The sequence below is a fragment of the Microbulbifer mixtoriginis (SeqCode) genome, assembly GCF_052468275.1.
The window spans coordinates 2,015,001-2,072,671 of sequence record NZ_CP174341.1; the positions used below are offsets into that span (position 1 = coordinate 2,015,001).

43 protein-coding genes, 1 tRNA gene, 2 rRNA genes, 1 pseudogene and 1 riboswitch (1 of these 48 only partly in view) are annotated in these 57,671 nt (G+C 51.3%); of the genes and pseudogenes, 28 read left to right on the forward strand and 19 right to left on the reverse strand.

The features are described from left to right. Both ACJJIC_RS08820 and rrf read left to right on the forward strand, forming a co-directional pair. Positions 1-2,704, forward strand: a 23S ribosomal RNA gene (locus tag ACJJIC_RS08820); it begins 178 nt to the left of the window's first position. 204 nt (positions 2,705-2,908) lie between these two features. Continuing rightward, a 5S ribosomal RNA gene (gene rrf / locus ACJJIC_RS08825) occupies positions 2,909-3,024 on the forward strand. Between the two features lie 879 nt (positions 3,025-3,903). On the opposite strand, the gene ACJJIC_RS08830 is transcribed toward rrf, so the two are convergent. Next, complete coding sequence (locus ACJJIC_RS08830) at positions 3,904-4,041, reverse strand: thiamine pyrophosphate-binding protein (RefSeq protein ID WP_444910973.1); 138 nt, start codon at positions 4,039-4,041, stop codon at positions 3,904-3,906. Between the two features lie 414 nt (positions 4,042-4,455). Here ACJJIC_RS08830 and ACJJIC_RS08835 point away from each other — a divergent pair, with 414 nt between their 5' ends. After that, a complete protein-coding gene (locus tag ACJJIC_RS08835; RefSeq protein WP_445356785.1) occupies positions 4,456-6,024 on the forward strand; it encodes a thioredoxin domain-containing protein in 1,569 nt (522 codons plus the stop codon). A 78-nt stretch (positions 6,025-6,102) separates the two neighbouring features. Here the strand turns inward: ACJJIC_RS08835 and ACJJIC_RS08840 are convergent, their stop codons facing one another. Then, positions 6,103-7,029, reverse strand: coding sequence for an SGNH/GDSL hydrolase family protein (locus ACJJIC_RS08840; RefSeq protein WP_444884140.1), 927 nt, complete (start codon positions 7,027-7,029; stop codon positions 6,103-6,105). A 273-nt stretch (positions 7,030-7,302) separates the two neighbouring features. Beyond that, positions 7,303-7,401: riboswitch (TPP riboswitch) on the forward strand. Between the two features lie 84 nt (positions 7,402-7,485). On the opposite strand from ACJJIC_RS08840, the gene thiC reads away from it, so the two are divergent. The 7 genes from thiC (at position 7,486) to ACJJIC_RS08875 (ending at position 14,709) form a co-directional block, all read left to right on the forward strand. Beyond that, entirely contained in the window at positions 7,486-9,396 is a 1,911-nt protein-coding gene (gene thiC, locus ACJJIC_RS08845) for a phosphomethylpyrimidine synthase ThiC (RefSeq protein ID WP_445356786.1), read from the forward strand. Between the two features lie 106 nt (positions 9,397-9,502). Beyond that, positions 9,503-10,579, forward strand: a complete 1,077-nt coding sequence (thiO, locus tag ACJJIC_RS08850; protein WP_445356787.1) for a glycine oxidase ThiO — start codon at positions 9,503-9,505, stop codon at positions 10,577-10,579. Next, a complete protein-coding gene (thiS, locus tag ACJJIC_RS08855) occupies positions 10,579-10,779 on the forward strand; it encodes a sulfur carrier protein ThiS (RefSeq protein ID WP_444910198.1) in 201 nt (66 codons plus the stop codon). The genes thiO and thiS overlap by 1 nt, the downstream gene beginning before the upstream one ends. A 2-nt stretch (positions 10,780-10,781) precedes the next feature. Then, positions 10,782-11,588, forward strand: coding sequence for a thiazole synthase (locus ACJJIC_RS08860; RefSeq protein ID WP_108734076.1), 807 nt, complete (start codon positions 10,782-10,784; stop codon positions 11,586-11,588). 8 nt (positions 11,589-11,596) lie between these two features. After that, positions 11,597-13,150 carry a thiamine phosphate synthase gene (gene thiE, locus ACJJIC_RS08865; protein ID WP_445356788.1) on the forward strand — a complete coding sequence of 518 codons (1,554 nt, stop codon included), beginning with the start codon at positions 11,597-11,599 and terminating at the stop codon, positions 13,148-13,150. Further along, positions 13,144-13,893 carry a HesA/MoeB/ThiF family protein gene (locus tag ACJJIC_RS08870; protein ID WP_445356789.1) on the forward strand — a complete coding sequence of 250 codons (750 nt, stop codon included), beginning with the start codon at positions 13,144-13,146 and terminating at the stop codon, positions 13,891-13,893. Before thiE ends, ACJJIC_RS08870 begins: the two co-directional genes overlap by 7 nt. A 342-nt stretch (positions 13,894-14,235) precedes the next feature. Next, complete coding sequence (locus tag ACJJIC_RS08875) at positions 14,236-14,709, forward strand: Dps family protein (protein WP_020413578.1); 474 nt, start codon at positions 14,236-14,238, stop codon at positions 14,707-14,709. Positions 14,710-14,747: 38 nt separating this feature from the next. On the opposite strand, the gene ACJJIC_RS08880 is transcribed toward ACJJIC_RS08875, so the two are convergent. Continuing rightward, positions 14,748-15,629, reverse strand: a complete 882-nt coding sequence (locus tag ACJJIC_RS08880) for a LysR family transcriptional regulator (RefSeq protein WP_445356790.1) — start codon at positions 15,627-15,629, stop codon at positions 14,748-14,750. A 157-nt stretch (positions 15,630-15,786) separates the two neighbouring features. On the opposite strand from ACJJIC_RS08880, the gene ACJJIC_RS08885 reads away from it, so the two are divergent. The 4 genes from ACJJIC_RS08885 (at position 15,787) to ACJJIC_RS08900 (ending at position 24,249) form a co-directional block, all read left to right on the forward strand. Continuing rightward, on the forward strand, positions 15,787-17,766 hold the full coding sequence (locus ACJJIC_RS08885) for an acetoacetate--CoA ligase (protein WP_445356791.1): 1,980 nt from the start codon (positions 15,787-15,789) through the stop codon (positions 17,764-17,766). Positions 17,767-17,874: 108 nt separating this feature from the next. Continuing rightward, positions 17,875-18,255 (forward strand): hypothetical protein, encoded by a 381-nt coding sequence (locus ACJJIC_RS08890; protein ID WP_252082736.1) that lies wholly within the window; start codon positions 17,875-17,877, stop codon positions 18,253-18,255. 130 nt (positions 18,256-18,385) lie between these two features. Continuing rightward, positions 18,386-20,221 (forward strand): autotransporter assembly complex protein TamA, encoded by a 1,836-nt coding sequence (locus ACJJIC_RS08895; protein WP_445356792.1) that lies wholly within the window; start codon positions 18,386-18,388, stop codon positions 20,219-20,221. Then, positions 20,221-24,249, forward strand: a complete 4,029-nt coding sequence (locus tag ACJJIC_RS08900) for a translocation/assembly module TamB domain-containing protein (RefSeq protein WP_445356793.1) — start codon at positions 20,221-20,223, stop codon at positions 24,247-24,249. The genes ACJJIC_RS08895 and ACJJIC_RS08900 overlap by 1 nt, the downstream gene beginning before the upstream one ends. A gap of 237 nt (positions 24,250-24,486) precedes the next feature. On the opposite strand, the gene ACJJIC_RS08905 is transcribed toward ACJJIC_RS08900, so the two are convergent. From ACJJIC_RS08905 to ACJJIC_RS08915, 3 genes are all read right to left on the reverse strand, one after another. Beyond that, on the reverse strand, positions 24,487-25,089 hold the full coding sequence (locus ACJJIC_RS08905; protein ID WP_444910191.1) for a hypothetical protein: 603 nt from the start codon (positions 25,087-25,089) through the stop codon (positions 24,487-24,489). 351 nt (positions 25,090-25,440) lie between these two features. Then, the gene (locus ACJJIC_RS08910; RefSeq protein ID WP_445356794.1) at positions 25,441-26,019 is read right to left on the reverse strand and encodes an HD domain-containing protein; all 579 of its coding nucleotides are present in this window, start codon (positions 26,017-26,019) and stop codon (positions 25,441-25,443) included. 106 nt (positions 26,020-26,125) lie between these two features. Then, the gene (locus tag ACJJIC_RS08915) at positions 26,126-26,983 is read right to left on the reverse strand and encodes a M90 family metallopeptidase (RefSeq protein ID WP_444910189.1); all 858 of its coding nucleotides are present in this window, start codon (positions 26,981-26,983) and stop codon (positions 26,126-26,128) included. Positions 26,984-27,721: 738 nt separating this feature from the next. Between ACJJIC_RS08915 and ACJJIC_RS08920 the strand changes: the two genes are divergently transcribed. Next, a complete protein-coding gene (locus ACJJIC_RS08920; RefSeq protein ID WP_444889715.1) occupies positions 27,722-28,486 on the forward strand; it encodes a substrate-binding periplasmic protein in 765 nt (254 codons plus the stop codon). A 199-nt stretch (positions 28,487-28,685) separates the two neighbouring features. On the opposite strand, the gene ACJJIC_RS08925 is transcribed toward ACJJIC_RS08920, so the two are convergent. Beyond that, positions 28,686-28,762, reverse strand: a tRNA-Arg gene (locus ACJJIC_RS08925). A gap of 368 nt (positions 28,763-29,130) precedes the next feature. Here ACJJIC_RS08925 and ftsH point away from each other — a divergent pair. The 3 genes from ftsH to ACJJIC_RS08940 all read left to right on the forward strand — a co-directional run bounded on the left by ftsH (position 29,131) and on the right by ACJJIC_RS08940 (position 35,394). Continuing rightward, positions 29,131-31,089, forward strand: coding sequence for an ATP-dependent zinc metalloprotease FtsH (ftsH, locus tag ACJJIC_RS08930; protein WP_252082722.1), 1,959 nt, complete (start codon positions 29,131-29,133; stop codon positions 31,087-31,089). A gap of 786 nt (positions 31,090-31,875) precedes the next feature. Continuing rightward, a complete protein-coding gene (locus tag ACJJIC_RS08935) occupies positions 31,876-34,170 on the forward strand; it encodes a TonB-dependent receptor (RefSeq protein WP_444910188.1) in 2,295 nt (764 codons plus the stop codon). A gap of 246 nt (positions 34,171-34,416) precedes the next feature. After that, positions 34,417-35,394: an NAD(P)H-quinone oxidoreductase gene (locus ACJJIC_RS08940; protein ID WP_444910187.1), complete on the forward strand. Its 978-nt coding sequence runs from the start codon at positions 34,417-34,419 to the stop codon at positions 35,392-35,394. Positions 35,395-35,419: 25 nt separating this feature from the next. Here ACJJIC_RS08940 and ACJJIC_RS08945 read toward each other — a convergent pair whose 3' ends face one another. Then, positions 35,420-37,735 (reverse strand): transporter substrate-binding domain-containing protein, encoded by a 2,316-nt coding sequence (locus ACJJIC_RS08945; protein WP_444884156.1) that lies wholly within the window; start codon positions 37,733-37,735, stop codon positions 35,420-35,422. Between the two features lie 66 nt (positions 37,736-37,801). Continuing rightward, complete coding sequence (xseA, locus tag ACJJIC_RS08950; RefSeq protein WP_444910186.1) at positions 37,802-39,154, reverse strand: exodeoxyribonuclease VII large subunit; 1,353 nt, start codon at positions 39,152-39,154, stop codon at positions 37,802-37,804. A 172-nt stretch (positions 39,155-39,326) separates the two neighbouring features. Here xseA and guaB point away from each other — a divergent pair, with 172 nt between their 5' ends. Next, a complete protein-coding gene (gene guaB, locus ACJJIC_RS08955; RefSeq protein WP_444886843.1) occupies positions 39,327-40,814 on the forward strand; it encodes an IMP dehydrogenase in 1,488 nt (495 codons plus the stop codon). Between the two features lie 87 nt (positions 40,815-40,901). Then, complete coding sequence (gene guaA / locus ACJJIC_RS08960; protein WP_445356795.1) at positions 40,902-42,479, forward strand: glutamine-hydrolyzing GMP synthase; 1,578 nt, start codon at positions 40,902-40,904, stop codon at positions 42,477-42,479. 368 nt (positions 42,480-42,847) lie between these two features. On the opposite strand, the gene rlmB is transcribed toward guaA, so the two are convergent. The 7 genes from rlmB to ACJJIC_RS08995 form a co-directional block, all read right to left on the reverse strand. Beyond that, complete coding sequence (gene rlmB / locus ACJJIC_RS08965) at positions 42,848-43,618, reverse strand: 23S rRNA (guanosine(2251)-2'-O)-methyltransferase RlmB (protein ID WP_445356796.1); 771 nt, start codon at positions 43,616-43,618, stop codon at positions 42,848-42,850. Further along, entirely contained in the window at positions 43,615-44,484 is an 870-nt protein-coding gene (locus ACJJIC_RS08970; protein ID WP_444902817.1) for a Rossmann-like and DUF2520 domain-containing protein, read from the reverse strand. The genes rlmB and ACJJIC_RS08970 overlap by 4 nt, the downstream gene beginning before the upstream one ends. After that, entirely contained in the window at positions 44,484-45,242 is a 759-nt protein-coding gene (locus ACJJIC_RS08975) for a pyridoxine 5'-phosphate synthase (RefSeq protein ID WP_444884162.1), read from the reverse strand. Before ACJJIC_RS08975 ends, ACJJIC_RS08970 begins: the two co-directional genes overlap by 1 nt. A gap of 3 nt (positions 45,243-45,245) precedes the next feature. After that, positions 45,246-45,839 carry a peptidylprolyl isomerase gene (locus tag ACJJIC_RS08980; protein WP_444910184.1) on the reverse strand — a complete coding sequence of 198 codons (594 nt, stop codon included), beginning with the start codon at positions 45,837-45,839 and terminating at the stop codon, positions 45,246-45,248. A gap of 125 nt (positions 45,840-45,964) precedes the next feature. Continuing rightward, positions 45,965-46,645: a TIGR04211 family SH3 domain-containing protein gene (locus ACJJIC_RS08985; RefSeq protein ID WP_252082703.1), complete on the reverse strand. Its 681-nt coding sequence runs from the start codon at positions 46,643-46,645 to the stop codon at positions 45,965-45,967. A 26-nt stretch (positions 46,646-46,671) separates the two neighbouring features. Further along, on the reverse strand, positions 46,672-46,971 hold the full coding sequence (locus ACJJIC_RS08990; protein WP_444886839.1) for a YciI family protein: 300 nt from the start codon (positions 46,969-46,971) through the stop codon (positions 46,672-46,674). Positions 46,972-47,009: 38 nt separating this feature from the next. Next, positions 47,010-47,735, reverse strand: coding sequence for a VC0807 family protein (locus tag ACJJIC_RS08995; protein WP_252082700.1), 726 nt, complete (start codon positions 47,733-47,735; stop codon positions 47,010-47,012). A 250-nt stretch (positions 47,736-47,985) separates the two neighbouring features. Here ACJJIC_RS08995 and ACJJIC_RS09000 point away from each other — a divergent pair, with 250 nt between their 5' ends. The 5 genes and pseudogenes from ACJJIC_RS09000 to rluB all read left to right on the forward strand — a co-directional run bounded on the left by ACJJIC_RS09000 (position 47,986) and on the right by rluB (position 52,796). Continuing rightward, on the forward strand, positions 47,986-48,900 hold the full coding sequence (locus ACJJIC_RS09000) for a PHP domain-containing protein (protein ID WP_445356797.1): 915 nt from the start codon (positions 47,986-47,988) through the stop codon (positions 48,898-48,900). A gap of 116 nt (positions 48,901-49,016) precedes the next feature. Beyond that, a complete protein-coding gene (locus ACJJIC_RS09005) occupies positions 49,017-49,640 on the forward strand; it encodes an L-threonylcarbamoyladenylate synthase (RefSeq protein ID WP_252082697.1) in 624 nt (207 codons plus the stop codon). 93 nt (positions 49,641-49,733) lie between these two features. Beyond that, positions 49,734-50,585 (forward strand): annotated as a pseudogene (locus tag ACJJIC_RS09010) (segregation and condensation protein A); the annotation flags it as partial. A 178-nt stretch (positions 50,586-50,763) separates the two neighbouring features. After that, complete coding sequence (scpB, locus tag ACJJIC_RS09015; RefSeq protein ID WP_445356798.1) at positions 50,764-51,942, forward strand: SMC-Scp complex subunit ScpB; 1,179 nt, start codon at positions 50,764-50,766, stop codon at positions 51,940-51,942. After that, entirely contained in the window at positions 51,939-52,796 is an 858-nt protein-coding gene (rluB, locus tag ACJJIC_RS09020) for a 23S rRNA pseudouridine(2605) synthase RluB (RefSeq protein ID WP_444902814.1), read from the forward strand. Before scpB ends, rluB begins: the two co-directional genes overlap by 4 nt. Before the next feature lie 70 nt (positions 52,797-52,866). Here the strand turns inward: rluB and ACJJIC_RS09025 are convergent, their stop codons facing one another. The 3 genes from ACJJIC_RS09025 to ACJJIC_RS09035 all read right to left on the reverse strand — a co-directional run bounded on the left by ACJJIC_RS09025 (position 52,867) and on the right by ACJJIC_RS09035 (position 55,757). Beyond that, the gene (locus ACJJIC_RS09025) at positions 52,867-53,574 is read right to left on the reverse strand and encodes an SRPBCC family protein (RefSeq protein WP_445356799.1); all 708 of its coding nucleotides are present in this window, start codon (positions 53,572-53,574) and stop codon (positions 52,867-52,869) included. Positions 53,575-53,664: 90 nt separating this feature from the next. Further along, positions 53,665-55,041 (reverse strand): ATP-binding protein, encoded by a 1,377-nt coding sequence (locus tag ACJJIC_RS09030; RefSeq protein ID WP_445356800.1) that lies wholly within the window; start codon positions 55,039-55,041, stop codon positions 53,665-53,667. 11 nt (positions 55,042-55,052) lie between these two features. Further along, entirely contained in the window at positions 55,053-55,757 is a 705-nt protein-coding gene (locus tag ACJJIC_RS09035; protein WP_444884168.1) for a response regulator, read from the reverse strand. Positions 55,758-55,925: 168 nt separating this feature from the next. Between ACJJIC_RS09035 and ACJJIC_RS09040 the strand changes: the two genes are divergently transcribed. The 3 genes from ACJJIC_RS09040 (at position 55,926) to ACJJIC_RS09050 (ending at position 57,544) form a co-directional block, all read left to right on the forward strand. Further along, positions 55,926-56,393 (forward strand): Spy/CpxP family protein refolding chaperone, encoded by a 468-nt coding sequence (locus tag ACJJIC_RS09040; protein WP_444910179.1) that lies wholly within the window; start codon positions 55,926-55,928, stop codon positions 56,391-56,393. A gap of 215 nt (positions 56,394-56,608) precedes the next feature. Further along, positions 56,609-57,160: a flavodoxin gene (locus tag ACJJIC_RS09045; RefSeq protein ID WP_444910972.1), complete on the forward strand. Its 552-nt coding sequence runs from the start codon at positions 56,609-56,611 to the stop codon at positions 57,158-57,160. A 6-nt stretch (positions 57,161-57,166) separates the two neighbouring features. Next, entirely contained in the window at positions 57,167-57,544 is a 378-nt protein-coding gene (locus ACJJIC_RS09050) for a hypothetical protein (RefSeq protein ID WP_444910178.1), read from the forward strand. Positions 57,545-57,671: the final 127 nt, after the last annotated feature.

Sequence of the window (57,671 nt, forward strand, 5' to 3'; positions counted from 1 at the left end):
ACCCGGGGAACTGAAACATCTAAGTACCCGGAGGAAAAGAAATCAACCGAGATTCCCTGAGTAGCGGCGAGCGAAAGGGGATTAGCCCTTAAGCTCTTTATGTTTTAGTGGAAGGTTCTGGAAAGTACCGCGATACAGGGTGATAGCCCCGTACACGAAAAGGCATTTAGAGTGAAATCGAGTAGGTCGGGACACGTGTTATCTTGACTGAATATGGGGGGACCATCCTCCAAGGCTAAATACTCCCAGCTGACCGATAGTGAACCAGTACCGTGAGGGAAAGGCGAAAAGAACCCCGGAGAGGGGAGTGAAATAGAACCTGAAACCGTATACGTACAAGCAGTAGGAGCCCTTCGGGGTGACTGCGTACCTTTTGTATAATGGGTCAGCGACTTATTGTCTGTAGCAAGGTTAACCGCTTAGGGGAGCCGTAGAGAAATCGAGTCTTAATAGGGCGTTTAGTTGCAGGCAATAGACCCGAAACCCGGCGATCTATCCATGGGCAGGTTGAAGGTTGAGTAACATCAACTGGAGGACCGAACCCACTAATGTTGAAAAATTAGGGGATGACCTGTGGATCGGAGTGAAAGGCTAATCAAGCCGGGAGATAGCTGGTTCTCCTCGAAAGCTATTTAGGTAGCGCCTCGCGTCTCACCCTCGGGGGTAGAGCACTGTTTGGGCTAGGGGGTCATCCCGACTTACCAACCCCATGCAAACTCCGAATACCGAGGAGTGCAATCGCGGGAGACACACGGCGGGTGCTAACGTCCGTCGTGGAAAGGGAAACAACCCAGACCGCCAGCTAAGGTCCCAAATACCAGTTAAGTGGGAAACGATGTGGGAAGGCCCAGACAGCTAGGAGGTTGGCTTAGAAGCAGCCATCCTTTAAAGAAAGCGTAATAGCTCACTAGTCGAGTCGGCCTGCGCGGAAGATATACCGGGGCTAAAACTGGTAACCGAAGCTGCGGATGCTCTTAGGAGCATGGTAGAGGAGCGTTGTGTAAGCCGTCGAAGGTGGATCGGGAGGTCTGCTGGAGGTATCACAAGTGCGAATGCTGACATGAGTAACGACAAGGGAGGTGAAAAACCTCCCCGCCGGAAGACCAAGGGTTCCTGTCCAACGCTAATCGGGACAGGGTTAGTCGACCCCTAAGGCGAGGGCGAAAGCCGTAGTCGATGGGAAACAGGTTAATATTCCTGTACTCGCTATTGCTGCGACGGAGTGACGGAGAAGGCTAGGCCAGCATGGCGATTGGTTGTCCATGTTTAAGGTTGTAGGCTGGGGACTTAGGCAAATCCGGGTCCCTAAGGCTGAGAACTGATGACGAAGCCCACTTAGTGGGTGAAGTGGTTGATGCCCTGCTTCCAGGAAAAACTTCTAAGCTTCAGGCAATAGTGAATCGTACTCTAAACCGACACAGGTGGTCAGGTAGAGAATACCAAGGCGCTTGAGAGAACTCTGGTGAAGGAACTAGGCAAAATGGTACCGTAACTTCGGGAGAAGGTACGCCGGTTTTGGTGATGGGACTTGCTCCCTAAGCTGAGGCCGGTCGAAGTGACCAGGTGGCTGCGACTGTTTATTAAAAACATAGCACTCTGCAAACTCGTAAGAGGACGTATAGGGTGTGACGCCTGCCCGGTGCCGGAAGGTTAATTGATGGGGTTAGCTTCGGCGAAGCTCTTGATCGAAGCCCCGGTAAACGGCGGCCGTAACTATAACGGTCCTAAGGTAGCGAAATTCCTTGTCGGGTAAGTTCCGACCTGCACGAATGGCGTAACGATGGCCACGCTGTCTCCACCAGAGACTCAGTGAAATTGAAATCGCTGTTAAGATGCAGTGTACCCGCGGCTAGACGGAAAGACCCCGTGAACCTTTACTACAGCTTTGCACTGAACTTTGAGCCTACTTGTGTAGGATAGGTGGGAGGCTTTGAAGCAGTAACGCTAGTTACTGTGGAGCCGTCCTTGAAATACCACCCTGGTATGTTTGAGGTTCTAACTCTGGTCCGTTATCCGGATCGAGGACAGTGTATGGTGGGTAGTTTGACTGGGGCGGTCTCCTCCCAAAGAGTAACGGAGGAGTACGAAGGTGCACTCAGCATGGTCGGAAATCATGCAATGAGCATAATGGTATAAGTGCGCTTGACTGCGAGACAGACATGTCGAGCAGGTACGAAAGTAGGTCATAGTGATCCGGTGGTTCTGTATGGAAGGGCCATCGCTCAACGGATAAAAGGTACTCCGGGGATAACAGGCTGATACCGCCCAAGAGTTCACATCGACGGCGGTGTTTGGCACCTCGATGTCGGCTCATCACATCCTGGGGCTGAAGCCGGTCCCAAGGGTATGGCTGTTCGCCATTTAAAGTGGTACGCGAGCTGGGTTTAGAACGTCGTGAGACAGTTCGGTCCCTATCTGCCGTGGGCGTTGGAAATTTGAGAAGAGTTGCTCCTAGTACGAGAGGACCGGAGTGAACGAACCTCTGGTGTTCGGGTTGTCACGCCAGTGGCATTGCCCGGTAGCTATGTTCGGACGGGATAACCGCTGAAAGCATCTAAGCGGGAAGCCTCCTTCAAGATTAGATTTCCCTGACTCCTTGAGAGTCCTAAAGGGCCGTGGAAGACTACCACGTTGATAGGCTGGGTGTGGAAGCGTTGTGAGGCGTTGAGCTAACCAGTACTAATTGCCCGTGCGGCTTGACCATACAACAGAGATGGTTACTAACGGCTAGCTAAGCTAGCGGATTGTGGAATGAAAGACACACAATGATCGCTTGCGGTGTATTACTACAGATTGTTTTACCGACTTATTTGGGGTTATCGCCGGTCAGCAGACCGAGGCAAACAGCGATAACACGGCAGGCCAAGCAAAATTGCTTATAAGACCAACGCCAACCCAAGCCAGTTTGCCTGACGACAATAGAGTTGTGGAACCACCTGATCCCTTGCCGAACTCAGAAGTGAAACGCAACATCGCCGATGGTAGTGTGGGGCTTCCCCATGTGAGAGTAGGTCATCGTCAGGCTTCTAATCCGAAAGGGCCACCCAATAGGGTGGCCTTTTTTTATGTGCAAAAAAATATTGAATACATCAAAAAATAAAAAGCTCAATCGAATTTTTACTCGCAACACTCCCGCTGAAAAATCCAACTCGGTAAAAGCCAATGAAAAAAGCGCAGGCTCTAAAAAGCTCCGAGGAGCCTTCCCTCCTATAAATAAAGCGCTTTCTTAAATTTTTTCTGTAAGGAGAAAGTGGAAATACAAAAAAATAACGCGCTTTATTTAATCTGCACCTCAGGCACCACCAAAAAAATACCTGAAATTAAAAAGTGCTCTTTAGCCTAGAAAAATTATTGCGTTGAAAAAAACGGCGCAGAAATACCAATGAAAATACCGGTGATTTTTTGCACGTTTTAATGAACCTGTGCAACCACGGGGCCTGGCGCGGATATACCGCAGTTATGCACAAGTCTATCCAGACTTTCTGTTAATAACGCCAAGCGCTGGAAAGTGGATAAATGGCTGGTGTTTTTTTACCCGTTGAAAAGGCCTCCGCGGAAACAGGGGCCTGAGCGTGGATATCCCTGAGTTATACACAGCTCTATCCATTTTTGAGCCTTAGTGAATTGAATCAAGGCACCTTGGGTATTGGCTCAAACCGTGCCATGACACAAGGGAAAAATGTCTTCGGGAGCACATAGATAACAGGCTCCTGGCTGATCCTCCTATGAGGTTTAGAAAGCTGCACGTACCAGCTCGGAAGTGAATTCTGGATTTATAATCATTTTTGATGACTTGGTGATGAGCTCAAGCATCTTTACTAGAGCAATATATTGAGACGTTTCTTTATAAAGCCCCTCGATACCAGCTTGAGCACTGATGGGCACGAGAGGCGTGCTATCCGCTTACGTATCCGCGATTTCCACTAGCATATTAGTGGTTTCTGGTCCAAGTGTTCCATAGCAGGCACCGGCGTTCCCAGTTGCCAGGCCATACATAACTGTCATAAATAAAACGGTTTGTTCTGATAAACGAAAACAAATCGTAAGAGGGAGCTATTTTTTACATCGATAAAGCGTATATTTTTTCTGAGGGGATTCCAAATATAAATTTAATCCCTTCATTTTAAAAATAGGAAGTTATATGTTCTGAAACACTTATATGAATCTTATTCATAGATAATTTTTCAGCCAAGGTTTAAATAAGATAAATTTTTAATCTGGGAAGCTGGCCAGTTTCTCATTAAATGTCGATCAGTTTTGCAGGTGTTAGCCGAAGGTATTATCAGTGATGGCGCTAAACACATCTGTCCAGATAGATGTAGATCCATAAAGAAATTTCTGACAGGTAAATGAACAAGGATCCCAATTTTAGGGTGATTTTGGCGCTTATTTTGTAATTGTTAGGTCGCAGGTCGTGAGCTTGTTAGGATCGGCATGGAAGACAGGGGGATTATAATGAAAAATTTTAAGCTGAGATTTCGGCTGATTATATTGGTTATTTTTACCTGTGTTGTTTCTTCGTGTACAGAAGAAGGAAAAGAGGGCTTGCGGAGTCCTAAACCAGGTGTTGGCTCTGAAGTGGTGGCGCGTATTGGCAGTAATAATATTACATTGCAGGAGTTGGATAATGATTTACAGCTGTTTTTTTATGATATTGCAGAGCAAAAATATAATTTGCGTTTGGCTAGGCTGGATGCCTTGGTGAATGAAAAAGCTAATTTTAGTTCGAAGAGGGATGATATAGAGATTTATCTGAAGTTGCCCGAGCCGCCACGAATTCAATTGCCCGAGAGTTCTAAATTTATTAGGGGTAATCAGGATGCTCCAGTCACCTTGGAGATGTATTGTTCTTACCAGTCTCCACATTGCAAAACGATACAGCCTGTAATACGCCGTCTACTAGAGGTTTATAAGGGTTGGGTTCGTCAAACGCACTTTGATTTTCCGCTTAAATTTCATCGTGAAGGAATTCAAGCTGCATCTGCAGCGCGTTGTGCGGCGGTGCAGAATAAATTTTGGGAGTATCACGATGCCTTGTATGTTCTAACTCCTGAGTTTGATAGTGATACTTACCTTCAGTTGGCCAAGCAATTGCAATTAGATATTCATCTTTTTGAAGATTGCTTATCCAGTGATAGCCCAAAAGATTCCGTAGTAGGGTCCCGGGATCGTGCACTAGATCTTGGTCTTAAAAATGTACCGGTCATTTTTATTAATGGGTTGTATCTGAAAGGGGTGCGTAACTTTGAGCAGTATGCTTTTTGGGTGGATAAAGAACTGCAATCTATGGGGATAAAATCAAAAGAAAAGTATAGATGGAAGGATAGCGAAACGATTGATGATAGAAATCTACCGGCTACCAGATTGCCACTAATGTTACTGGGGGTTAGCGAATCAACTGTAGAAGGTAAGTCGAAAGCTTTGATTGCAGTAAAGGAAGCTACTGCGGAGTATTTCAGTGCAGGGCAAAAAATTTCAGACAATATTTTATTGTTGCGCATCCACTCTAATTTCGCAGTGATAGAGAGTAGAGGCGGACTGGAAAAGTTACCCTTAAAGGGGAGAGAGGGCGCTGAGGTTTTACTCACCTACATTCATGGACAAAGTGAGGAGTTGAAGCGACGTATAGAGCAGCCATTGGGCCCTGGAACCCGCAAGTTGATAGCCTCTTCTGGTGTGCTGACTCTAGGGCAGGCTTGGTTAAGTCGTCACTTGGAGCAGCGACAGGCTTTGGAGGCTAAGTTTACCAAGGCCGAATTGGAAGTTGAGGGACACCATTTGATGCGACTTGAAGGTGTCGCAGATAATGAGTTCTTCACTGCCTTGGGTTTTCAAGAAAATGATGTATTACTGAGAGTGAATGATAGTTGGGTACATAGCGGTCAAAATAAATTGTGGGATGCGCTTTCTAGTGGCCAGCTTATTGATGTGGTCTTTATGAGAAAGGGACTACCACAACGTATACAGTATGTAGTTGAAGAGTTTAGCTACTTTGAGAAAAATTCAAACACAGAAAGAGAATAGTTTAGGCTGTGAGATAAACTTGGGCTCTCATGAAAGCTCTAGTCAGAGAGCCCAATGTTCACCGATTAGGGAAGTTATTTACTTATCGGGATTACCCTGCCAAAAGATATCGGCAACGATATTTTGGCCTTGTACACTGGGATGGAAACAGTCTCCACCACCCACATCGTCCTTTCCAAACTGGAAAGTCCCAGCATTTACCTCATCTTCACCAGTGTATTCCGCTATAACCTCAACACCATTAACACCATTGTAACTTTCGGCTTCCTCGGCAAGAATCTCGTTGTAACGCCGCTGGGCTGCAGTAATCGCATTATAGCGGGTGGTGAAGTCCTCTCCGTTCATGATACCGCCGTTGGTTGCAATTCGGCAGATACCAAATGTTGACCAAACGTTTTCACAGTCTACTCGGGAGTTTTCCGCCTGCTTTTCCAGGCCTGCTCCACGAAGATCCTGTACCCTAGGTACAGATCCGAGCAGAATGGTGGAGCCATTGGGAAGGCCGTCGACGAGTTTATCCAAGCCGGCTTGAACAGCTGAGCGCCATTCATTGTCGGTATATAGTGGGTTATTACAGTTGGCTGGATCGGCACAATCTCGGTTGCAGATGTCATTCCCGCCAAGAACGATTTCAACATGATCTGCCACATTGGTTTGAGCCAAAATGCGATCGGCCTGCACTGCAAAATTCTTATTACCTCCACGCATCTCGGCACCGGATTCAGCCGCTTTTTTATTTGCAGCGATATTGGGCGAAATAATTTTATATCTATCGTAAATACTTTCTACAGAATTATTGTCACCATCAAACCAAGAGTGTTCCGGTTGATCTCCACCCAGGAGGCAAAATAGGTCCCAAAAATACTTATTGCGTGTACAGTCTGCACCGAATGCCATGGTAATGCTGTCTCCTGCAGCGACAGATTTTGACGGGGCTGCCATCACTGATGGCAGCGACATAACACTTAAAAAAAAGACTGCTATAACTCCGTATCTTTTCCACATTGTGATTTCTCCCACACCGACTCTCGTCGTAGATAGTTATTGTTTTAAAGCTATATCGGTGAACCTGAGGAGTTTAGGTTGGTGGGTGAGAGGTGCTACTGTGAATGCGCTAGACTAGTTGGTCAGATTTTAATAAGTTGAAGCATGTTGAAATTCTGTCGTCGAGAACATTAAGTGATTTTGGTTTCACTTCAAATGATGGTTGTTGTTAGACCTAGATACGGCTCTTTGATAGACCACCTATTCATATTCGATGGCTTCCTCTATACTGCGCATTACTTGTCGGAGTGCCTGTGGGCTGAGATCGCTGTTGCGAGATCCGTTGAACCTGATCGGGGTAACCCCCGCGTAGGGAACAAGATCTGAAGTCGCCTGTTTTTTACATTTTGGCGTCTTTTCTCTTTGTAACTGCCCTGGATGCTGCGACCTTTAAATTCCCAAGTTTTAAGGTTACGCATGTCTGAGATCATTGAACAATCCGGTAAAGCCGGAAAGTCCTCCCGCGCTGCCAGTCGCGATTCCGCTAAAGAATTTCTTGAGAATCTCACGGTTCAGTCTTTTCCCAATTCGCGCAAGGTGTTTTTGCCTAGTGAAACCCCTGGTATCCAGGTTGGCGCTCGCCAGATTTGTCTTGGGGATAGTGTGGTAGGTGGGGATGCCGATAACCCTATTTTAGAACCCAACGTGCCTCTCACCGTATACGATACCTCCGGGCCATATTCAGAGCCCAATTTTAAAGTCGATGTACGCCAAGGTCTGCCCAAGCTACGCAAAGGCTGGATAGAGGCACGAGGAGATACTGAGCAGCTGGACTCCCGTCAGGCGGCCTATAGTCAGCAGCGTATGGCGGCCCAGGGGCTGGACCACATTCGCTTCGAAAAGCTTCCCAGTCCGCGCCGAGCTAAGCCGGGAAGTAATGTATCGCAAATGCACTATGCCCGCCGTGGCGTTATCACGCCGGAGATGGAGTTTGTCGCAGTCCGCGAAAATATGGGACGCGTAAAGTTAGCGGCGGAGATGAGTGAGAGTGAATACCAAAAAGCACGTGATGGTATTTACATCCCGGAACAAATCACGCCGGAATTTGTTCGTAGGGAAGTTGCAGAAGGACGCGCAATTATCCCAGCGAATATTAATCACCCGGAAGTGGAGCCGATGATTATCGGGCGCAACTTTCTGTGTAAGGTGAATGCAAATATCGGCAATTCCGCTGTGACCTCTTCCATTGAAGAGGAAGTGGAAAAACTGGTTTGGTCTACCAAGTGGGGGGCAGATACGGTAATGGATCTGTCTACCGGAGCCAATATCCACGAAACTCGCGAGTGGATTCTGCGCAACTCACCAGTCCCCATTGGTACCGTACCCATTTACCAAGCATTGGAAAAAGTAAATGGAATTGCTGAAGACCTCAACTGGGATGTTTTCCGAGATACCTTGATTGAGCAAGCGGAACAGGGAGTGGATTATTTCACTATTCATGCCGGCGTGCTCTTGCGCTATGTACCACTCACAGCCAAAAGAATGACCGGGATAGTGTCTCGTGGTGGTTCCATCATGGCGAAATGGTGTCTCGCTCATCACAAGGAGAATTTCCTCTATACCCACTTTGAGGAAATCTGCGAGATTATGAAAGCTTATGATGTGAGCTTTAGTCTTGGTGATGGCCTGCGTCCGGGCTCCATCGCCGATGCCAATGATGAAGCTCAGTTCGGTGAGCTGCATACGCTGGGTGAATTAACCGAAGTTGCCTGGAAGCACGATATACAGACCATGATTGAAGGCCCTGGCCATGTGGCTATCCATAAGATCAAAGAAAATATGGATGAGCAGTTGAAGCACTGCCACGGTGCCCCCTTCTATACTCTTGGCCCATTAACGACAGATATTGCTCCCGGTTACGACCACATCACTTCCGGCATCGGTGCAGCACTTATCGGCACTTATGGTTGTGCCATGCTCTGCTATGTGACACCGAAAGAGCACCTGGGCCTACCCAATAAAGAGGATGTTAAAGAAGGTCTGATGGCCTATAAGATTGCGGCCCATGCCGCAGACCTGGCTAAGGGGCATCCATGGGCACAGAAGCGCGATGACGCTCTGTCAAAAGCCCGCTTTGAATTTCGTTGGGAAGACCAATTCAACCTTGGTCTGGACCCGGAGCGCGCGCGCTCTTATCACGATGAAACCCTGCCGAAGGAATCCGGCAAGGTAGCGCATTTCTGCTCCATGTGTGGGCCTAAATTCTGTTCTATGAAGATTACTCAGGACGTGCGTGATTACGCAGCCAAACAGGAGGCGGAACGCGGGATGGAAGAGATGGCAGTTAAATTTAAGGATATGGGCAGCGAGATTTATCACAAGGGCTGATCGGGTGTTGGGGGAGGGTAACTCCCCCAGCATATTAGAAATACAGTGATGTAAAAGGAGCTTGCTATCGCTGGTATCCAATTGGAATTGTGAAGATAGGTAAGCTGTGTCAAACGAAACCAAAGCCAAAGTGGCTATTGCCGGTGGCGGCCTGTTGGGGCGATTACTCGCCTGGAGGCTCTGTCAGCTTGATGTAGATATCACCCTGTTTGAGGCCGGTAACTTATCGGAATCAAAAGGTGGAGCCTGTTGGACAGCTGCGGGAATGATCTCGCCTTTATCGGAGCTGGTACATAGTAATAAACACATTTATAGCCTGGGGTTAAAAAGCCTTGAGCTTTGGTCTGAGTGGGTCCGGCAGCTAGAGGAGCAGAGCGGGCAGGACGTGGAATACCGCCGAGCGGGCTCAGTGCTGGTTGCTCATGGCAAGGATAAAAGCGAGCTGCTGCAATTCCTGCGGGAGCTACAGGGCAAGTTGGGCGAGTCTGCCAGGGAGCAGCTGGAGCCACTCGATAGCAATACTTTAGCGAAATTAGAGCCATCCTTACATGGCTTTGAGCAGGGGCTTTACCTGCGGGGTGAGGCGGATATCAATAATCACCGCCTATTGCCTGCATTACTCAGGGTGTTGCACCGAGGTGCTGTCACTCTGCGAGAGCACAGCAAGGTAAATTGCGAAGCCGGGTATATCTCTGTGAACTCGGAGCGCGAACAATTTGATTGCGTGATCGACTGCCGTGGTCTCGGTGCCAAGGGACAGATTGAAGGCTTGCGCGGCGTCCGTGGTGAGGTGATGGTGGTGGAATCCCGGGAAGTGGTTTTGCAGCGTCCAGTGCGCCTGCTCCACCCACGCTATAAGCTCTACGCTGTACCCCGTAGCGATGGACGCACTGTAATCGGCGCCACAGAAATTGAGAGCGAAGATCTGTCGCCCATTTCCGTGCGCTCCAGTATGGAACTCTCTTCCGCGCTTTACTCCCTCAACCCGGCTTTTGCCGAGGCTCGTATTGTTGAGACCCGCGTAAATTGTCGCCCCGCCACTATGGATAATATGCCTTATATCCACGGCGAGTATGGGCTGATTCGAGTGAATGGTCTCTACCGTCACGGTTATCTTTTAGCGCCGGCAGTAGTGGAGCAAGTGGAGAATCAAGTGGCACAACAACTGTTACAGGGGGTTTGATGCAGGTACTAATTAATGGGGAAACACAGAGCCTTGAATCCCCGCTAAAACTCTCTGTGCTTTTACAGCAGCTCGGCTATCGCGGAGAAACGTTTGCCGTTGCGATCAACGGTGGATTTATTCCCCGTACGGAATATAGCAGTACACAGATAAATAACGGCGATAGCCTGGATATTGTTGCTCCGGTAGTGGGGGGGTAAAGGTGAGCGATCTATTAACACTTTACGGAAAAACATTTAACAGCCGACTTTTGGTGGGCACCGCCCTGTATCCCTCCCCAGCGATTATGCGCGAATCCGTGCAAGCTTCAGCTTCAGAAATTATTACTTTGTCTTTGCGCCGGCAAAATCCGGCACAGCAGCAGGACAATCGATTTTGGGATTATATTCGCGAGTCCGGCTGTCAGCTGTTGCCCAATACTGCCGGTTGTAAATCGCCGCGAGAAGCGGTGGAGCTGGCAAAAATGTCCCAGGAAATTTTCCAGACCGATTGGCTCAAGCTGGAGGTGATTGGCGATGATTACAATTTGCAGCCAGACCCCTTTGGTTTGGTAGAAGCTGCGCGGGAATTAATTCAGCTAGGCTTCAAGGTTTTGCCTTATTGCACGGATGACCTGGTGCTGTGTCGAAAACTCTTGGATGTGGGTTGCGAGGTATTAATGCCCTGGGGGGCTCCCATCGGTACCGGGCAGGGGCTGCTCAATAAATATAACCTGCAAACACTGCGCGAGCGCCTGAGTGATGTCCCGCTTATTATTGACGCCGGAATCGGTGCGCCATCACAGGCGGCAGAAGCACTGGAGATGGGCTTTGATGCGGTGTTATTGAATACCGCGATTGCAAAAGCCCAGGATCCGGTGCTGATGGCTAATGCTTTTAAACTGGCTGTGGAATCTGGGCGCGCCGCCTTTAATGCCGGCTTGATGCTCAGGCGTCAAACTGCCAGCCCCAGCACCCCCACCCTGGATATGCCTTTCTGGCAGCAGGCAGAGAGCATATTGCAGGATTAGTATTTTTTATGCGCGATCAACTCCAATTGAAAAAGCCAATTGTCTGGACCATTGCCGGCAGTGACTCCGGCGGTGGCGCCGGCATTCAGGCGGACCTGCTGACTTTTGCCGATCTAGGCTGCCATGGTTGCAGTGTTATCACGGCCAATACCGCACAGAATACGGTGGAAGTAACTGCAATTAATACAGTTTCCCTAGAGGTCTTGGCTTCACAATTGCGGGCCTTACAGTGGGATCTATTTCCTGCCGCAATTAAAATCGGTCTGCTAGCGAATGCTGAACAAGTTGTTGCGGTGACAGATTTCTTGCGCCAGCTGAAAGCGGTGCAGCCGGTTCCGGTTATTTACGACCCGGTTGCTGTTGCTACCAACGGAGCCGGGCTCACCGAAGGGGATATTACCGCAACGGTGTTGGCTCAGTTGATGCCACAGTGTGATCTGGTCACTCCCAATTTACATGAATTGGAATGGCTTACCGGAGCCAGTGTCACGGGTGCGGAATCTATTGTGCAGGCTGCGCGTCAGTTACACGCTCACGGCGGTACCGCAATTTTAGTTACCGGCGGCCATACGCAATTGCGTGCGGGAGAAGTTACCGACTTACTGTTGGATGGTGAAAAAGCCGATTGGTTTATTGGCCGGGAAGTGTCCAGTACAGGCACACATGGCACTGGCTGCACCCTGTCCTCCGCTATTGCCGCTTGTCGCGCTTTGGGCTATCCGTTGCGAGATGCCTGCGTTGTGGGTAAAGCCTATGTACAGCGGGGCTTGCGCCGGGGAAATAATGCACATATCGGCGCTGGTGCTGGACCTGTAGGCCACTGTGGCTGGCCCCTGGATTTAATCGACTTTCCGGAGATTTTGGTGCCGGGAGAAGAGCGTGCTCTGGATTATGGCTTTGATACTGTCCGACCTCTTGTTCGAGGGTTTGCTGAAACAGATACTCAAGCATTGGGCTTATATCCGGTTGTGGATACGGTGGAGTGGTTGCAGCGTCTGGCTGAGCTGGGGGTGCGTACTTTACAGTTGCGAATAAAGAATCCGGGTGGGGACCTGTGCGCACAGATTGAGCGTGCAGTGGCTATTGGCAGGACGTATAACCTGCGCCTGTTTATCAATGATTACTGGCAGTTGGCGATTGAGTGCGGCGCCTACGGTGTGCATTTGGGCCAGGAGGATTTGCAATCTGCTGATCTGAGGGCAATTCAAGCGGCAGGATTAAAACTGGGTATCAGTACCCACGGCTTCTATGAATTACTGTTGGCCTATCGTTATCGCCCCAGCTACTTAGCGATTGGTGCAATTTATGCGACCAACACCAAGGATATGTCGGATCAGTTGCAGGGCGTGCAGAAACTTGCGCGAATGGCAGCACTATTGCCCGATTATCCACTCGTGGCAATTGGTGGTATTAATATGCAACGGGCCAGTGAGGTTATCGCTAGCGGTGTTGGCAGTATCGCCGTGGTCAGCGCTATTACTAAAGCGGAAGATTACAAGCAGGCGGTTGCCGATTTTAATGTCCTGTTGAAAGGAAAGCATGCGGAAGTAGAGCCATGTTAAGTAGTAAGGAATTACAGCGTTACAGTCGCCAGATAATGTTGCCCCAAGTGGGTGAAGAGGGACAGAAAAAGCTGTCTTCTGCGCGAATTATGATTGTTGGTTTAGGTGGGCTCGGCAGCCCGGCAGCGATGTATCTGGCCGCAGCCGGTATTGGAGAGCTGCACCTGGTAGACGGTGATCATATCGACCTCTCCAATTTACAGCGCCAGGTTTTGTACAAAACCAATCACCAGGGAAAATCCAAAGCCATAGTGGCTGCACAACAATTGGCTGCAGCCAATCCAACTATTCGCATTCACCCCCACAGCCAAATGGCGAATGAATCCTGGCTGCGTGAGCAGGTAAAACAGGTGGATCTGGTGTTGGACTGCACCGATAACCTGGAAATCCGCCATACGATCAACCGGGTTTGTTATCAGGCAGGGTGTCCGGTGGTAATGGCATCGGTGCAGGGGTTTTCCGGCCAGCTGATTAGTTTTGATTTTTCTGAAGGAAACGGCCCCTGTTATGCCTGCCTGTTTCCGCCCCAGGAGCAGGCTGAAGTCCAGAACTGCGCTACAGCAGGGGTGATCGGTCCTGCATTGGGGGTCGTTGGCAGTATGCAGGCTCTGGAGGCCATGAAGTACTTGGTAGGGTTGCCGGTATCGAGCTTGAATAAATTGCACTTAATCGAGACGGAAAGCTTAGCTCTGCAAACTTTGCAGCTGCCGAGCCATAGTAATTGCCCGGTTTGTAATACCTAGCAACTTTGTTTCCTCTTAAATTTTTCTTTCAGTAGATTTATACAGGGCTGGCAATATGAGCGTATGCATAGCCAATATGCTTTATTTTTGCTCCTTTTTTGGCGTAATAATTATCTTTTTACTTTAGACCTACAGTTGCTCTAGAGCAGGGTTCCGCCAGACTCAAGGTATATTTCGAGTTAGTTGCCTGGATAAATATGTTTGCCTTTTTAGTGTCTTATAAACTTGGCTCGGCTATATAGATAAGCTATCAACCCGATAGCTTGTGAGAAATCTTTAAAGCTATCAGAATGGCATCACAACCACTTCGGTGACAAAAGTATTGGAAGAAGGATTTGTTTAATGAAAAAAATCGATATTGGTATTAGCGAAAAAGATAGGGAAAAGATCGCTGGTGGTCTCAAGCACTTGCTGGCGGATAGTTACACTCTGTACCTGCAAACGCACAACTTCCATTGGAATGTTACCGGGCCATTTTTTCGTGAACTGCACCTGATGTTTGAAGAGCAGTATAACGAGCTGGCCACCGCGGTAGATGATATTGCCGAGCGGATTCGCACCTTGGGGGTTTCTGCGCCAGGCACCTACCAGGCTTTTGGGCAGTTGAGCTCTATTAAAGAAGTTGTGGAAATTCCCGCAGCCGAGGATATGGTGAAAATTCTCACCAAGGGCCATGAGCAAGTGATTAAAACTTGCCGCGATGTATTAAAAGCTGCGCAAAAGGGAGAGGATGAATCGACTATTGCCCTGGTATCCGATCGTATGAGTGTCCATGAAAAAACTGCCTGGATGCTGCGCGCCACCAGCAGCAAGTAGTGACTGGCCCTCTGGGCAAGTTACTGTTCCTGCGGTGCTTACTGCTCGGTGAGTAACTCCAGGAAAGCACCGGCGGGTGCAGAGAGGTTGCCGCGGCTTTTGAGCAGCGTGCCAACTTCCTGTGTCACCGCCGGAGCGGAGAGAGGCAGACAGGTTAAACCATGCTCTCGCATTTGTGCCTCACAAAGACTTGGTACGGCACTGACTCCCAAGCCTGTCCTGACCAGCTGCCCGATAGTGCTTAGTTGGTTGGCTTCACAAACATATTGAGCGGCTTTCCCACACTGGTTAAAGGCAGTATCCGTCCAGCGCCTTACCGCTGATCCACGGTTCATCGATATAAAAGGGTGAGTGGCCAAGTCGCGCCAGCGTATTGTCTTTTTTTCCGCCAATATGTGCTCTTTGGGCACTACTGCGATAAAACGATCGCGTTCAAAGGGCACAAACTCCATTCCGCGCAGTTCATCCGGGCGAAAACTGATACCCAATTCCGCGCGTCCCTCCTGCACCGCCTCTACAACCCGTTCCATAACCACATCTTCCAGCACAATATTGATTTGGGGAAACTTCTGGTGGAAGTCAGCCAATAGAGAGGGTACCCGGTTTAAGGCAAAAGCGGGGATAACCGCCAGCCGTAGCTGGCCGCGTTCCAGGCGGAAGCGCTGCTGTATAGCATCCAGTGATTGGTCCCAGCTATTAAGCAGTTGTTCCGCACGAACCAGGAACTCGCGTCCTTCTGGGGTCAAGACCAGTTGGCGACCATCGCGACTGAATAGGGGGCCTCCGGTGGCTTCTTCCAGATTACGGATGGCTATAGAGAGCGCCGGCTGGGAAGAGTGTAACTGGGCACTGGCCTGCGCCAAGCTGCGGCTGCGCGCTACGACAACGAAGGCACGAAGTTGTTTAATAGTAGCGCTCACTGGGGCTCCAGATACTTCAGGGAATGTTAAATTTTATTAAAGAAACCATCGAAAGATTAAAATAGTTTAAAGTCGTTGGGCAAGGCATGATTGCCGCTTTCGCCCTGGCGAAGGTCAAACAATCACCAAGAATAATGAATCTACAAGGTCTGCTGAGATGAAGGACAACGCACAAGCCCTTTGGCAACCGAGCCCCAAGGCCGTAGCCGCCACCCAAATGGATGAGTTTCGTCGCCTGGTTAATGTGAAACACCAGCTGCAGCTTGAAGACTACAGTGCGCTTTACCAGTGGTCTGTAGAAGAGCGTGAGGTCTTCTGGAGCGACTTATGGGATTTCTGTGAAGTGCAGGCCAGTGCGCGTGGAGCAGAGATCTTGGGCTACGACAACATGCCGGGTGCTGAGTGGTTCCCCGATGCACGACTCAATTTTGCCGAAAACCTGCTGCGCTACCGCGACGATAAGACGGCTTTGGTTGAGCGCCTGGAGAATGGCAGCCGTCGCCAGCTCAGCTACGCGCAGCTATATGGTCGGGTAGAACGCTTGGCTTCAGCCCTGGCCAATCAGGGCATATCCGAAGGGGATCGTGTAGCTGGCTTTATGCCGAATGTGATCGATACCGTGGTGGCCATGCTGGCAACCACCAGTCTTGGCGCTATATGGACTTCCTGTTCGCCGGATTTTGGTATCAATGGCGTGTTTGATCGTTTCGGCCAGGTGGAACCGAAGGTGCTGATCGCCTGCGAAGGTTACTTCTACAATGGCAAAGTGATCGATTCCCTGCCGCGATTGCGCGAGATAGTGGCCCGTATCGACTCCATCGAGAAGCTGGTGGTGGTGCCAGTTGCCCGCTCGCAGGAGAAAGCAGCTCAAGTACTAGCAGCAGAGCCGCTGGATAAAGCGGTGTTGCTACAAGAGTTCGAAGCCACAGCGCCGGAGCGCGAGCTTACCTTTGTTCAGACCGCTTTCGATCACCCCCTATACATCATGTATTCCTCAGGAACTACTGGGGTGCCGAAGTGCATAGTGCACGGGGTGGGTGGCACCTTGCTTCAACACCTGAAGGAGCATCGCCTGCATTGCGACTTGCGTCGTGAGGATTCCTTATTCTACTTCACTACTTGCGGCTGGATGATGTGGAACTGGCTGGTAAGTGGCTTGGCTTGTGGTGCAACCCTGGTGCTGTTCGATGGCTCTCCCTTCTATCCAGAGGCTAGGAGCTTGTGGGATTTGGCGGATGAGGAGGGCATCAGCGTATTTGGCACCAGTGCCAAGTATATCGCCGCCTTGGAAAAGAGCGGCTGTAAGCCCCGCGAAAGCCACAAATTGGAGAAGCTGCGCGCGGTACTGTCTACAGGCTCGCCACTGGCTCATGAAGGCTTTCTATATGTCTACCGAGATATAAAGGAGGATCTGTGCCTGTCTTCTATTTCTGGAGGCACGGATATTATTTCCTGCTTTGCCTTGGGTAACCCTGCGTTGCCAGTTTATGCGGGAGAACTTCAGTGTCGAGGATTGGGCATGGCTGTGGAAGTCTGGAATGACGATGGCAAGCCGGTAACTTCAGAGAAGGGGGAGCTCGTGTGTGCCAAATCTTTCCCTTGTATGCCGATCGGTTTCTGGAATGATCCCGATGGGGCGAAATATAACAGCGCCTACTTCGAAAATTGGCCGGGAGTTTGGGCTCACGGCGACTATGCAGAAATTACTACCCATGGAGGAGTGATTATTTACGGTCGTTCCGATGCGGTACTGAATCCCGGTGGCGTGCGTATTGGTACTGCCGAGATCTATCGCCAGGTAGAGAAAGTTGAGGAGGTGCTTGATAGCATCTGTATCGGTCAGCAGTGGCAAGACGATGTACGGGTTGTACTGTTTGTGGTGTTGCGCGAGGGCGTAGAGCTGAATGATGATCTAGTGCAGAGAATCCGCTCCACCATTCGCGCTAATACGACCCCGCGCCACGTACCCGCCAAGGTGATTCAGGTGGCCGATGTTCCGCGTACTATTAGTGGAAAAATTGTTGAGTTGGCGGTTCGCAATGTCGTGCATGGTAAGGCGGTTAAGAATATAGAAGCCCTCGCCAACCCAGAGGCTCTGGCACTCTATGAAAATTTGCCAGCCTTGGCGGAAGACTAAAGAGATTAAGGGGGGAGGGCGCGTAGACGGGCGTCATTTTGTTTGACTCGGTTCTGCGCTACCCTTGCCCTGTAGTAATACCAATAAATTCAAGGCAGAAGAGCAAGTATGGTTACCTATCTCTACTGGGCAGCGGTTATCGCTCTGGTTATTCTCTCCCTCTTTGCTGGCAGCCGCATGGGCAGCTTGAAAATTGGCGCCATTGTGGCTGCAGTTTTCTTCTTTGCAGGCTGGCTGGCTTATTACTTCCACTATGAACAGGTCTTTGTAAAACGCTTCGGTGGTGTGATGCGTATTTCTGTACCTGACGGTTACCGGCATATTGGCGCCACCTGGAAAGAGGATAACCTCTGGATCGAGAACTACGACCCCAAAACCAATCAATGTATTTTTACTGAATACTCCAAGGGCAATATTCTCGAGGGGCGGGTGATTATCAAAGACTGTAATCCGTTACTTGGCAGCCCGAGCACTAGCAGCCAGCCATAAACCATTTGCTTTCTCTCCGCCGGCGATTAAAACGGGACTATTAGCTATATCGTCTCTCGTCGGCAAACTCTACCCGGGCAATATCTGTACCGGGTCATTATCAGGTGTGAAGGGATGGATACCCGGGAGTATGCGGACTAGCCGCCGTAGTCAACGGATTAATATTTTGCGAGTTCTCTTTGCCTTCCTGCTTATCGGTTTTGTATTACTGCCCTTCCAGCAGGCAGTAGCCATTCCTTTTTTTTCCAAACTTCCCGCTTTTTCACTGTTTGTGCAGGGCGACCCGCAATTGCAGGAAAAATTGACTAAAGAGCTCAATGAGTTGCGTAAGAATAGTAGCGCCCTTGAGAGTTATGAAAACCTGCGGGATATCGCTCATTATGAGCGTGGAAATCTGGAAAAATTACTGCGCGCTGAGGGGTATTACGATGCTACTGTACGGGAATCGGTGCAGGGTAGTGAAATTATTTACCAAGTAATTCCCGGTCCTCAGTATTTGATAAAGAGCCTGGATATTGAAATGCCCGCGAATCTGCGGGCGGGCTTTCCCGGCTTGCCTATTTCTATCGGCGATCCATTACAGGCAGATGAGGTACTCGAAGGTGTGCAGACCATCACCAGATACCTTAATGATAATGCCTGTCTGCTCAATGTCGATGTTACCTATCAAGCTACAGTGATTCACCAGGAGGCTGCTGCACGTTTGGTGTACCGTGTGGCACCCAGTCCAGAGGTGTTGGTGGGTGAGGTAGAAATCCTTGGTGCCACTTCTGTTGAAGATGACTATTTGCGCAGTAAGTTGAATATTAACCCTGGGGATTGTTTCAGTCGCAGTAAGCTGGATGCGGCTCAATTGCGTTTATTGCGCACTAATTTAATTTCCAATGTAACTCACCAGATATCAGAGCCCTATAACGGTCTGGTTGATGTCATCTTTATTGTGCAGGAGCGCAACCACCGCACTATTACTTTGGGGGTGGGGTACACCTCTGATGAGGGCCCCGGTGTATCTGCCAGCTGGGAACATCGCAATATTTTTCACCGTGGCGAAAAGCTGGAAGTGGAGAGTAAAGTGAACAAGGTCAAGCAAACTCTAGAGAGTAAGTTGACCATACCGCGTTTTTTTAGGGATAAACAGCGCTTTACTGCGAGTGTGGCCTTAACCGGTGAGGATGTAGACTCCTACAGTTCCAAGGCCTTGACCCTTAAGGGGCTGGTATCGCGCAAGCTGAGTAAGCACCGTACCATCAGTGGTGGGGCTGAACTGAAATTCAGCCGTGTGGATGAAAAAGTAGATGGTGCTGTGGAGGATGGGGACCCGGATGAAAATTATCATTTATTGGCGTTCCCGTTGGGTTTTAAGTTAAACACAACAGATAAGCCTCTGGATGCCCGTCGTGGCGCCACCACAGCACTGGAGATTAAGCCCTATGTGGATCTCAAAAATAACAGTACTTCTTTTGTCAAAAATATCCTGCAGTTAACCGCTTATAAAACGGCGCTATCGGCGCGCTACGAACCAACTTTAGCATTGCGTATCAAGGCCGGCGCCATTACTGGCGCACCCAATTTGGAACTGCCGGCGGATGAACGCTTTTATGCAGGTGGGGGTGGTTCAGTACGAGGCTATGGGTACCAGGAGTTGGGTCCACGTATTGTTGAAATTAATGAGGACGGCCAGGAATCCCTGTCCGATGCGATCGGTGGGCGCGGCCTCAGCGAAATTTCAATTGAAGGGCGTTTCCGCTTTAGTGAAACTTGGGGCGGAGTCCTGTTTCTCGATGGAGGAAATGCCTATGAGAATCCACGCCCTAACTTCTCTAACCTCTTCTGGGGGGCGGGATTTGGTGTTCGCTACAATACCTCCTTCGCTCCTATCCGCTTTGACTTAGCCTTTCCTCTGGATAGGCGCGACGGAGTAGATGATCACTACCAGGTCTATGTCAGCCTGGGGCAGGCATTTTGATGTCCAGATGGAGTGTATTGGCTCTGTGCTTTGCTGGCGCACTGCTAGGTTTTTTGCGAGGCTTTTTGCGGGGGTTGTGGCGTTCCCTCGGAGCCGGGGGCTACCTGATCACGGGTCTGGTGCTATTTATTCTGCTTTCATTAATTTACTTTCTAGGCACAGAGCAGGGGCGGGTTAATTTGACCCGCACGGCTTTTTACGGTGCAGAACAGGTAATCAACGGCCTTACGATTGAGGCTGAAGGGATTGGCAGCGAGCGCCTCGGGGCCTGGTTTTTTGAACGTCTTCGGGTCGATTTTGAGAACAATACCCTGGCAGAGGGAAGCCAGCTGGAGTTTCAGCTACAGAGTTTTTCCAGTAATCCAGTCAATATTGAGCGTATCGCCGCCAAAGATATTCTGCTGAATCTCGATGTGCTGGATGAATTACTTAAATCCTTGACTGAAGCAGAGCAAGAAACTGCACAAGTAGTAGAGGATGAGGCGGACACAGTAAAAACCTCCAGCTGGGAAGCCCTGTTGCCGAGTTTTCGCTTAGGAGAGTTAAAGCTTGAGCGATTGCAGTTAATTAGCAGCAAAGTCAGCGATATTCCAGCGCTCTCTGTATCCGCTAATAGCCTGTATCGCTGGGAGGGGCAGCCCACTCAGTTGCAGCTGGAAGTTCGCGAGTTAAAAGGCGGTGATCTGCAGTTTATTGCCGAGGGGCGGGAGCAGCAGCCGGGGCGGTTTGTTCTGGACTTTTCGGCCAGTGAAACAGCTCAGGGCTTTGTGGGTCGCCAGCTACACCTGCCGAAAGGGCAGGCATTGGATACACGTGGCACAATTGCTCTGCGCCGTCGCGATGAGCAGGTACAGATCGATATAGAGTCTATTTCCATTCCACTTTCCCAGCATCAATTGGCATTGACCGGTAGCCTGCTAATTGACCTTTTTCCCTGGCGCATTCACTCCGAAGGTATTTGGTTGCAGGTGGATGGGCGGCGCAGCACTGTTTCAGGCAGTATTGGTGCAAATGAGATCAGTGCTGAGCTTCACCTCAACCGCCTGCCAATTACCCTCTCCCGCCCTTGGCAAGAGCTATTACCCAGTGGCTGGTTTAGTGCTGATTTAACCCTATCCGGTACACTGCCACTACCCAGTATCTCTGGTCAGATTGAGCTGAATAGTCACTATCGGGAGCAGCCACTGAGTCTGCTGGGTGAGGTGAATACTGATCAGGGGGTTATTCTGTTGGAGTCCCTTCGACTGGCGTTTGCCGGTGCGCAAATTCGTACGGCGGGCGCTATTGATACCGACAACAAGTCCCTGGACATCAATGTAGCGGCGCAAGAGCTGGGGGTTGAAGAGATTCGTCGATTGCTATCTGCTTTACCGCAAACAGAAGCACTAAAAATCCCCGATGACTTCTCTGGGACCCTGCATCAACTTCAGCTACAGATAAAAGGGCCCTGGGATAAACCGGTTTTTGATGGGGATGTGAGTGCTGTTACCGCTTACCGAGGCCTACAAAATGAGTTGACGGGCAAGGTGAAGGGTAATTTACAGGGGCTGACAATTACTGATCTGAGCTTGGTGGGGGAAAAGCTGAATGTATTCGGTGGCGGCTCGGTGGATATCGAGGCAAAAATACTGAATTTGCAGCTGCATTTGGATATTCGCAACCTCAGCCCTTACGAAGATCTCGGATTTGTCTCTGCACAGGGGGTTAGCCTGGGTTTAAAGGGGCTGCTGGGTGTCGAGGGCCCTTGGTCTAATCCCTACTTGAATGCCAGCCTGGAATCCGATGGTCTGGTTCAAGAATACCGCTATAACCTGAAAGGTGATGCCAGCGGAAACCTGGAAAAAATTGACCTGCAAGGCTTGCGACTGGAACTCTTTGCCAACGGCACTATGAACTACTTTGGTTCACGACAGTTTCAGGGCCCGCAATCGCCAGTGATTATCCCCGGTATCGCCAAGGGCGCGGTACAGCCTGAGCAGAGCGCGAGTCGCCTGACAGCCCTGGCCGAGGAAGCACAGCGTCTGGGGAAGCAGGGCGTCGTATTGGTGGAGGCGCAGGGAGTAATTGAGCCTAAACAGGACCAGCTCCAGGTGGGAGTGAATGTGCGTAACTTACCCTTGAGCTTGGTGGAAGTGTTTGGAGCAGTATTGCCCAGTACTATGGAGGGTGAGCTGAGTCTGGATGGAGAAATTAGAGGGGCGCTTACTAACCCGGAGGTAAGGGCCAGTGTGCTAGCGCAGGGCGGTTACCGCTATGAGCCCTGGGTGCTGCAGGGCGCTCTGGATTATGCCGATAAGAGTTTGATTGTTGAGGGGCTGGAGTTTTTGTGGGCGGGACGTAACCAATTGTCGGTCCATGGCAGCCTCAATGAACAACGTCTGGACCTGCAAGTTTTAGGTAGGGCTTCTCTGGAAGATCTCTCCCGTGAGGTAGCATTTAATATCCCCGATCAAGGGGATATCTCCCTGCATGTGAGTATTACCGGTAGCCCACGTCAGCCACAGCTTGAGGGCGATCTGCGTCTCAGCGGCTATATGCCAGGCAGGGAAAAAGGGCGGGTTCAGGTACAGCCGCTCTCTATGGCCCTGGAGTGGTATACCGAGGGCGCTGAGTTGCAAGTGTCTCTGGTAGCTGATCATGGCAATCGACGCGCAGTAGATAGCAGCGCTAGCCTGCTTATTACACCCATCATGGAGCGATTGTTCGCAGATAACCCATCTGGACCTATAAGTGATGTTCCCCTGCAGTTAGTCAGTGATGGTACTGCAGACTTGTCTGTGGTTGCGGAGTTTATGGACCCCAGGGTAAATGTTATGCGGGGCCTGTTGAGTTTCTCTGCTGATGGTGCAGGCACGCTTGGCGCGCCCCGGCTCAATGGTGCGATAGAACTCAGCGGGGCCAGCTATGAGCACCGGCCCAGTCACACGCGCATTGCCGATATCGATTTTTATATGCGCCTTACACCAGAGGAATGGCGTATTGAGCGTGGCAGTGCCACTGTTGTGGATGGCGGTACGATTAACCTGGGAGGAGCGGTGTTCTTCCCTGAGCAGTCACCACCACAGATGAGCCTCAATTTAAACCTGAATAGAGCACACTTGTTAAATACTCCGGGGGTGCGCGGTGCCATCTCGGGAGAGGCAATTCTGTCCGGCTCCAGCCAGGATGCGGAAATTACCGGGCGCTTTACTTTACGTCCATTAGCGGTACAGATTGAACAGTGGATCGGTAGCAGTGTTCCGGAAATCCAGGTGGTAGAAGTCCAGGTGGATGGCCCACAAGTGGAGCGCGCTCCACCGCTACTCAGTAAGATTAGTTTGGGAGTGGAAGTGGTTTTAGACCAGCAATCTTATGTGCGTGGTCTGGGGCTCAATTCCCAACTGCGTGGTCAGGTGGATATTCGTGGAACTGCGGCCAAACCCGAGGCTTCAGGAAAGCTGACCATTGTGAGAGGTAGCTTTGATCTACTAGGTAAGAAATTTAATTTGCAGGAAGGGGAGATACGCTTTGAAAATAACGAAGTGGCTGTATTTGTCGAAGGCGTTTACAAATATAGCGACGGTGAAATCACAGCAAATATTTCTGGTTCTGCAACAGATATGGATATTACTTTCAGCTCTGATCCCTCAGCTTCCCAGGATGAAATCTTAGCTCAGCTGTTGTTTGGTAAGTCCTTGTCAGATATTTCTCCGCTGCAGGCGGTGCGTTTAGTGAGTGTGGTTCGCAGCTTGCAAACCGGACGTGCTGTGTTAGACCCGGTAGCCAAAACCCGGGAATTGTTGCGGCTGGATACTCTGAATATTGAGCAAGAGGAAGGTGATGAGGGGGATGAGTATGCTCTGAGCCTGGGAAAATATATTACCAACCGTATCTATGTAGAGTTGCAACGTAGTACTGATCCCCTAAGCCCCTGGCAGGCAGAAATGCAGATAGAGATAGGCGAAGACCTTAATCTGGAGTTTAAAACAGCGGACGAGGGCGATAGTGGCTCCGGTAGTGTGGAATTGCAATGGAAGAAGGATTATTAATTTACAATTATTAAAAGTTATCAATAAGAATGAAAGGGCTTGCTTTCGACTTGGCGGCTGATAACTCGCTTTATTTAAGTCTTTTCGTAAAAAGAACTTTTGGCTGGATCATAGAATGATTCAATTATTTTATCGGTTTTTTGAGATTTTGATATTCTCAAAGACTATATATAAATGGCTGAATTACTTTCTTTTTGCTTTTTTATGGGGAGTGGTAAGGGATGTTCAGAGTTGAGCCTACTCTTTAGAAGGCCTCAAGTGTTTAGTGATTAGCATATTTGTAACCTCTAAAGTGCAGCCCTCTCTTGGTGGGTGATTAACTCCCCAGTTGTCAATAACGATCATCATCGACTTATCAAAAATAGTCGGGCCTTTCTCGCGGTAAGCATGCCAGAGTTGATTAGTGTTTTCACACTTTGTCGCTGAAGGGGCACACACTCGAATGTCCCATTGATAAGTGCCGCTTTTGGGTCCTGAGAGAACTTGGCTGGAAGTAAAAGTGATATGCTGGCTAGTGCCACTATCGACTCTGATGGCGCCATGTTGGTTGATCCACTCTGCCTGCTTGGGGCGACCTCCCCAATTGGAGGCTAGGTCACCGGGGCCATTGGGGCCCATTGTTTCTACAAAGTCCACTTCTCGTTCCCCGCCGCTCCAACATCCCCCTGATTCTCCACACCAGGGGAACATGTATACAGCAATCCACTCGGTTGGGTTACATTTGCCCGCAGGAATAGAGATCTTGAAATCTATCGCAGCAATTTCCTCCATCTGTATGTTTTTATTGCCACATTGGACAGCTGTGGTATAGGCACAAGCCCCCTTGCTATTGCGCCGCATTATGATCGTTGCCGATCCGTCGATACTACTGGGTTGGAAGTCAATTTGGGTGCACCTATTGTATTGAGCAACCTTATCATCCTGATGGTTAAATAAGGGTTGGCAGTTAATAGGCGAATTGGCTGATGCGGTGTGGAGCAAAAAAAGAATAAAGGCTCCGAGGATTGGCAGGGCTACTTTTGGCACGATTTATATTCCAGAAGGAGTTGGAAACTATTCAGATATTGGTAGCAATCAGGGGAAGCTATACAAGAATGGTATTGATTGTAGAACAGGCTAAGGTAGTTGAGCATTACCCTGTGGGAAGCCCATGGCTCAAATTTATATGCTTGATCCTATTCAGGTAGGCCCTTACTTGAGGATGCCATCTTTGATTGCCCCCTCTAGCATGCTACTAATCTCAGACCAAAGTTTTTCACTACCCTTTCCAATACGTGCGTTTAAAGAAAATATTTGATCCTTGGTGATGCCGTATTGTTTCCAACTGTGTCCCTCACCATAAATGTTATGTAGTAGGGGAGGGATTCGGTCAATGGCCTTGGCAAATCGGGCGTCAGCCGTTTCTCCAGACTCGAATTCCTCCCATAATTTCATCAATTCTATATTCATACTTCCAGGTAATAATGATAATAGTCGTTCTAACCCTTTCTTTTCTTTAGTCTTTGTCTCGTTTGTTTCCCTTGAGTAGATTATGGTATCCCCTGTATCAATTTCCCCAAGATCATGTATTAGTAGCATTTTTAAAACCCGGTTTATATCAATTGGGTCATTTGAATAATCTTTCAAAATTAGCGCGCATAGACAGACATGCCAGCTGTGCTCTGCGGAGTTTTCGAAGCGATTCAATCCAACTGGTTTTGTTTTCCGTTGAACGTCTTTGAGCTTCTCTATTTCGATAATAAAGCTAAGCGCTTTCTCAATTGCTTCCATTGATACTTCCTGGTATTAGTTTTCTGGAATTATGCTCGATATCATTTTTCTTTTATAAGCTGCCACTAGCTTATTGTATTTCTATGTTGAATTTAACGAGAAAGAGTTATAGCCCTGGAGAACTATCTGCTTTTCCTCCGACCAGTGTTGCTGGGTCCAGTCGATAGAAGCGGCTCAGTTCCCTGTAGAGCTCTGGATGTAGGGAGCGCATAGCAATGGAGATGGTGTAAAAGCTCTCAGTGGCTACAGCAAAAAATTCAGCGGGCGATTGGGCTCCATATAAATCCAGCACGGAAGGACTGTCACCGGGGAGCTGGCCAAATTCAGCTTTTTGGCGCAAACGATGGAATTCCTGGCTCATTACTGCAGCCCAGTTGTCGCCATCGTTGGACTTCTCAAAGAGTGGGCGGCCATCAAAGTAGCCATCTTCCTCATCTACTTTATGGGCAAATTCATGTAAAGCGACATTGTGTCCTCGCTGAGGGAACTCTAAATCTTCCTCCAAATCACCCCAGGAGAGCACTACGGGGCCGCGATAGTGTGCCTCGCCTTCCCGTGCGCTGTGCTTGTGGGTCTCTATATAACCCTCTCTGTGAGTTTCCTGGGCAACGTAAGTGTCCGGATAGAGTAGTAAGGTGTAGAGGTTGGGGTAACACTCGTTTTTACGACCCAGTAGTAGAAGGCATGCATGGGCGGCGATCGTGACTCTCATTTTTTCATTCACTTGTAAGCCGTCGCAGCCGACAAATTCTTTGTCATGAAGAAAAAGTGCGATATTTCCACGTAGTTCTTTCTGCTGGCCACTATTTAGATAGTGATATAGAGGAAGTGCTTCCTTGAGAAGCTGTAACTGCTCCTGAGTCAGTACTTGTGCACGTCGATAGTTGATGCGCCAGCGGCGATAAAGAATCGGTATTAACCAAATTGCCAGGGCGAGCAGGATAATTGCAATAAAAGCGCTCATAGATTATGTGCCTGCTGTCTGGCTGAATTATTCTCGTCTATAGAAAAAGTTTCACAGGTCGTACCTTGGTGGTACTTTATTTGTTTCTGCCGTTTATTGAATACCCAAATAGAGGGTGGCTTGCAGAACTCATAGAAATTTTCCTGCCGATCGGTCCGATAAAGACGTAACCGAAGGGGGTCGGAGAGTGTTATGTATTTATGATCTTGACTGTGAGCTATCCACTTGCAGTTTTTCTCCATCTGTACCATTGAGGCTATCGATTTAACATTAAAGCTGCGACCAGACTTTCTTACTTCTCGAAACTCAATGTTCAATAGTGAGTCTAGGATTGTCAGATTATTGCGATTATCTGTATTGTGTAGAGTTCTTTTATATTTAGTGAGTTGTTTCTGAATCGATACCATACTGGCTGGCCTTTGCTTCAGTCTCTTTGGGATTCTAGCGGGGGGTATAAACCTGGTTGAGCAAAATACAAGTTTGACTTTGCAGTTCTCAGGAAAAAGATTGATGTTGAGAGTTTTTCAATAGGGGTCTATAGCCATACCGCTTTACTATTTTCTGAGTTGGGGGGATTACGTGCCGTTTTCAAGTTCTTTGGCTAGAAAATATGTCTGGCATAGGGGGTGGCTGAGTATGAGTCTGTTTCTATGGTGGAAAGATGCGACTTGATAAATAGCTACTCGGTGTCAACACTTAGGGCGTCTGGGTGATTTTTCTGTCGCTTTGGAGATGGTTATGCGTATGCGCTCCGTTGTTGTTTTTCTCGGGTTGATGTTCGGTGTTCTTGTTCAGGCGGTTGCCCAATCGGGCGGCACACCCTTAAAGGTGGCAATAGCTGGCGATGCTCCCCCCTATGTGATCAACAATGCTACCAGTGGCTTGGAGGTCGATATTGTACGGGAAGCGCTGCCTGGGTATTCGGTGCAGTTTGAACAGATGGGTTTTGCAGAGACAGCCCCAGCCCTTGAGCAGGGTAAAGTACAGGCAGCTGTTAATGTGATGAAGAAAGATGATGGTCTTTTTTACTCTAATAACATGATCAGTTTTGCCAATTACGCGATTACCAAAGCTACCGATAAAATGAAAATTGATAGCATTGCTGATTTGGCCGGTAAGAAGGTGATTACTTGGCAGGGAGGGCCTATGGATTTAGGGCCGGAATTTGAAAAGATGTATGGACCCAATGGTACGCAGCGCCAGAATATTATTCAGGCTCCAACAGCCCCCGATCTTGTCGCTCAATTTTGGAAAATGAAAGACGTGGTGGCGGTTGTAGATATGGAGCTGTTTAAGCATTTGAGTAATAAAATGGGACATAAAATGGATCAGGTTAATCTTTTCCCGATCTTCGTTCCAATGACCGATTTCCGTGTAGGGTTCCGTGATCAGAAGGTGCGCGATGATTTCAATAGTGGGCTTGCCAAGCTGTGCAGCAGTGGCCGCTATCAGGAGTTGTTGAAGAAATATGATGTTGTACAGAAGGAGAACATCTGCAAGTAAGCAGGTGTGAGAATCTCCGTATTGTACGGCGAGTGAAGGGGCCTCGGTTGTTATCAAGGCTCTTTCAATTTTTCAGGGACTAGCCAAGCTCGGCTATCTTGCCAGCTAACTTAGCTGAAGGTTGTTAGCTATAAGGTAGGTAAAAAGTCAGAAAAATAAAAAGGGCCTGTAACTTCTTGCGTTACAGGCCCTTTTTGTATGGCGCGCTCGGGAGGATTCGAACCTCCGACCGCCTGGTTCGTAGCCAGGTACTCTATCCAGCTGAGCTACGAGCGCGTTATGGGTGCGAACTATAGTCAGTTGATTTGCTTAAGTCAACTGCTTTTAAGGAAAATCCTTTAAAAATCCGCAACTTATCGAACTTTTTCGCCCCTTGGCGCAGGGCCAGAGAGTTCGACAGGGCGCGAATTTTGCCGCGTGGAACGAGAGTTTGCAAGTTCTTTTTAACAATAGTTGTTACAGGCCTTTAGGAGGGGTTGATTGAGACCGCTGAGCGCCGCCCTCATTCGTTAGCCCGAGGCTTTATGGGCCTATACATATGCCGGCTCAGCATAGTTGGCGGAGAACTATACTGATTGTTCCAGCATAAAGGGACTGCGCTTCAATTTTTGGATAGTAGGCTACCCCAATATCAGTGAGATCTTATGGCAATGGCGGATGAAGATGAGAAAGGGAAGAAGTTACCTGCCGAGGAGCCAGGTTCCCCTCTCTCTGGCCAGTCTCAGCAGAGTCCACTTGGTTGGCTGCAGTATGTCGTACTCCTTTTCCTGGTGATCCTCACTCTTCAATACTGTTCGAATGGTCAGTTTGGTTCAGAAAGAGAGGTTTTATCTTACAGTGACTTTAAGAGTGCGCTAAGCAAGGGGGAAATTGCCAGTGTACTTTTTGAAGGACAGCGTATCACTGGAGTCTTCAAACAAGTAGCCAGTAAGCAGCCCGAGGGAAAGAGTGAGACTAAAGATAAAGCCCAGAAGCCAGAAGAAAAACGCTTTGAGACGACCATACCCCCGGTGCAGGACCCAGAGTTAATGCCCTTACTGGAAAAGCAGCAGGTAATAATTGAAGCGGAATCATCCCAGGGCGGATTTTGGCAAAGGATGGCGATCTTGCTGTTGCCGTGGGTTTTGATAATTGCCTTGCTGGTTTGGTTGGGGCGCCGGATGCAGGCCCGAATGGGCGCCATGACCCCAGGCAATCCATTCAGTTTTGCCCGGTCACCGGCCAAACGCTATGAACGCAGTGAATCCGAAGTGACTTTTGCTGATGTGGCTGGCCTTGCCAATGCCAAGAGGGACTTGCAAGAAATAGCCGGATACCTAAAAGACCCTGAACACTACCGTAAACTCGGGGCAAAGATTCCTCGCGGTATTCTGCTGATGGGCCCCCCAGGTACAGGCAAAACATTGATGGCCAAGGCTTTGGCAGGAGAGAGTGATGCTCCCTTCTTCAGTATCAGTGGTTCGGAGTTTATAGAGATGTTTGTCGGTGTCGGGGCATCGCGGGTGCGGGATATGTTTGCTGAAGCCAAGAAAGAGGCTCCCGCAATCATTTTTATCGATGAAATTGATTCAGTAGGGCGGGCGCGCGGCACGGGTCTGGGAGGGGGACACGATGAACGTGAGCAAACCCTGAATCAGATTCTCGGCGAGATGGACGGCTTTGATCCCCAGGAGGCGGTGGTTGTGATAGCGGCAACCAACCGTCCCGATGTGTTGGATGCGGCACTGCTTCGCCCTGGACGCTTTGATCGCAAGATCACCCTGGATTTACCGGATAGGCCTGCTCGAAGGGACATCCTAAGTATTCATACTAAGAATGTCCCACTACATGGGGAGGTCGACCTGGAGCGCTTGGCTGCCTTAACGGCGGGTTTCGCCGGGGCGGACTTGGAAAACCTGATTAATGAAGCCGCGTTGTTGGCGGGAAGGCAAAATAGGACAGCCGTGGATATGGATTGTCTGCTACAGGCCAGGGACAAAGTAGTACTTGGTGGCGAACGGGAAGTGATAATGGGGGAGGAAGATCGAAAGACGGTTGCCTATCACGAGGCTGGCCACGCCCTCACTGCGATGCTACTACCCCATGCCGATCCGTTGGAGAAAGCCACTATTATTCCCAGGGGACACAGCCTCGGGGCAACAGAACAGATTCCACTAGAAAATCACCACAACATGAAAGTGAGCTACCTGCGTGATCGCATCGGTGTGATGTTGGGGGGTAGGGTGGCTGAGCAGGTCGTGTTTAATGAAGTCAGCAGTGGGGCAGAGTCCGATTTGAAGCAGGCCACCCGCTTGGCCCAGCATATGGTAACGCACTGGGGTATGAGTCAGAAACTTGGACCCGTGGCCTTTCGGCGCGGGGAGGAGCATATCTTTCTTGGTAAGGAAATGGCGCAGCAAAAAGATTTCAGTGAGCATACTTCTGAGATTATTGATGACGAAGTCATCGCCCTGGTCAGCGCAATAGAGGCGGAAGTCCAGAATCTTCTACAGGGCCATCGCAAGGAGCTCGATGCCCTGGCACAAGCGCTACTAGAAAAAGAAACCCTCGATGCTTCTGAGATGCATCAAGTAATCACACTTGGGGGCAAAGCAGACTCTTGATCTGCAAGCGGGTAAGGGACTGGATGCATCCTAGCGCTGAATTTGCAGTTGACGAATTGATAAGGCATTGCTGGCCAGCTTACCAGTGGGTCGTTTGCGATGTACTAATAAGGTGAAAATAATTTGTTACTTCTGGCAATAGAGTGGCTGGACTTAATGGTCAAATCTTTTTTTGTATCAAGTAGAGAAATTTGTAATTAGTGTTACACCTTTTTAACAGAATATTCATAAGTACCATTTCTCTGTATCCACACCCAGAAAAATCTAGTCTATTAACCGAGTAATTTTGCTGACTGCTAGGTCTTTTATGTTGAAGATAGAGAGGTTTGAATCTGTATTTCGCCGTTACTGCATTTTTTAAATTCATTAAGCTAGATTTAACTCACGTCTTGGCTGCTTTTAACAAAAATAAATTTTGATTCCTGACTTTTTAAGGGGGATTTTGGGTGTGGGTGAGTAAAAAGCTCGCACTTAAATAGTGCATGTTTAGCTCTATTTTTTTTAGTCAGGATTTAGTTTTCCCTCTTCCAACGAACTTTCCAGACTAATTGAGTTATTTTTATCGTTATCCGCGATAAATAGACTTCCACCGGACGTGGCTAGCCTGTAATCTGTTTGAGTCACAGAAAACATGCGAATTCTGTGCCTCTTTATCAGCGCGGTCTTGGATCGGAATCCCGCAAAGTCGGAATCTCCACAGAGAGAGTAGAGCGGCGGGATAAGGCAGTACCGATTGCGATAAGTCCGTTGTTGTAGATAAAAACAATAAAACAATGGAGAGAAAACATGGGAAGTCCGTCAAAACTTAAGCAGCACTCCGCTCTGCTTTCCGCCTGTTCTGTAGCGACTCTTTGGTTGGCCAGTGGTGCGACCCCCAGCTTTGCCGCTGAGGGTTCGGTAGGTACTCTAATGGAGGAAGTGCAAGTCACCGCCCGCAAACGCGCCGATGCAGAAATCCTGCAGGAGGTTCCCGTAGCGGCCACCGCCTATTCTGGCGATCAGTTAGAGGCACTGCACACCAAGGATCTGCAAAGCCTTTCCTTCAAAATGCCCAATGTTCAATTGGAAGATGTGGGCACGGTAAAAAATACCGCAAACTTCACGGTACGCGGCCTGGGTATCAATAGTTCTATTCCCTCTATTGATCCTACCGTCGGTGTGTTTGTGGACGGTATGTATCTGGGTGTGAACGCCGGTGTGGTGACCGACCTGTTCGACCTGGAAGGTGTTGAGGTCTTGCGGGGTCCACAGGGCCTGCTGTTTGGCCGCAATGTAACTGGTGGTGCAGTGGTCATAAAGACTGCCCGCCCCACAGATGAATTTTCTACACGCTTTAAAATATCCACCACCGACAATCTCGATACAGTCGCAGCCGGTTCCATTAACGGCGCCATTTCCGATACGGTCAACGGCCGTTTAACGGTTTATTACAACGACGACCGCGGATGGTTCGAAAACGTTGCCACTAACAACGACAATGCCGGCGCTTCCGACAGCTGGTTTATTCGGCCGAGTTTTAGTATCCAGCTGAACGACACAGCGGAGCTATTGGTGCGTATGGAGCACGGCCGTATGGATTCAGATGGTGTGGTGGCGCAGAACCGCGGTTCTGAGCCCTATTTCGAAATAACCGACGATGGGGTTGTCCCTTGGGGGAGTCCGACTCAGATAGCCGCCTCATTAGGCATTGATGACTGGGATAATGGCAAGGACTCTTTTGAGGTGGCCCAAAATGAGGAAGGTTACCAGAAAGATGAATGGAGCCAGATCATTACCGAGTTCAATAAGGATGTCGCTTTTGGTGATGGCACCATTACCAATATTCTCGCCTGGCGTGAGTATGAGGCTCACGGGCTGGGTGATATCGACTCTCTACCGGTCACGCTGTTCCATGCTGATTCCAGTGTGGACCAGAGCCAGCTCAGTAATGAGCTGCGTTACTCCGGCCGTTTTGGTCGCACCGCATTGACCACCGGTGTTTACTGGTTTAGCCAAGACGTCACCTATTTGGAAAATCGACTTCTGTTTCAGGGCTTATTCGATTGGACTGGGGGCGGTAAGCAGGACCACAGTACTTATGGCGTATTTGCCCAGGCGGATATCGACCTAAATGAGGCTTGGGTTTTGACCCTGGGGGGACGCTATTCCAGTGAGAAGAAAGATGCCAAGATAGCCTCTATTCCTCTAAATACCTGCACCCTCAGTGGTTGCTCATCTTATGACGAGGACGGTATAGATAGCGAGAGTTGGAATGCCTTTACACCCAAAATAGGTCTTCAGTGGAGTGTCTCTGATGATACCCAGTTGTATACCTTCTGGACCAAGGGCTTCCGTAGTGGTGGGTATAACTTCCGCAATGCTGGTATTAATCCTTTAACTGGAAAACCCTACCCTCCACAGGCTACCGATCAAGAGGAGCAGAGCAGCTTCGAGATTGGCGCAAAAGTGGATTGGCTGGATGGGCGTCTACGCACCAATATGGCGGTTTTCCACAACACTATTGATGACATGCAGCGCGAGGAAAATCTTCCTGATCCATTCAGTGGTGTTGCGCAGATAATTCGCAATACCGCCGATGCAACCATCCGCGGGGCCGAGTTGGAGGCTATGGCGGCCCTTAGTGAAAATCTGCTGTTTACCTTTAATGTTGGCTATGTTGACGGTGACTACGATAAGGTGCTGGGTGATCTGAATGGCGATGGCCTTGTAGATAGTACCGATCTCGGTCTAGAGATTCCCCGTCTGGCCCCCTGGACCTACGGTGTGGGCTTTATCCACGACTTGCAGTTAGGCGCCTACGGCACCCTGACTTCTCGTATGAATTTTAATCATCGAGACGAAGCCCCTTACACCGATGATAACCGCGGTATGTTGTCAGAAGTGGATATGCTGGATTTCAGCATCGGCTATACCCCGGACAATGGTAGCTACACCGTTTCATTATTCGGCAAAAATATGCTGGATGAAATGGCGGAGGGTAACAATACCCAGTTGCCTTACAAAATGGGTGGAGTGGGTGCCAGTTTCACACCACTGAATAAAGGGCGTGTAATGGGAGTGGAGTTCCTATACGAGCTCTAATTGCGGGACTTACCATTTGAATTAATTGAGATATTGGCTCTCAGTTAATGCATTTCTTGGCCGGGCCACTTGCTTACAGGATCTTTCGGTGATTTGTGCAAGTGTTCCCGGCCACATTGCTTTTACCCTCCTGTAATTCCCTCCTATTAGCGGTACAGTAGTGCTCAATATCTCTCTGATGGTTTCAGGGTTTGTCGCCATCACTGAATCGGGTTGTGAAGAATTTAAAGGATAAAGGAGCGAATAATGCGTGCTATTGATCTACCGGAATATGGAGGCCCCGAGGTCATGCAGTTGGCGGACCTGCCCAGACCGGAGGTCGCCCCAGGTGAAGTGTTGGTTGAGGTAGCTGCCGCTGGTGTCAATCGTCCCGATATTGTTCAGCGCAATGGTCATTACCCACCGCCTCCAGGTGCCTCTCCTATTCTTGGGCTTGAAGTTTCCGGTCTGGTGGCCGCAGTGGGTGAAGGCGTTGAACGCTGGCAAGTTGGCGATAAGATCTGTGCCCTAACTAATGGGGGCGGATATGCGGATTTTGTGGCGGTTCCAGAAGGGCAGTGCCTACCAATACCCGGTTCTTTATCTATGGTGGAGGCTGCGACATTACCGGAGACTTTCTTTACGGTTTGGGCCAATGTATTTGATCGGGCTCGTTTGCAAAGTGGAGAGATCTTCTTGGTACATGGTGGTAGCTCGGGTATTGGCACCACCGCTATTCAGTTGGCACACCAGCTGGGGGCCAGGGTTTTCGCCACAGCCGGTTCCGCAGAAAAATGTGTGGCTTGTGTGCAACTCGGCGCCGAGCAAGCAATAAATTACCGGGAAGAAGATTTTGTGCAGGCAGTAAAAGAAGCTACTTCAGGACATGGAGCGGATGTGATTCTGGATATGGTGGGTGGCAGCTACATTGATCGTAATATTCAAGTGGCTGCGAATGATGGCCGTATCGTGAATATCGCCTATCTGCAGGGAGCCAGAGTCGAAGTGAATATGTTACCGGTGATGTTGAAGCGGCTTTCCCTTACCGGCTCAACCTTAAGGCCAAGATCCACACAGGTTAAGGCCAGTATTGCACACTCTTTGGAATCACAAGTTTGGCCATTAATAGAAACTGGTAAAATTCACCCTCAGATTGCTGCGCGCTTCCCTTTGGAGGAGGTTGCCGAAGCACATCGGCTTCTTGAGTCTGGCAAGATCGTTGGGAAAATTGTGCTCACCTTGTGATCTTTGGAGAATCTACGTTATCAGCTTATGGAGCGGAGTAATTGGGTATCTGCTGGATAACCCCCTCTGGGGTGTGGAGTGGTGAGCAATAGCTGATACCCGGTGCTTTCTGTAGGGGCACAGCTACACTGGCATCGTCGCTCATCATTTCTACATAGGCCTTGTAGAGATTGCTGATGTTACGCACATATTGCACGGGCTCCGATCCCCGTACATAGCCATAACGCGCACGCTTAAAATACTGGGGCTGGGCCAGCTTTAACATCGCTACTTCTACATTGTCGAACCAGACGTTGGGGTCTAGGCCCAACTGTTTGGCGAGGCGCTGTGCATCGAGAAGGTGGCCATAACCAGCGTTGTATGAGGCTAGAGTGAACCAGAGCTTGTTTACCGTGGGCAGGGAGGGGTTAAACCGGTCTCTGACCCAGTCCATATATTTTACACCGGCTTTAATGGCGCGCTCAGGTTCAAACAGCGGGGGTGGAAAGCCCATTTCCTCTGCGGTTGCCGGCATTACCTGCATCAAACCTTGCGCACCAACCGGTGAAACCGCTTTCGGATTGAAATTACTTTCCTGCCACATTTGTGCAACGATCATGCGCCAGTCAAAATCATATTTATAAGCCGATTCTTTTACCAGGTCATCATAAGGGGAGAGGTTTTCCCCTGGTATTATTCGGGTGCTAACCCTCTGCATAAAGCGTTTGTTGGGCTCAAAGTAGGCCGCATACTGTTTTTTATACTTCGCAGTTTTTCTATAGCCCTCGATAAATTTATTGAGGTTCTTCAGTAGATGCCAGTTCTGGCGTAGAACCAGCCAGCCTTGGGGCTGGGGGTCTCCGAGTAACGTACCTAGTACCAAATTGGGCTGTACTGAAGCCTCAATTTTTGCGCGCCCAGAATTTGAAATGGTGGCATCGATTAGACCGTCCGAGATCAAAGAGAAAATTTGTGATTGGGACATATCCGGCGGTGCAACCTGAACTTCTACGTCAATACCTGCGTCTCGCAGAGTTTTAGCTGTGTCAATAAAAGAAGAGTAGGCACGTAGAGTGAGTTTTCGGCCGCTCAGGTCCTGAATTTTTTCGATTGGGGGTTTATTTTTGCTACTTATGATTTGCTCTGCCGACTCTACATAGGGCTTGGTGAATACCATCCCTTGTGGCTCATAGGATGGGGTGATATTGAGTTCCGATCCGGCAAAATCCCCGCGTCCGGCCCTGAGCCAGTCCGCTAAGCTCTCTTCATACGGCACCACAATAATTTGTAACTGCAGTTTGTGTTTGTCTGCGAAGGCTTTTGCCAACTCATAGTCAAACCCCATTAACAGACCTTTCCAAATAAAGTAGGTCGTGGGGCCGTTATAAGTAAGCAAGCGAATAACGCCAGATTTTTTAATGCCCTTCCAGTCGGTGATGCGCTCTTCCTGGGCCTTCACCAGATTTCGAGTAATAAAGTTATCCACGGTGGAGTTGAGTCGCTTAGTGTCTTTGCGCATTCCCCAGGCGATATTCTGCATCTCGCTAACATAAGCCCCTAGGCGTAAGTCGTCTCTGTAGTTGCGTAAATCCTCCGCAGAAAAGTTTTCGAGAATCGCGACCCGATTATTTTTCATATTGAGCACATCAATCAAACCATCGCGATTACCGTGAATAACAAATTCACGCACAGAAAGTTTTGCATCAGGATATTTGGCAATTAATTGCTGCGCAGCTTCTATATTGGCAGAGCCCTGCGGAACAATTAATTCAACATCGTTAAGTTTGCTCGGGTCGCTAATATCTGGTCCGGAAGGGCCTGTAACTAGCTGCAGGCGGGATTGACGCATGGGGACGCTGAAATCAATGATTTTCTTGCGCGCATCGGTCACTGTTAGGTTATAGGCAATGACATCAGCTTCACCTGCAATTAGCATTTCTACTGCTTTGTCGGGGGTTGGGGCCTTAATCCACTTGGCCTCCAGCTTTAATTGGTCGGCGAGTTTATTTCCCAGCTCGAAGTGACGTAGGCTGACTACTCCGTCTCTAGGTAATAGGTTTTCCGCTGCTCCGGTCAAGTTCACGAAGCGGATGGTGCCGTGTTTTTTTATTTCCTTGAGGTCTCCGGTTTCAATGTAATTGACCTGTTGTTCTTTTGCAGGAATAACAGTAGGACTTTTTTTCTCCTTGGTTGGGGTATTAGCCTGAGGGCTACTTTCTGAAGAGGCCGTAGGTTGTAAAGTACCTGACTTCTCTGAATCTTCGGGTACTTTTGGGGAGCATCCGGCAAGTGCGAGAATTAGTATAAAAAAGTATAAAAAAATCCAGCAATAGGGGCTGATAGCTTTATAACGGCACCTCATAGATAGCTCCAAAAGCTCTCTATGTGTGGATTATAGTGTCGTGCCTCTTCAGCCCATTTTCTGGTTTTAGTGACTGATGTTCTCTACCTTGGCGGAAAAGTGACCCCGGGCCAATTGAACTTCAATTTCCTGGTTTATTTCGAGCGTGTGGCTGTCTTTTAGAGGTTTACCTTGGGAATCCTTGGCAATAGCATAGCCGCGCTGTAAAACAGCCAGTGGGCTCACATTGTGAAGTAACTGTGCTTGGTGGTTGAGCCTGTCCGCTTTTTGCTGCAAAAGGCGCTCAGCCGCGCGTTGCAAAGTGCTTTGCACAAATTTCAGCTGTTCTCCTTTTTTCTGTAATTGCCTCTGGGGTTGGTAGTGGGTAAAGGCCCGCTGAGCTGCTGCCAATTGGTTGCGGCGCTGCTGAATTTGCTGCTGGCCTGCGGCCAATAGGCGCATCTCCAGGTGGTCCAGGCGTTGCGAGCGGTTTTGCAGTTGTTCGCGCGGGTGGCGTAAACGATTACGGCTCAACATAATTTTCTGCTGTAAGTGGCGAACCTGCTGCTGTATGGCCCTATATAATCGAAGCCTGCTATTTTCCAGCTGTTGATATAACTCAGCGGCATTTGCACTGGCAATTTCCGCTGCTGCTGAGGGGGTGGGTGCGCGTAGATCGGCAGCCAGATCGGAAACGGTCGTGTCTGTTTCGTGGCCTACCGCAGAAATTGTGGGAATGGGGCAGGTGGCCAAGGCTCGCGCAACAACCTCCTCATTGAAAGGCCAGAGATCCTCCAAAGAGCCGCCGCCACGCCCCACGATAAGTAGGTCGTGGCGACCGCTGCGGCCAGCTTTTTCAATAGCGCCGGCGATTTGTTGCGCCGCTCCCTGGCCTTGTACAGCCACTGGCCAGAGTTCAATTCGCGCTCCAGGGTGGCGTCGACCCAATACATGGATCATATCGCGAATCGCGGCACCAGTCGGGGAAGTGATAATGCCAATATTGGTGGGCAAATAGGGCAGCGCGCGTTTTCGGGCGCTGTCGAATAGCCCTTCGGCCTGTAATTTGGCTTTGAGTTGTTCCAGTTGGCGCATCAGGGCACCGAAGCCGGCTTCCTCCATATGTTCCACGATCAACTGGAATTCACCGCGGCCCTCATAGAGGCTAACCCGTGCGCGGATCAGCACTTCTCGGCCGTTTTGTGGGTGAAAAGCCACACTGCGGTTGCGCCCGCGAAACATGGCACAGCGCACCTGAGCGCGGGCATCTTTCAAACTAAAATACCAGTGGCCGGAGCTGGGCACAGTAAAATTGGAGATTTCCCCGCTGATCCACAGTAGTGGAATGCTGCCCTCCAGCAGCTGTTTCACCTCCCGGTTCAAATCGCTTACCGACAGGACACTGCGTTTGCTGTTGGGAGTTGCTGGGCTGGATTGCATCTGTGCCTCTCAAGTGAAAACTGGCGGAGCAATATTGCAGTATCCCCTTTATAGGTAAAGTGCTTTACTCGTTAAATCCGATTTTCTATGAAATGCCATTTGCGCTTTTATTCCTGAGAGGTATAATCGCGCCGATACCCAATCCCGCCTATTCGAGGTTTGAGTGTCAACAATGTCTGAATCCAATCTGCGCATCGCGCGCGAAGCCCTCACTTTCGACGACGTCCTACTTGTGCCCGGTTATTCCGAGGTGACCGCCAAGGATGTCAGCCTTAAAACCCAGCTGTCCCGCAATATCACCCTGAATATTCCCATTGTCTCCGCTGCTATGGATACAGTAACGGAAGCGCGCCTGGCAATTGCCCTGGCGCAGGAAGGTGGTATCGGCATTATCCACAAGAGTATGTCCATTGAAGAGCAGGCTCTTGCGGTGCGTGCGGTGAAGAAATTTGAAGCCGGTGTGGTAAAAGACCCGATTACGATCGAGTCGGATGCCACCGTGCGTGAATTGATCGCCCTGACAACCCATCACAATATTTCCGGTGTTCCGGTAATGGATAAAGGAGATCTGGTGGGTATTGTTACCAGCCGCGATGTTCGCTTCCTTACCGATCTGGATGTGAGTGTTGCCAGTGTCATGACGCCAAAGGAGCGCCTGGTAACTGCACACGAAGATGCCTCTTCTGATCATGTGCGCGAATTGCTGCACAAGCACCGCATCGAGAAAGTACTCGTTGTGAACGATGATTTTGAGTTGCGCGGCCTGATAACCGTTAAAGACTTTAATAAGGCAGAGCAGTACCCGAACTCCTGTAAAGATTCCGATGGCCGCCTGCGTGTTGGCGCATCAGTGGGCACTAGTCCTGACACCGATGATCGCGTAGCGGCTCTGGTAGAGGCCGGTGTGGATGTGTTGGTTGTGGATACTGCCCACGGCCATTCCCGCAACGTAATTGATCGCGTGCGTCGCATTAAGGAAATGCATCCTCAGGTGGATGTAATTGGCGGCAATATTGCCACTGGCGACGCCGCGCGCGCATTGGTTGAAGCTGGTGCGGATGCGGTGAAGGTGGGTATTGGCCCCGGCTCTATTTGCACCACCCGAATCGTAACGGGTATCGGTGTGCCCCAGGTAACGGCAATTGCAGAGGTTTCCACTGCGCTTAAAGGAACTGGGGTACCTATGATCGCCGATGGTGGCATCCGCTATTCCGGTGATATTTCCAAGGCAATTGTTGCGGGTGCTTCTTCCGTAATGATGGGCTCTATGTTTGCCGGTACCGAAGAGGCGCCGGGTGAGGTGGAGCTATACCAAGGGCGTACTTACAAGTCCTATCGCGGTATGGGCTCCCTCGGTGCCATGGCGCGTACTCAGGGTTCCTCCGATCGCTACTTCCAGGATGCCAGCAAGGGCGCTGAAAAACTGGTCCCGGAAGGTATTGAAGGGCGCGTCCCTTATAAAGGCCCTCTGTCTGCCATTGTGCACCAGATGCTCGGTGGCCTGCGCTCTGCTATGGGGTATACCGGTAGTGTGGATATTGAAACCATGCGCACCCGTCCAGAATTTGTGCGGGTAACTGCCGCCGGCATGGGTGAGTCCCATGTACACGATGTGCAGATTACCAAAGAGGCGCCCAACTACCCGGTGGGCGGACGCTAAGCCTCTCGGTGAACAACTTTCAGTACCAAGCCGCAAACGGACCTTTCAGGTCCGTTTGCCGTTATTTATTCTGTTAATGAGTCAATCATGAGCCAAGATATCCACTCCAGCCGAATTCTGATCCTCGACTTTGGGTCCCAGTACACCCAGTTGATCGCCCGCCGTGTGCGCGAGCTGGGTGTTTTTTCCGAAATTCGCGCCTTCGACATGAGCGAAGAAGAGATCCGCGAATATAACCCGAAAGGTATTATCCTGGCCGGCGGGCCTGAGTCCGTACCGGAAGAGGGTTCTCCCCGTGCGCCAGAAGCAGTTTTCAATTTGGGCGTGCCGGTATTGGGCATCTGCTATGGCATGCAGACCATGGCACATCAACTCGGTGGTGCCGTGCAGGGAAGTAACATCCGTGAGTTTGGCTACGCTCAGGTAAAAGTTGAGGGCACTTCTAATCTGCTGCGCGATATCAAAGACCACCTCAACGATGAAGGTGAGGCGCTGCTGGATGTATGGATGAGCCACGGCGACAAAGTCGTGCAAATGCCAGAAGGCTTTGAGCTGATGGCCTCCACCGATTCCTGCCCCATTGCTGGTATGTACTCCGCTGACAAGAACTTCTTTGGGGTACAGTTCCACCCGGAAGTGACACATACCCTGCAGGGTATGCGCATCTATGAACACTTTGTCATCGACATCTGCGGTTGTGAAAAGCTCTGGACCCCGGCCAATATTATCGAGGACTCCATTGCCAAAGTGCGCGAACAGGTGGGTGATGGCAAGGTATTGCTGGGTCTCTCCGGTGGTGTCGACAGCTCTGTGGTGGCGGCACTGCTGCACAAGGCTATTGGCGATCAGCTGACCTGTGTTTTTGTGGACAACGGCCTGTTGCGCAAAAATGAGGGCGATCAGGTGATGCAAATGTTTGCCGACAATATGGGCGTGCGGGTTGTTCGCGCCGATGCGGAAGAGGATTTCCTCTCACGTCTGGCAGGTGTGGATGAGCCTGAAGCCAAGCGCAAAATTATCGGCAATACCTTTATCGAGATTTTCGATCGAGAAGCGTCCAAATTGCAGGATGTGAGGTTCCTGGCTCAGGGTACTATTTATCCAGATGTGATCGAATCTGCCGCCGCCAAAACGGGCAAAGCCCATGTAATCAAGTCTCACCACAACGTGGGCGGCTTGCCGGAAGATATGCAGTTTGAACTGGTGGAACCACTGCGTGAGCTGTTTAAAGATGAAGTGCGCAAAATCGGCCTGGAGTTGGGCCTGCCTTACGATATGGTTTACCGCCACCCCTTCCCGGGACCGGGCCTGGGCGTTCGCATTCTCGGCGAGGTAAAGAGAGAGTACGCCGATATCTTACGCGAGGCAGACGCCATCTTTATCGAGGAGTTGCACAAGGCTGATTGGTACCACAAAACCAGTCAGGCATTTGTGGTATTCCTGCCGGTGAAATCGGTTGGTGTGGTGGGCGATGGCCGCCGCTATGAATATGTAGTGGCGCTTCGAGCCGTGGAAACCGTGGACTTTATGACGGCGCGTTGGGCGCATTTGCCCTACGAGTTGATTGAGAAAGTCTCCAACCGCATTATTAATGAGATAGAGCATATCTCCCGTGTGGCTTACGACGTATCGAGCAAGCCACCGGCTACCATCGAGTGGGAGTAAGCGCTTAATCTCAATTCTTTAATGGGGCGCTTGGCGCCCCATTTCTCTATTTTCCCCGCCAAGCGTGCCACTTTCCACAGCTGAGCCCTTTACTTCAAATGGCGCTTAACTGGTGCGCACGTCTCTTGCTTTTATCTTGTAATTCACTGTAACTCGTTGATTTTTTGGGCGTTTCAAAAGCTGGTCATTTTTTCTTCAGATTGTCACATTGGCGCAACCATGGGCCTTTGCGACAGGGAAAGAATAGTTATCCTCAGAGATATCCACAGAATCTGTGGGTAGCCAATCTTCGAGAGGGGTGCAGTTGGTAATTAGGGGGTTGAAAGAGAAAGAAGGGGCACCTTTTGCACAGAGATGCCCTGGGCGGATTAAAGTTGGCGCCGGAAGCTGATCAGTGCCGCAGTAACCGCTACGTTGAGGCTCTCCACACCATTTTGCATGGGGATACGCACTAGCTCGTTACACTGCTTGGTGACCGCATCGCTAACCCCGCGGGTTTCATTGCCCAGAATAAAAATAGTTGGTTTGTTACCGGGAACCTCTGCAAGGGTCATTGAGGCATGGGAGGACAGGCCACAGATACGTGCGCCGGAATCGCGAAAATCGCTTAGTGCATCGGCCAGGGTGTCGCACCGTAGTATCTGGGTTTTAAACAGAGTGCCGGTGCTGGCTTTGATCACCAGTGGGTCAATCTGTGCGCAGCCCTTTCTCGGCAGGAGAATACCATCCACACCGCCGGCACAGGCTGATCGGATAATCATGCCGAGATTTTGTGGATTGGTAATACCGTCCAGCGCTAAAAGTTCGTAGGTCTTAGCCTCATTCTTGGGCAGGAAGGCTTTGTAGTTGCCGTAGTTGGGTAGGGCCAGATCCAGCGCTACACCCTGGTCCTGGCGAGAATTTTTCGAGATGCGGGAGAGTTCTTTCCGATCCAAGTAGGAGATTTCTATCTGGCGCTCCTCGGCCAGAGACTCCATTCGACTGATCAGCTGGTCGCGTCGGTTGCTGCTAGCCAGGTGCAGCTTGTGTACCGGAAGTTCTGGGTCTTCCAGTGCTTCGAGCACCGGCTTGCGCCCATAAATAGTTAGTAGGCTGTCGAAAAAGGCCCTTTTTTTTAGGTATTCAGAGGAGTCTTTCACCGCATTGGCTCGCTCAGTAGTTCGATCAATTTGGCCGCGCTCTCATCGGATAGCTGGCCCCGCCGCGCCAACTCTACACAGGCGAGGCCCAGTTGGCGATAGTGGTGCGCGAGTTCCGGGGCTGTGGAGGTTAAGTCTTTCAGCTGGTTGGCTACTGTTTCCAGGTCGCCCCGGGCGATCGGGCCGGTGAGAGAATTCTCCGGTCCAAGAGCCATATTATTCTGTGCGGTCTGCAGAACAATTGGCTCCAGTAACTTGAGGGCACTATCGCGGTCGATACCCGCCGCAGCGAAACTGCTCAGGCTGAGATCTATGAGTACGGTGAGATAGTTGCACGCGATCACCGAACCGGCATGGTATAGAGACTTGTGCTGGGCTTCGATGTTGAGTATTTCACAGCCTATGGTAGTGAAAGCTTCTGCTAAAGCCTTTGTTGCAGAGCTTTCGCCCTCTAGGGCGACGCTACAGCCGGCGAAACTGTCGAGGGAGCGCAGCGGGTCGGCAAAGCTGTGCACCGGGTGGGCGCTGGCGATAGCGGCAGGGCGCAGCACTTCGAGCACTTGTGAGCTCAGGGCGCCACTGCAGTGGAAGGCTGCTATGTTTTCGCGTTCGCCAAGGTGGTTGGCGAGGCGTTCAACTGTTGCGGCAATCTCGCTATCGCTGCAAGCGATTAGCCAGAAGTCTGCGGGCTTCATCAATTCCAGCGCGGCTACTGCGTGCCCGGCGCCGATAAACTCGGCGGCAGCCTGTGCGCTTTCCAGACTGCGGTTAAAAATCGATTGAACTTGAAAAAAACCGGTCTGTTGCCACAAGCGCCCGAGAGTTTTCCCCAGGCGCCCGGCACCAATAATGTTGAGTGTCTTCATTAGTTGCCGGCGAGGCAGTCCAGGTAAGCTTTAACAGCATTCTCCAGCCCCATACCGATGGCGTCTACGGTGAGGGCGTGGCCGATTGAGACTTCCTGTAATCCTGGCAGGGTGCGGTAGCGGGGCAGGTTGACCAGGTTCAGGTCGTGGCCCGCATTTACCCCCAGCCCCAATTGGCGAGCATGCTCGGCGGCGGCGCAGTGAGCGCTGAAGATATCTTCCAGTTCCGCACTCTGTTTTGCGGCTGCTTCTGCATAGGGGCCTGTATACAGCTCAATGCGATCAGCACCCACATCCTTGGCCAGGCTGATCTGCTCTAGATCCGGATCCATAAACAAGCTAACTCGGACACCGGCGTCCTTGAGTCTGGCGATCAGGGGGACCAGGCGCGGGCCATCGAGTTTGAGGTTGAAGCCGTGATCGGAGGTTAGCTGGTCGTTGCTGTCGGGGACCAGGGTGCACTGGTCTGGTTGGGTTTCCAGTACTAACGGCATCAGGCCGGGATAGTCCCCCTGGTGCAGGGCAAAGGGATTGCCCTCAATATTGAACTCAATACCCTGGCGATCGCGGCACAGTGCAGCCAATTCGCGTACGTCATTGGGGCGGATATGGCGCTGATCTGGGCGTGGGTGTACGGTGATACCCTGCGCACCAGCGTCTAGGCATATCCGACCGTGGGCAGTGACATCGGGGAAGTTACCCTCGCGGGAATTGCGGATCAGGGCGATCTTGTTGAGATTAACACTGAGAGCGATCACAGCTTATTCTCCCTTGCTGTTGGTGGCGACGGCGTTGTCACCGGTGTCTATACGTTTGGCCTCAAGGATGCGGATGGGCGTGTTGGGGGCACTTGGGTGCTGTCGATAGAGGCCCCTTGGCTGCTCTACCATCTTTTCCACAATATCCATGCCGGCAATCACCCGGCCAAAAACGGCGTAGCCGGGCTTGTCTTCTTGGGCGTCGAGCCTGGTGTTATCGACCAGATTGATAAAAAACTGAGAGGTAGCGCTGTCTGGGTCGTTGGTTCTTGCCATAGAGAGGGTGCCGCGCAGGTTTTGCAGGCCGTTGGCGGATTCGTTGATGATGGGGTCTTGGGTTTCCTTTCTCTGGAAATCGAAAGTAAATCCGCCGCCCTGAACAACGAAGCCCGGTACTATCCGGTGGAAGATGATCCCATTGTAAAAGCCGTTATCGGTATAAGTAAGGAAGTTCTGTACGGTGACCGGAGCTTCTTTGGCGAAGAGTTCGATCTGAATAATGCCCAAGTCGGTTTTAAGTTCCACGCGCGGGTTTTTGGCCAATGCGGGAAGGGCAAGGGTTGCACAGAGTAGCATTGCAAATAGTTTACGCATCATCCTAAGTCCTTTAGGTTTTACGGCAGTGTTTCGACACAGCCGCTTTTGAGTTGGATGTAGGGCCTGGGGGGATATCACTTCCCCCGGGGCTCAATAGTATGCGATTTCGACGAGAGTGGGCGAAATCAGTTCGCCCACTCTGAGTGGCGCTTGCGCGGGCGTAGGTGCGGGGCAATCATTGCAAGGAGGGCGCCCAGTAGTACAGACAGAGCGCCATACATATACCACTTGTGGCTTTCACTGCCGGATAAGCGCTGAATTTCCGCTTCTGCCATGGTCTTCTCCTGCTTGAGTAGTTCGTGCTGGTGCAGGAGCTTCTGGTGGCGCTCATTGAGTGCCAGGGCATCTGCTGATAACGCCTTTAGGGTTTTCAGCTCGGCTGCGAGCGTCTGGCTCTGTTGCTGGGCGGACTCCAGGGAGCTACTCAGCTTGCTATTTTCTTCCTCCAGGCGGCGGACTTCCCCACCGAGGTTGCCTTCCATTTTCTCAAAGCGTGCCAGGTTCGCTTCCGCTTGTTCCAGCTTGAGTTTGGCCACTGGGTCGGAGACCAGGTATTGGCGCCTCACCCACCCCTCTGTGCCACCCTGGGTGCGCACGCGGGTCCAACCCTCTTGCGGGGCATCTTCGAGAACACTGAGCTGGGTGCCGCTGGGCAAGCCGCGGTGCAGGATACGAAATCCATTGCCTTTACCGGCGCGCATGGGCACATGTAGCTGGTCGGTGATATAGCGAGTTTCGGCGGCGGCAGTTGCCGGGACTGCGTTGAGCAGTGTGGCGGCGATCAGGCCGCACAATAATTTCTTCATTGCGATACAGCTTGTGCTTGTTGTTATTAGGGCAGTACTAATTTGAATGGCTTGACAGAAGTTGAAGCGTAGACACCAGCAGCCACATAGGGGTCGCCGTCGGCCCAGGCCTGAGCCTCCTCAAGCGAGGGAAATTCGGCAACCACTAGGCTGCCGCTAAAGCCAGCCTCACCGGGTTCTTCGCTATCAACGGCGGGGTGTGGGCCTGCAACCAGCAGGCGCCCCTCGTCTTTAAGACGGTTGAGTCGGGCTAAATGGTCTGGACGCGCTTTTTTACGCAAAGGGAGACTATCGCTAACATCTTCACTGATGATTGCGTACCACATTGTGAATTTTGCTCTTGTTAGTTGATCAGGAAATTTTGTTATTGGGCAACCATGACTTCTTCCAGCTTCAGCCCGGTAAGCTTGCCGATACGGGAAAAGAGGAAAAAGAGAACCAGCATTAAAATAATGGTGGCCGGCAGGGCGATCACCGGATAGCTGAGTGCGGTCATTTTACCCAGTTCCTCATTGAAGGCTTCCGTACCCGGAGGGCTCTGTAAAATAACTTTCGCCAGTACGTAGTTGAGTACTGAGGAGAGGAAAAAAGAGGCGGCGATCATCCAGGATGCCTGTTGCAAGGTGCGCTCAAAGGCACCCTGGTTGCCTTTGTTGGCGAGACTTTGGGCAATCTTGGCGGTATCCAGTATCTGGTCGTTGTACAAAAGCGTCTTTACCAGTGGCCAGCGGGTGTAGAGGGAGGCAACGGTGGCGATACCCAGCAGGCCTGGAATGGCGGCTTCTTTAATGGCGATATACTGCGGATCCAACTCCAGCAGGCTGATGCCACCGGTGAGCAGGATGCTGATAGTTCCCAGGGCGGAGAAGAAGTTGACCTTGCCAGAGCGAATGAGGTCGCGCAGTCCGTAGCCGAGGGGGAAAGCCAGTGCGACCACTAGGGCCCATTTGGTGCCAAGCCAGTCGTCCCCGGAGAGTTTGGTCAGGACCAGGGTGGGGATAACGATGTTGAGAAGCAGATTGCCGAGAAGGCCCTCTTTCTTCTTGGGCTTCTGTTGGGCTACTGGGGTGGTCGAATTCGTTTCGGTCATACTCAATTCCGGTGATAATGCCCGCGGGAAGCTGGTTGAGAGGTCATATTGCAATGGCTCTCAAAGAAAATCGCTTCCCCACTGACAATACTGCTGTCAGACTCCGGTTCCTCGTGGCCGCCAAGGGAGACCTATGGTCCGGGCCCTATCCTTGAAAACACCGGTTGCGAGTAGGACAGCGCCACCGGATGATTGTTCCAAATAATAGATACTGCGACTTTTAACCCCTAGAGAGAGTGAGAGCCTGCTGTTGAGTTTCCTGCCAGAAGATCTGAATACAGATCTTGTAGACCTTCACTGCCACAGTACCGCTTCCGACGGTATTTTAAGTCCTGCTGAGCTGGTGTCGAGGGCGAAATCTCAAGGTGTGACACTGATGGCACTCACTGACCACGATACGGTGGATGGTGTAGCTGAGGCACAGGCGGTTGGTGACCAATTAGGCATCACCGTGATGACGGGGATCGAATTCTCCAGCCTTTGGGGGCGACGCTCCGTCCATGTAGTTGGATTGAATGTTGACCCGGCAGCCGAGTGCTTGCGGCAGGCAATTGCCCTGCGCGAGCGATTGCGCCAAGAGCGCGCCGAGCGGATTGCCGAACGTCTAGAGAAGCGCGGTTTTCAGGGCGCTTTGCAGGGGGGGCGTGCGATTGCCGGTGATTCCGTACTGGGGCGGCCGCACTTCGCCCGTTGGCTGGTGCAAGCCGGGCACGTTGAGGACACAGCGCGGGCATTCAAACGTTATCTGGGCGCCGGCAAGATCGGCGATGTGCGCGTGGAGTGGCCACAATTGCAAGAGACTGTAGAAACTATACAGTCTGCTGGTGGTGCGGCAGTGTTGGCACACCCTCTCAAGTACAGTCTCACTCGAACCCAATTACTGCGTCTGCTGACAGAGTTCTACCGCAGTGGCGGGAATGCTATAGAGCTGCTCTGTGGCCGGCAGAACCCCACGCAGACCAGAGAACTGCGCACCCTCATGGCGTTGGCCGTTGGCGATTCCTGCAAAGCTCCATTGTTGAGCTCTTTGGGGAGTGATTTCCACCAGCCGGAGCAGCCCTGGAGGGAACTGGGCTGTGTGCGTTTACCCGAAGACGTCGAGCCGGTGTGGAATCTGTGGCACACTCTGCACCGGGATCGACCCGGGGAAGCAGTATCTGCCTGACGGTGTGAATTTTCACATCACACCAGAGGGGGAGTCGGCATTGGTCGAACCCTAATCCCCGGCGGGTATCAGAGCCCGCCGCAAGAGGTTTCAATTGATTAAAGCTTGGGGGCTTTGTGGCGCAGTTCTTTCAAATTCATCCGGACAATCCTCAAGGGCGGCTGATCAGTCAGGCCGCAGATATAGTGACTAGTGGTGGGGTGATTGTTTATCCCACTGATTCTGCCTACGCGATAGGCTGCCGATTAGGGGAGAAGCTAGCGGTTGAGCGGATTCGCGCTCTGCGTCAGCTGGATAAAAATCACAACTTTACCCTGATGTGTCGTGATCTTTCCGAGTTAGCCACTTACGCCAAGGTGGATAACCAGATGTTCCGCCTGCTAAAGAACCACACCCCGGGCTCCTATACCTTTATTATGCCGGCCACCGCAGAGGTGCCTCGCCGTCTAATCCACCCCAAGCGCAAAACCATTGGCATTCGCGTGCCCGACAACCCCATTGCTTTGGAGTTGATTGAGGCGGTGGGTGAGCCGTTGATGAGCTGCAGCCTGATTATGCCTGGCGATACGCAGCCGCTGACCGACCCCTATGATATTCGCGACACCCTTGAGCACCAGGTGGAGCTGGTGATCGATGGTGGCTTTTGTGGAATGGAAGCGACTACGGTAATTGACCTGACAGGCGATGAGCCCGAGCTAATTCGCCAGGGCTGTGGCGCCACAGATGAAATACTGGGCTGATTAGTGCCTCACTGGTGTATAATCGGCCGTTTGCGATTTTGAGGGTGGGGCAGGGTGTCCAGTGAAGAACTAATAGCCGAGGTGGAGGAACAGGTGCTCGCCGATGTTGCAGCTACCGAATCTGCCGCCCCTGCTGATTCGCCCACGGAAAACCCGCTCTCCGAGGAGAGCGAAGGCCCTCTCGCACTCGTGTTGGGGGAGGCATTTACCGACCTGCCCCCAGATCTCTTTATTCCACCAGATGCTCTGGAAGTTATCCTGGAAGCCTTCGAAGGCCCACTGGATCTGCTGCTTTACTTAATCCGCCGCCAGAACCTGGATATTTTGGAAATTAACGTCTCGGACATCACCCGCCAGTATATGGCTTATGTGGAGATGATGACGTCGATGCGTTTTGAGTTGGCGGCGGAATACTTGGTGATGGCGGCAATGCTCGCCGAGATCAAGTCGCGCATGCTGTTGCCGCGCCCGCCAGCAGCGGAAGAAGAAGAGGGTGAGGACCCTCGCGCTGCACTGATTCGCCGTCTGCAGGAATACGAGCGCTTCAAAACTGCGGCCGAGGATCTCGATGAAATACCGCGCATGGGCCGCGATATCCATCAGGCCAGTGCCGAAGGACCGGACCGTAATATTACCCGGCCCGACCCAGAGGTGGATCTCAAGGAGGTATTGGTTGCGCTGGCGGATGTGTTGCGCCGCGCCGATATGTTTGAGAGCCACCAAGTGGAACGCGAAAAGCTCTCTACCCGCGAACGTATGACTCAGGTGCTAGATCAGATCCGCCACGGTCAGTTTGTGCCGTTTGTGAGTCTGTTCACCGCAGAAGAGGGGCGCCTTGGCGTGGTGGTGACTTTCCTAGCGGTGATGGAGCTGGTCAAGGAGTCCCTGGTCGAGCTGGTGCAAAATGAAGCTTTTGGGCCCATTCATGTGCGCGCAGCTAGCCAGGGTAATGTAGCCGGTGATGATGAACTTGACGAAAGTACAGATGACTCCTACGCAGGAGAGCCGGGGGAAGCACCCCAGTTTTCCGATGCCGAGAGTGCCTTGAGTCAAGACTTGAGTGATCAGGAGTCACATTCTGAAGGGCAGGTGGAGCCCAGAGAAGAAGAGTTGGAACAATAAGATGACAATCGCTCCGGAATTACTGCGCAGAATCCTGGAGGGTGCCTTGTTAGCTTCGGCTCAGCCCCTCAGTGAGGAAAAATTGTTGTCCTTGTTGGACGAGGAGGAGCGCCCCTCCGCCACAACCCTGCGGGATGTGCTCGGTGAGATTGCCGAGAGTTATGCTGGGCGCGGTTTTGAGCTGAAAAAAGTTGCCAGTGGTTGGCGCTTCCAGGTGCCGGAAGATCTGGCCCCCTGGGTGAACCGCCTATGGGAGGAAAAAGCGCAAAGGTATTCCCGCGCAACTCTGGAAACATTGGCGATTATTGCCTACCGTCAGCCGGTCACCCGTGGGGATATTGAGGAGATCCGCGGGGTTGCGGTCAGCTCCCAGATAGTGAGAACCCTGTTGGATAGAGGTTGGATCAAGGTGGTTGGTCACCGAGATGTGCCCGGTAAGCCCTCCCTCTACGCGACCACCAGGGATTTCCTAGATTATTTCAATCTGTCCTCCCTGGATGACTTGCCCACTTTGGCTGAAATCCGTGATATCGAGAGCTTGAATAAGATTCTCGAATCAGAGGGGCTCCCCCCCGAGGAAATCGCGGCTGCACTCGCCGCTGAGGGAGAGGAACTTTCAGAGGGCGAGCAGGTGAGTGTGAAAACGGAAGAGGAGGCCGGCGCACTGGAAAGTGAAGAGCAGCAGGAATCTGAAGATGCGGAAACGGATACCGATGCTGAGGAGGATGCCCGGGTCGCTGCAGCGCTTGAGGAAATCGCTGCGGAGGCCAATATACAGCTAGAGACCGATGGCGAGCAGCCCGAGATAGAGACCGAAGCTGCCGAAAGTGATGATGTGGCAGTAGCTGAGTTATCCACAGAGGCGCAAGAAGAGATCAAGGATGAGGCGCCGGAAGATGAATGGGAGTTGGCGCAGACGCAGTCTGAAAGCCCAGAGGCTTCTGAGCCTTTGAGTGTTGACGCCGAGGAGGGGTCAACTCCGGAAAAAGAACATGAAAGCGAAATTGAACAGGACGACGACGCTGGGGAGCCACAAGCCCCTATCGCGGCAACACTGCCCAAAAGCAGCCTGTTTGGTGATATCGACACTGAGGCTGCAACCGATCAAGAGGAGCCGGGAAGTAGCGATGTCGATGAAGATTCCCAAGAAGTAGTGCAAGCGGAAAACACCACCCCATGAGTGATGGCACCTCGCCAGCAGGCGAAAAATTGCAAAAAGTATTAGCGCGCAGCGGCCTGGGGTCGCGGCGTGAGATGGAGCGCGCGATCGATGCGGGTCGCGTGACCGTTAACGGAAAAGTAGCGGAACTCGGAGAACGGGTGACCAGTGCGGATCATATTGAATTTGATGGCCAGGGCTTGCCCTCCAGCGGGGAAAACCGCTGCCGGGTAATCCTATACAACAAACCTGTCGGCGAAATCTGCTCGCGCCACGATCCGGAAGGGCGCCCCACGGTTTACGACCGCCTGCCCCGGCTGAAAACCGGCCGCTGGATATCCGTTGGCCGCCTGGATTTCAACACCAGTGGTCTGCTGCTGTTTACCAATAGTGGCGAGCTGGCCAACAAGTTGATGCATCCCTCATCGGTGATCGATCGCGAATACCTTGTGCGCATCCAGGGAGATGTGGATGAGGAGATGAAGCGACGCCTGCTTAAAGGGGTGCTATTGGATGACGGCTCCGCGCGCTTTACCGATATTGTCGAAAGCGGCGGCGAGGGTAGAAACCGCTGGTTTTACTGCGTGGTGATGGAGGGACGCAATCGCGAGGTGCGCCGTTTGTGGGAGTCCCAGGGGGTGCGCGTGAGCCGCCTGAAGCGGGTGCGCTATGGCAGTGTATTTATTCCATCCCACGTGCGCGTGGGCCAGTGGATTGAGATGGAGCCCAGGGAAATTGACGACCTGTGTATCACCGCCGGTCTGCCCAAGCTGGGCCAGCGACCGCTAACCCAGGGGGAAAAACAGAACCTGGAACGCCAGAGGCGCAAACTGCGTAAGTCACCGGTACCGGCGCAGCGTCGTAATAAGTCCTGATACGGTTACGTTTTTTTACGAAAAAGCCCGCATTCTGCGGGCTTTTTCGTGCTTGGGTGCTAGCTTTAGCCTACAGCTGGTTCTCCTTTTGCTCTTCATTTTCAGGAGTTTCTCCAGCCTCTTCTTGCTGTTGATTCTGCATCTCAGACTGTACGCCCTGCGGGCCACCACCCATGGCGTCGTCGACATCGGAGGGAATATCGGACACCGAATTACTGGTGTCATTAGTCTCCTCCTTATTGGCTCCCTCGGTTTTGGTACTGGACTCCATCAGTTGCTTGAGCTTTGCCAGTCCTTGTTCGTAGGACTCCCCCACCATTTTTTTGATGGCCAGCCCCATCCAGCGCTCCCTTGGGCCGCCACCGGTATCGGTATTAAAGCTCCAGACAACCTGGGTGCCGCCGTTTTGGGGCATTAACCTGAATTCCGCGGAGGCTTCACTGCCGTCACCAAAATTAAGCTTGTTGAGTACTGTTGAGTCCGGCGTGCTGGCGATGATGGTCTGGGTTCCGCTGCCCTCATTGGAGTTTTCGCCATGCCAACTCATGGTTGCCCCCACCCCCGTTTCTGGACCGCTGTATTTATATTCCATGGCGGGATCTATATGCCGCCAGGGGGACCAGCTGTTGAATTTTCGATAGTCGTTGACGTAGGGGAATATGGTTTGGGGTGGTTTGTCGATGTAGATACTGCGCTCCAAGGAGACTTCACGGGGAAACAGATAACCGGCTAGGAGCAGTAGTATCAGAAATACGAAGATATAGAGTATCCAGCGCATAGCGGGGCCCTTTGCTATTTTCGGGATCGCTGACCCCGATTGCCGGCGAATAGCCGGCACTAGTCAAGGTTATAGCAGTTCCTCTGCGGTTTAATCGTCGCTGAGATGGATAAGTGGCAGCTTGATCTCGACACAGAGGCCGGCACCGGGGTGATTGCGCGCGGTAATGCTGCCACCGTGGTGCAATATCGTGCGCTGGGCGATAGCCAGTCCCAGGCCAAAACCACCACTCTCGCGAGTGCGGGCGCTGTCCGTGCGGTAGAAGGGGCGGAATATGGCTTCTAGGTCGGATTCTTCCACACCGGAGCCAGAGTCGATTACAGAGATACTGCAGCTGTCTGTGGACTCCTGCACCAGTACCCGCACCAGTCCGTGGCTGGGGCTGTATTTGATCGCATTGCGCAAGATATTCTCCAGCGCTGCGGTCAGGGAGCTGCCGCGAGTAGCGACAAGCAGCTCTTCACCACTGGCGCTCATATCAAAGCCGAGATGTTTATCCGTCGCTTCGATCTGCAGGTCGTCGATCAGCGCTGAGAGCAAACTGTTGAGCTCTACTACGTCATCCAGTGGGCGCTGCTCCTGGTTGCTGACCGGCAAGGAGAGAACGTCGGCGATAATATCTTCGAGATAGTCCGCGGCTTTGCCGATTTTATCCAGTTCAGTATCGAGCTCTACAACTTGCTTCTGGCGGGCGATCGCGAGGGCTACCTGCAGTCGTGCCAGGGGCGAGCGCAATTCGTGGGACACATCTTTAATCAGGCGACGTTGTTCGGACATGGACTCCTGAAGCTGGGCGGTCATGGAGTCGAAGTCCAGTGCCAAGTCGGTCAATTCATCGTTACGGGTGCGCAGGCTGGGGGCGACCCGGTAATCCAATCCTCCGGCGGCGACACGCTTGGTGGCGGCGCGCAGTTGTTCTAAAGGGCGGCTCAGGTAGCTGGCCAGCCAGTAACAGGCGACGCCCGAGGCAATCATAGAGAGCAGCAGCATGGGCCAGAAGTTGCGCCAAAGGAATCGCAGTAGCAGCCCCTCTTTACTATCTCCGGCAACCAGGGCAATACGCAGAGGGTCTCCTGTGCGCAGTGGCAGGAAGAAGCCAACGGTAGGTTTGTTATCCACTAGCATATGGGCCTCGCGATTGCGGTAGTCGAGGCTATTGATCAGCGGTGCCATGTTCTGTGGCAGTGGTCTCCCCAGCAGGTCGTTGCCTTCGCTATCTATTGCGTACACCCGCCGCTTGACCTTTTTGGGTGCGCGCTCCAGCCAGTGCTGAAACTGCTCGGGCCCATGGCGGCGGGCGATACGCATATTGCGCATGACCTCTCGAAACAGTGCGGGCCCCTCCCAGCGCTCTTCCTGGCGGGGGTCACCAAACTCGCCAAAATGGGTAATGTAAATGGCGGCAACCACCATCACCATGGCGGTGATCCATGCGCCAAAAAACATTTTCCAGAAGAGGCTGCGCATTTTGATACTACCTACTGCTTGGCCTGGGTGAGCATATAACCGGCGCCGCGTATATTGATAATCAGATCACGGCTGGCGCCTTTGTCCGCGAGCTTCTTGCGAATGTTGCTGACATGTACATCAATGGAGCGGTCGTAGGGCATCAGTTTACGCCCCAGGGCATTCTCGGTGAGTACCTCTTTGCCCACTACATCCCCAGCACTTTGCACTAACACCTTGAGCACAGAAAATTCGGCCCCTGTCAGGGATAGGGCTTGGTCACTCCAATAGGCCTGATGCTCGGTTGGTAGCAGGCGCAACGGGCCGCTGCTAAGGCTGTCGTCGTTATTTTCTACCTCAACCCGACCGCGACGCAAGATTGCGCGCAGGCGCGCTGCCAACTCGCGGGGATTACAGGGTTTGGGTAAGTAGTCGTCGGCACCCATTTCCAGGCCCACGATTCGGTCTACGGTGTCCCCTTTGGCGGTCAGCATAATAACCGGCAGGGAGCGGCTGGTGGGAGAGGCCTCCTCGCGCAGCTTGCGCAGTACATCAAAGCCATTGTGCACCGGTAGCATCACATCTAACACCAGGGCATCAAAGTGCTGGCTTTGGGCCAATTCCAATCCGCGGCCACCGTCGTTGGCGGCAGTTACATCAAAGCCCTCTCCGGTGAGGTACTCCCTCAGCAGATCAGTTAATTCTGTGTCGTCGTCGATTAGAAGGATGCGGCTCATGATGTTCTCTCAATTGCTGTGGGGCCATTATATGCAAAGCGTTGGCGCTAGTTATCACAGCTCTGCGGCCTTTTTACCGTTCTTAACAAATGTTTACCGGGGTTTGCCCCTGTTTACACAGGCCCGACTTACTATGAAATCACTGAATACAAACGTGAGGACGGAGTGATGAAAAACTGGAAGCTGGTGCTGAGTAGCCTGGCCTTGGCCGGAGTAATGGCTGCCCCTGTAGCTACTATGGCGTTTGGCGCTGAGGACGGCCATCACAAGCGCGGATTTGAGTATATGGCGCGCAAGCTGGAACTGACTGAGGGCCAGAAAGCGCAGTTGAAGGCTAACAGAGATAGCAATAGCGAAAGCAGGAATGCCCAGCGGCAGCAGTTACAAGAGCTGCGCAAGCAAATCCATACGGCTCTGGAGACTGGTGCAGACCAAGCCACCCTAGACCAGCTCGGGGCAGAATTAGGCAAGTTGCAGGTGCAAAAAATGCAGAGCCACTTCCAACTGCGCCAGCAGTTCGAGGCGTTACTCACAGATGAGCAGAAAGCAAAATTTGAAGAGTTGAAAGAGCAGCGCAAAGAGCGCCGCATGAAGTGGCGTGAAGAGCGCCTTGAGCGCCGCGCTACCGAGAGCTGATATCCCCAAATCGCAGACTCCTTGTGCGATCCACCGGGCGCACCCTTCCCCAGAGGCCCGGTCGGTTCATAACCCTTTGCCCCCACAATTATGGGGGCTTTTTTGTGCCGAGGTACAGCCTTGGTCAGCTTGCCGTGCCCCGCCTTTGCTGGGAGAATACGCCGCCCCGCCAATAGGTATCTAGTGTGGCCCGGATTGGGCGAAGAGGAATGACTGTGAGCAAAATCGGCTTGTTTTATGGCAGTGACGAAGGCAATACTGAATCTATAGCCCTGCGCATCCGTGCCCGCCTGGGTGAGGAGCGGGTAGACCTGTTTGATATAGCCGATGTCACACAGTTGGACATTGCCAACTACGAGCAGCTGATTTTTGGTATTCCCACCTGGGATTTCGGCCAGATCCAATCCGACTGGGAGGAGTTCTGGGAGGATGTGCAGGAAATCGACTTCAGCGGCAAGACGGTGGCCCTGTTTGGCCTGGGCGACCAGTTTGGTTATGGCGATTATTTCTTAGACGCTATGGGCATGTTGCACGATGTGATTGTCGGTCGGGGAGCGGCCATTGTCGGTTTGTGGTCGATCGAAGGCTATGAGTTTGAGGCCTCCAAAGCGGAGATCGAGGGCGAGGGCAAATTTATGGGGCTCGCTATTGATGAAGACCAACAGGAAGAGATGACTGCTGAGCGTCTCAACCTCTGGTGCAAACAAATCGCTGATGAGTTCACTCTCGCTGGCGGTGCCGCCAGTGTCGTCGAGCTGGATGACTAAATCTTCATGCCACAGACGATCCCCTTTAAAGATTTCTGGCCCTGGCTGGCCGAGCATCCCAACTGCATTCTCCGGGCCGGTACTCCAGAGAGCGTTGTTTACGATGATGATGACTACTACTGGCGCTTTGCAGAGGAGGATACCCGCACACTGCTTGTACAAGTGATGCGCGGCAAACGCCCGGTAGCGGAGTTCTTTATTGAGCCCTCACATATTGCTTCTGTACAGGTGGGCCCAGGGGAAAGGGGAGAGTATAACTTCGACCTGATGACAGAAATCCATGGGCAGATGCAGGTGATTTATTATTTTGTACTGTCACATGGCTTAGACGAGCCAGTGAGTCCCGTCGAGGAGCCCTCCCAGGCTTCAGGACAGCTCCACTAAAAGGTCGTTTCTTTGTGAAAGCACCAGTTGATAGCTCAACTGGTGCTGGAAAGTCCGGGGTGGTATTAGCTTACTACTAGTTTACAGCCGGCTGTTTTTCTACTGACCCAACACCGATATGCTTATC

Bases quoted from the DNA above. Each gene is read 5' to 3' on its own strand.
- ACJJIC_RS08835 (WP_445356785.1), top strand. From the start codon at position 4,456: ATGAAAAATTTTAAGCTGAGATTTCGGCTGATTATATTGGTTATTTTT.
- ACJJIC_RS08840 (WP_444884140.1), bottom strand. From the start codon at position 7,029: ATGTGGAAAAGATACGGAGTTATAGCAGTCTTTTTTTTAAGTGTTATG.
- thiC (WP_445356786.1), top strand. From the start codon at position 7,486: ATGTCTGAGATCATTGAACAATCCGGTAAAGCCGGAAAGTCCTCCCGC.
- thiS (WP_444910198.1), top strand. From the start codon at position 10,579: ATGCAGGTACTAATTAATGGGGAAACACAGAGCCTTGAATCCCCGCTA.
- thiE (WP_445356788.1), top strand. From the start codon at position 11,597: ATGCGCGATCAACTCCAATTGAAAAAGCCAATTGTCTGGACCATTGCC.
- ACJJIC_RS08870 (WP_445356789.1), top strand. From the start codon at position 13,144: ATGTTAAGTAGTAAGGAATTACAGCGTTACAGTCGCCAGATAATGTTG.
- ACJJIC_RS08875 (WP_020413578.1), top strand. From the start codon at position 14,236: ATGAAAAAAATCGATATTGGTATTAGCGAAAAAGATAGGGAAAAGATC.
- ACJJIC_RS08885 (WP_445356791.1), top strand. From the start codon at position 15,787: ATGAAGGACAACGCACAAGCCCTTTGGCAACCGAGCCCCAAGGCCGTA.
- ACJJIC_RS08890 (WP_252082736.1), top strand. From the start codon at position 17,875: ATGGTTACCTATCTCTACTGGGCAGCGGTTATCGCTCTGGTTATTCTC.
- ACJJIC_RS08895 (WP_445356792.1), top strand. From the start codon at position 18,386: ATGCGGACTAGCCGCCGTAGTCAACGGATTAATATTTTGCGAGTTCTC.
- ACJJIC_RS08900 (WP_445356793.1), top strand. From the start codon at position 20,221: ATGTCCAGATGGAGTGTATTGGCTCTGTGCTTTGCTGGCGCACTGCTA.
- ACJJIC_RS08905 (WP_444910191.1), bottom strand. From the start codon at position 25,089: ATGCGGCGCAATAGCAAGGGGGCTTGTGCCTATACCACAGCTGTCCAA.
- ACJJIC_RS08910 (WP_445356794.1), bottom strand. From the start codon at position 26,019: ATGGAAGCAATTGAGAAAGCGCTTAGCTTTATTATCGAAATAGAGAAG.
- ACJJIC_RS08915 (WP_444910189.1), bottom strand. From the start codon at position 26,983: ATGAGCGCTTTTATTGCAATTATCCTGCTCGCCCTGGCAATTTGGTTA.
- ACJJIC_RS08920 (WP_444889715.1), top strand. From the start codon at position 27,722: ATGCGTATGCGCTCCGTTGTTGTTTTTCTCGGGTTGATGTTCGGTGTT.
- ftsH (WP_252082722.1), top strand. From the start codon at position 29,131: ATGGCAATGGCGGATGAAGATGAGAAAGGGAAGAAGTTACCTGCCGAG.
- ACJJIC_RS08935 (WP_444910188.1), top strand. From the start codon at position 31,876: ATGGGAAGTCCGTCAAAACTTAAGCAGCACTCCGCTCTGCTTTCCGCC.
- ACJJIC_RS08940 (WP_444910187.1), top strand. From the start codon at position 34,417: ATGCGTGCTATTGATCTACCGGAATATGGAGGCCCCGAGGTCATGCAG.
- ACJJIC_RS08945 (WP_444884156.1), bottom strand. From the start codon at position 37,735: ATGAGGTGCCGTTATAAAGCTATCAGCCCCTATTGCTGGATTTTTTTA.
- xseA (WP_444910186.1), bottom strand. From the start codon at position 39,154: ATGCAATCCAGCCCAGCAACTCCCAACAGCAAACGCAGTGTCCTGTCG.
- guaB (WP_444886843.1), top strand. From the start codon at position 39,327: ATGTCTGAATCCAATCTGCGCATCGCGCGCGAAGCCCTCACTTTCGAC.
- guaA (WP_445356795.1), top strand. From the start codon at position 40,902: ATGAGCCAAGATATCCACTCCAGCCGAATTCTGATCCTCGACTTTGGG.
- ACJJIC_RS08970 (WP_444902817.1), bottom strand. From the start codon at position 44,484: ATGAAGACACTCAACATTATTGGTGCCGGGCGCCTGGGGAAAACTCTC.
- ACJJIC_RS08980 (WP_444910184.1), bottom strand. From the start codon at position 45,839: ATGATGCGTAAACTATTTGCAATGCTACTCTGTGCAACCCTTGCCCTT.
- ACJJIC_RS08985 (WP_252082703.1), bottom strand. From the start codon at position 46,645: ATGAAGAAATTATTGTGCGGCCTGATCGCCGCCACACTGCTCAACGCA.
- ACJJIC_RS08990 (WP_444886839.1), bottom strand. From the start codon at position 46,971: ATGTGGTACGCAATCATCAGTGAAGATGTTAGCGATAGTCTCCCTTTG.
- ACJJIC_RS08995 (WP_252082700.1), bottom strand. From the start codon at position 47,735: ATGACCGAAACGAATTCGACCACCCCAGTAGCCCAACAGAAGCCCAAG.
- scpB (WP_445356798.1), top strand. From the start codon at position 50,764: ATGACAATCGCTCCGGAATTACTGCGCAGAATCCTGGAGGGTGCCTTG.
- rluB (WP_444902814.1), top strand. From the start codon at position 51,939: ATGAGTGATGGCACCTCGCCAGCAGGCGAAAAATTGCAAAAAGTATTA.
- ACJJIC_RS09025 (WP_445356799.1), bottom strand. From the start codon at position 53,574: ATGCGCTGGATACTCTATATCTTCGTATTTCTGATACTACTGCTCCTA.
- ACJJIC_RS09030 (WP_445356800.1), bottom strand. From the start codon at position 55,041: ATGCGCAGCCTCTTCTGGAAAATGTTTTTTGGCGCATGGATCACCGCC.
- ACJJIC_RS09035 (WP_444884168.1), bottom strand. From the start codon at position 55,757: ATGAGCCGCATCCTTCTAATCGACGACGACACAGAATTAACTGATCTG.
- ACJJIC_RS09040 (WP_444910179.1), top strand. From the start codon at position 55,926: ATGAAAAACTGGAAGCTGGTGCTGAGTAGCCTGGCCTTGGCCGGAGTA.
- ACJJIC_RS09050 (WP_444910178.1), top strand. From the start codon at position 57,167: ATGCCACAGACGATCCCCTTTAAAGATTTCTGGCCCTGGCTGGCCGAG.